Raw genomic sequence first — 57,671 nt, 5'->3', positions numbered from 1 at the left:
CACCCCGACTCGTCCCGGGTGATGCCTGGCTGGTCACGTCGTCGGCGGGCACAAGCGGGCACCCTACCGGCGGGACCGCCCGCCGCAGCAACCGGTTTCTCACCCGGCCAGGCGGGTCTCCGCGATCGCCAGGTTGTACGTGACCAGCTCGTCGCCGTAGTGCCGGATGGCCCAGTCCACCTGCCGCAACGCCATCGACGCCCAGTACGGGCGCAGCTCGTCGGGGGTCAGCCGGGCGTCGAGTTCGGCGTCCAGCCGGGCGGCCAGATCGGGCCGGCCCCCCGGTACGGCGAAGCGCAACGTCACCAGGTCGAACCGCTGGTCGCCGCGGCACGCGCCGTCCCAGTCGATGACGCCGCCGACGCTGCCGTCCGGCGCGACGAGCACGTTGCCGTAGTGGAAGTCGCCGTGCACCAGGTCGTCGCCGGCCACGACGTCCGGCACCGTCACCCCGACCTCGCGTACCCAGTGGAGCAGCCGCGCGGTGCGCCGGTCGTACCCGGCGAGGGGCTCGTGCAGGCAGAAGCCGGGACCGGGCTCGCGCAGGTACAGCCGCAGCGCGGGGAGGTCGTCCCGGCCGGCGAGCAACCCGCCGAACCCCTCGTGTACGCGGAGCATCGCGTCCACCAGCGGCTCGTCCAGCCGGTCCGGCACCGTGCCGGGCAACCGCTGCTGCACCAGCGCCACCGCCCCCGGCAGCTCCACCACCAGCTCGTACGCCGGGACGGGGAGGCCGTGCGCGCGGGCCGTGTCGAGCATCCCGCCGATCTGCTCCACCCGCGCCCCCGGTACGCCGGGCGCCCAGGTCAGTACGGCGTCGTGGCCGTCCGGCCAGCGCACGTACCCGGCGCCGACCTCACCGCCGGCGCACGGCCCGACGTACTCGAAGGGGATTCCCGTGGCGGCGACGACCCGGGCGGTCAGCGCGGACGGGTCGAGCTTGGCGGCGCGTTCCCAGCGCGGAGTGGACATCACGTGGCGGATCGTAGTACTGCCGATGTCCGTGATCACACCGCTTTTCCCGCGGGTTCCGATCATGCGAACGTCATGTGTGAGATAGAGTGCCGGGCATGCCCGACGACCAGTACCTGCAGCGCATCGGCCGGCTCATCCGCGACTCCCGCAAGCACCGCGGGTGGACCCAGTCGCAGCTCGCGACCGCGTTGGGCACCAGCCAGAGCGCGGTCAACCGGATCGAGCAGGGCGGGCAGAACCTCAGCCTCGACATGCTCACCCGGATCAGCGACGCGCTCGACTCCGAGATCGTCTCGCTGGGTCACTCCGGCCCGATGCACCTGCGGGTCGTCGGCGGGCGCCGGCTGTCCGGCAGCATCGACGTCAAGACCAGCAAGAACGCCGGGGTCGGCCTGCTGTGCGCCGCGCTGCTCAACAAGGGCCGCACCACGCTGCGCCGGGTCGCCCGGATCGAGGAGGTCAACCGGATCCTGGAGGTCCTGAACTCGATCGGCGTGCGGACCCGCTGGCTCAACGAGCAGAACGACCTGGAGATCGTCCCGCCGGCCCGGCTCGACCTCGCCGCGATGGACGTCGAGGCGGCCCGGCGTACGCGGAGCATCATCATGTTCCTCGCGCCGCTGATGCACGACCACGACACCTTCGAGCTGCCGTACGCGGGGGGCTGCGACCTGGGCACCCGTACCGTCGAGCCGCACATGACCGCGTTGCGGCCGTTCGGCCTGGAGGTCAAGGCCACCGGTGGGTACTACCACGCCGACGTGGACCGGTCCGTCACGCCGACCCGCCCGGTCGTCCTGACCGAACGCGGCGACACGGTCACCGAGAACGCGCTGATGGCCGCCGCCCGGCGCGACGGCGTCACCGTCATCCGCAACGCCAGCCCGAACTACATGGTCCAGGACGTCTGCTTCTACCTCACCGCCCTCGGCGTACGGATCGACGGGATCGGGACGACGACGCTCACGGTGCACGGCGTACCGGAGATCGACGTGGACCTGGACTACGCGCCGAGCGAGGACCCGATCGAGGCGATGAGCCTGATCGCCGCCGCGCTGGTCACCGGCTCCGAGATCACCGTCAACCGGGTGCCGATCGAGTTCCTGGAGATCGAGCTGGCGCTGCTGGAGGAGATGGGCCTCGACCACGACCGGTCCCCGGAGTACGCGGCGGCGAACGGGCACACCCGGCTCGCCGACCTCACCATCCGGCCGTCGCGGCTGCACGCGCCGCTGGACAAGGTCCACCCGATGCCGTTCCCCGGGCTGAACATCGACAACCTGCCGTTCTTCGCGCTGATCGCCGCGACCGCGCAGGGCCAGACCCTCATCCACGACTGGGTGTACGAGAACCGCGCCGTCTACCTCACCGAACTGACCAAGCTCGGCGCCCGCGTCACCCTCCTCGACCCGCACCGGGTGTACGTGGAGGGGCCGACGCACTGGTCCGGTACCGAGGTGATCTGCCCGCCGGCGCTGCGCCCCGCGGTCGTCGTACTCATCGCGATGCTCGCCGCGAAGGGCACGTCCGTGCTGCGCAACGTCTACGTCATCAACCGCGGGTACGAGCAGCTCGCGGAACGGCTCAACCTGCTCGGCGCGCAGATCGAGACGTTCCGCGACCTCTGACCGGCCGGCGTCGCGCCAGGCGGGGTCAGGCCGCCCGGCCGGCGCCGTCGGCGCGGTCCGCGAGGGCACGTACCTCGGCGGCGACGGTCGGCCAGGACGACGGCGGCAGGTCGTGGCCGACGCCGGGCAGCAGGACCAGCCGCGCCCCCGGTATCGCGGCGGCGGTGTCGCGGCCGGCGGCGGGCCGGATCAGCGGATCGTCCGCACCGTGCAGTACCAGCGTGGGCACCCGTACGTCGCGCAGCGGTGCGCCGTCCCAGCGCGCCGCGGTCTGCCGGCTCTGCGCCTGCTGGTCGCGGAACCCGCGGATGCCGTGCCGCCGGTCCCGTTCCACCATCTCGCGTACGGCGGCCTCGTCGGCGGGGTTGGCGGGTGAGGCGAGCGCCCGCGCGACGGCGAGGCCGAGCGCGAGATCGCCGTCCGCGTCGTCCGGGAACCGCATCCGGACGAACGCCAGCAGCGTCCGGGCCCGTACGTACCGGGCGCGGCGCAGCGCGCTCACGTCGATCGGCGGCGCGGCCGAACTGGTGAGGCTGCGTACCCGGGTCGGGTGCCGGAGCGCGAGCGCCTGGGCCACCGCGCCGCCCATCGAGTGCCCGAACACGTGCGCGGAACGCCAGCCGAGGGCGTCCAGTACGGCGGCGGCGTCGTCGGCGAGGTCGGCCCCGGTGTAGCCGGCGCCGCGGCGGAACAGCGACACAACCGGGTGCCCGCCACCGGCCTGCGGCAGCCGGGTCGACTCGCCGGAGTCGCGCTCGTCGTACGAGACGACGTGGAAGCCGTGCGCGATCAGCTCGGTGACCAGCCCGTCGGGCCACCAGAACCGGGACGTGCCGAGGCCCATGGCGAGCAGCAGCGGTGCGCCGCCGGCACCACCGAGGTCCTCGTACGCCAGCTCGACCGCGCCGTTGCGGGCCCGCTCCACCATGTCGACCTCCATTCGCAAACATCGTTCGCAAAGTAGTCTAGCAGGGTTCGCAGACAGCGTTCGCAAACGAGGAGGCCGGCATGGCGGGACGCGACGACACGATCTGGCTCCGGCCGGAACGCGCCGGCGTCGGGCGACCCGCCGAACGCAGCCGAGCCCAGGTCACCACCGCCGCGCTCGCCCTCGCCGACCGCCACGGCCTCGACGCCGTCTCCATGCGCCGGGTCGCCGCCGAACTCGGCACCGGGCCCGGCTCCCTCTACCGGTACGTCGCCACCCGCGACGAGCTGCTCGACCTGATGGTCGACGCGACAGCCGCGGAGTACCGGCTCGGGCCGGCGACCGGCGAGACGATCGACGACCTCGTCGCGGTGGCCGAGCAGGCGCGCGCGATCATGCGCCGGCACCCGTGGCTGCCCGGACTGCTCACCGCCCGTCCGGTCCTCGGGCCGCACGGCGCCCTCGTGCTGGAGTACGTGCTGGGGGTGCTGGCGGACCAGCCCGCCGACACCCGGACCAAGCTCGAACTCTTCGGCGTACTCATGGGCCTGACCGCGCAGTTCACCCAGCACGAGCTGAGCGCCGACCCGGCCGGCGCACAGCGGCAGGCCACGTACCTGACGCACCTCGCCGGTACGGGCGACTTCCCGCAGCTCGCCGCCGTGCTCGCCGCCGAGTCGGGCGACCGGCAGCCGTCGGCCGACCCGTTCCGCTCCGTCCTGCCCCGGGTACTCGCGGGCCTGCTCGGAACGTGACTCAGCGCTCCACGGCCAGCCGTACGCCGAACGCGACGAGCACGGTGCCGGTCACCCGGTCGATCCACCGGCGTACGGCCACGCGGTCGAGTACCCGGCGGGCCAGGCGGGCCACGCAGATCAGCACCGTGAACCAGACCATGCCCTCCGCGTCGTGCACCGCCGCGAGCAGCAGCCCCATCGGCAGGTGCGCGGTGTGCGGCGGCAGGAACTGCGGCAGCAGCGCGATGTAGAAGACGCCGACCTTCGGGTTCAGCAGGTTCGTCAACACGCCCCGCGCGTACGCCCGGCCGGCGCCGCCCGTCGCCGGCGGCGGCACCGTGTCCGCCGCCGGCGTCCGGAAACTCGACCAGAGCATCTTCCCGCCGAGCCACCCCAGGTACGCCGCGCCCGCGTACCGCAGCACCAGGTACGCCAGGTGCGAGGCGGTCAGCAGCGCCGAGACGCCCACCGCGGCGGCGACACCCCACAGCAGCGCGCCGGTACCGACGCCGAGCGCCGTCGCGAACGCCCGCGCCCGCCCCTCGCGCAGCGCGGCACGCAACACCAGCGCGGTGTCCAGGCCCGGCGTCAGCGTCAGCAGACCGGCCACCACCGCGAACGACCCCACCGCGGAAAGCACTGTCACGCACCGCATCCTGCGACACCACCCGGTACCCGGCGAGGCTTTGTGCGCGGCCTCACCCCGGCTCAGGGTTGGCAGGTGGGGCACCAGAAGAGGTTGCGGGCGGCCATCGGCGCCGTGGCCACCGGAGTACCGCAGACGTGGCAGGGCTGGCCGGCGCGCCGGTAGACGTACACCTCGCCGCCGTGCGCGTCGACGCGCGGCGGGCGGCCCATGGCGCGCGGCTCGTGCTCCGGCCGTACCGTGTCGATCCGGCCGGTGCGGACGCCGCGGCGCATCAGCGCGACCAGGTCCGGCCACATCGCCGCCCAGGTGTCCGCCGCCAGCTCCCGACCCGGCCGGTACGGGCTGACCGCGTGCCGGAACAGCAGCTCCGCCCGGTAGATGTTGCCGACCCCGGCCACGACCTCCTGCTGCATCAGCAGCTGACCCACCGGCACCACCGACCGCCGGATCCGTTGGTACGCCGCCGAATCGTCCGCGCCCGGCCGCAGCGGGTCCGGGCCGAGCCGGCCGTACAGGGCCTTCTGGTCGGCGGGGGTGTGCAGCTCGCAGGCCATCGGCCCGCGCAGGTCCAGCCACCGCTCACCGGTCTCGATGCGGACCCGGACCGCGCCCGTCGGAGCCGGCGCCGCACCCGACCCACCGAAGAACTTCCCCGCCAGCCCCAGGTGTACGTGCAGCCGCAGCACCTCGCCGCCGTCCGTCCGGTACCGGTGGTACAGGTGCTTTCCGTACGCGTCGGCGCCGGTGAACGTGGCGCCGTCGAGCAGCGCGGCACCCGCCGCGAACCTGCCCTGCGGGCTCGTCACCCGTACCCGCTGGCCGCGCAGCTGCCGCTGGTGTTCCCGGGCGAGCCGGTGGATCGTGTGCCCCTCCGGCACCCTGCCTCCCTGAAGACGTCCGCCCACCGATTCTGGCAGGTACGCCCCGGGCGGCCGGCCGCGCTACCCGGGCCGCAGTTCGGTCACCACCTCGGTACCGGGGCGCCAGCGGGACACCCGCATCCCCTCGGCGTCCGAGAACCGGACGTGCGACGCCCGCTGCACGTCGAACGCGTACAGGTGGTAGTCGCCGGGCGGGTGCCACTGGATGCGCGCCTCGATCGCGTCGACGAACGCCCGGCGCGCGTCCGGATCGGTCACCGGCACGGCCGTCCCGTACAGCTTGAGGTCGCCGTCCGGGTTCTCCTTGTTCGGCGGAACGCTGTGCACGGTGAGGCGCGGGTCCCGCATCAGGTCGAGTGCCTTGCGGGACTCCCACATCATGCCGAACAGCAGGTCACCCGCGGCGAAGTCGACCTCGCACGGGCTGATCCGTACCGAACCGTCGGACCGGAGCGTGCCCAGTATCGCCAGCTGGTCCCGGGTGAACCGTTCCCGGGCCAGGCCGGCAAGCTCCGGGCACGCCTTCTCGAACTCGTCCCATCGCATGACCCCACGCTAGGACGGTGCCCTGTCAGAACGCGTCAGAGCCGGAGAACCGGTCAGATCTTCGGGAACCAGAGGGCGATCTCGCGCTCGGCGGACGCGGCCGAGTCGGAGGCGTGGATCAGGTTCTCCCGGTTGGAGAGGCCGAAGTCACCGCGGATCGTGCCGCCGGGCGCCTTCCGGCCGTCGGTCGGGCCGGTGAGCAGCCGGACGACGGCGATGGCGTCGTCGCCGGAGACGACCGCGGCGACGAGCGGGCCGGAGGTCATGAAGTCCTTGAGCGGCGGGTAGAACGGCTTGTCGACGTGCTCGGCGTAGTGCGCGTCGGCGAGGGCGGCGTCCATCGTGCGCAGCTCGACCGCGTCCAGGGCCAGGCCCTTGCGCTCCAGCCGGCCCAGGATCTCGCCGACCAGGCCGCGCCGGACGGCGTCCGGCTTGATCAGTACGAGCGTGCGCTCGGACACGGATCCTCCCGTTGAGGTGTACGGCGTTCAGGTACGCCGAGCCTAGACGAGGGGCGGCGGGGCACCGGATCGGGCGTACCCGGACGGGACGAAGGTGTGTGAAACCGGCCACGCACCGGAGCGGTCGGGCCGCGGGAGGCACAGGTCATGCACCGGAACGCCCCAAATGTACTCAGTTTCTTTCCAGGTTCGTTGGGTACGACAGGATCGATGAGCTCCCCCGCCACCGTCGGCCGCACCGACGCACCCCCGGCCCCGCCCGCTTCCCGTCCCGACGCCGCGGCGGCGTCCGGCCGTGCCGGAGGGTTCGGCGGCCGCCGGCGGTACCACGAGGTCGACCTGCTGCGGCTGCTCGCGGCGGTGGGCGTGGTCGGGTTCCACTTCCTGTTCCGGTCGAGTACGACGGATCCGGTGCTGGCCGACACCGGGTTCCGCGACCCGGGCGGGGTCTTCCACTACGGCAACATCGGCGTCCCGCTGTTCTTCGTGATCAGCGGGTTCGTCATTCTCAACAGCGCGTGGAACCGTTCCGCCGTCTCGTTCCTGGCGTCCCGGGTCGGCCGGCTCTACCCCGCGTTCTGGACCGCGTGCACGCTCACCGCGGTCGTCATGGCGTTCGACCCGACCGACCGGTTCACCGTGTCGTTCACGCAGTGGGCGACGAACCTGTCCATGTTCTCCGAGGCGTACGGGGTCGACTACGTCGACGGCGTCTACTGGACGCTCACCATCGAACTCGCGTTCTACCTGATCATGCTCGCGTTCGTACGGATCGGGCTCACCACCAACCGGATCATCGGGTTCTGCCTCGGCTGGCTCGCGCTGTCCATGGTGCACGCGTACATTCCCGCGCCCGACTGGCTGCAACTCGTGCTCGTGCCCTCCTGGGCGCCGTACTTCGTGGCCGGCATGCTGTTCTCACTGATCGCCCGCGACGGCTGGAAATGGAAGTACGTGCTGCCGCTCGGCGCCGCCTACCTGTGCTGCGGGCGCTGGGCCATCCACTACTTCAACGCGCTCTCCGACAAGTACGACGTCGTCTACTCGCCGATCGTCATCGCCGTCGTCGTCACCGCCATCTTCGCCGTGTTCGCCGCGATCTCGTCCGGCTACACCCTCCCCGGCGCCGCCAAGGTCGCGTTCCTCGCCGGCCTCACCTACCCGCTCTACCTCATCCACGAGAACATCGGATTCATCGCCCTCGACCTGCTGCACAGCGACATGGGCATCAACCGCTACCTCGTCCTCGCCGCCGTACTCCTCGGCGTCGGCGCCATCGCCTGGGCACTCCACGTCGGCGTCGAAAACCGGTTCTCCCGGCCACTCGCCAACCTCATCACCCGCACCTGGACACGGATCCGCGGCGTACTGCGGGCCAGAGTGCCCGCCCTCGTCGGTTGAGGCCCGGATTCGGGTCACTGTTTCCTCGTGACCCGAATCCTTTTGTACGCCGGCGTGCCTTTGCGGCTCGCTGGCGTACTGGTGTGACTCCAGCGGAAGCGCGTTCGCTGGCGTCTATGTGTGACTCCAGTCGCCGGGTGTTCCTCGCTCTCGTGCTGTCTGTTTCCCCGGTGTTCGCCGCCCCTGCCGGGGCTTGGGGGTGCGAGAGAGGACGCTGTCCTCTCTCGCGCTCTCTCCTGCCAAAGGGGGCGAAGCCCCCTTTGGAAACCCCCTGAAGTAGGCAGATGCTTTCGCGTTCGCCTCTCGACACCGACCCAAGTCCTTGTGCGACAACCGGACTTGGCCTCATTCACCGGCGTACTGCTACCCCGAAAAGTAGGCGACCTCTTGACCAGCCACAGTCACCGGTGTTCGCGGGTGATGCTCGTTGCCCCGCCCTCCCGCCACCCGGGTGATGGTGGCGCCCTTCGGCGCCCAGCGCGGTACTACACCCACACTCGACGCTGCCGCCCTCGTACGGCCCGCTCACTGGGACAACGGGGTGCGCCCGGTGCATTCCCGTGCGGCGGAAGGGATTCCGGCGGTGGCGTCGGGGCGGTGGAACGGTGCGCCGGCCATCAAGCCAGCTCCGGGCGGCGACATCCCTTGTACAGCTTGGTTTTTGCAGTAACGGTGATGTGGGGGGACGGGAGCGAGGCGAGTCCGATTCGTTCGCTCGCAAGCCGAGACGCAGCGCCGTGTGCGTCAGCACACAAGCTGCGGATCGGCGCCGCGAGCGGACGAATCGGTTCGCCGCAGCGTCCGTTACAGCGCAGACCAGTCGAGGAGGGGGGCTGCGAGGTCTCGGATTGTTGCCAGGAGTCCGAGGCGGGAGGCTCGGAGGTTGGGGTCTTCGGCCATGACGAGGACGTCGTCGAAGAAGGTGTTGATGGGGGTGGTGAGAGCGCCGGCGACGGGGACGAAGGTGGCGAGGGTGGGGTGTTCGGGGAGGTCGACGGCGACGGCGGCGGTGGCGCGGTGGAGGGCCTGTTCGGCGGGTTCGACGAGGGCGGTGGGGTCGTAGGCGGCGGGGGTGCCGGCGGGGACGATGCGGCGGACGCGGGCGAGGGCCTGGGCAAGGTCGACGAAGTCGTCGTCGTGGGCGAGTTTGCCCAGTTCGGCGAGGGTGGCGTCGGCGTGGGCTGGCGCGTCGGCGAGCGGGAGTACGGCGTCGATGTGGTGGTGGTCGTGGCCGGCGTCGGTGAGCTGCTGCTCGTACCGGCGGACGAGGAACTCGTGCAGGTCGGCGAGGACCTCGTCGGTGACGTCGACGGCGGCGTGTGCGGCGGCGGCGCGCAGCCCGGCGGTGAGCGTGATGGGGGCGAGCTGCGGGAAGGCGCGGAGGATGGTGACGACGCCGACGGCGGCGCGGCGCAACCCGAACGGGTCGGAGCTGCCGGTGGCCTTCTCGCCGACCGCGGACAGGCCGGTGAGCAGGTCGAGCCGGTCGGCGAGGGCGAGCAGCGCGCCGGGCACGGTGGTGGGCACGTCGCCGCCGCCGCCGCGGGGCAGTTCCATCTCGTACAGGGCGGTGGCGACGGCGTCGGTCTCGCCGGCGCGCTTGGCGTACTCGCGGGCCATGGTGCCGGCGAGGCTGGACAGTTCGATGACCATGCTGGAGGCGAGGTCGAACTTGGCCAGCGCGCCGGCACGGTCCACTGTGGACCGTTCGGCGTCGGCGAGGTCGACGAGGCGGGCCAGATCCGTTGCGGTGGCGGCGATCCGCTCGGCGCGGTCGGCCATCGAGCCGAGCTTGTCGGCGAACGTGAGCTTGGCCAGTCCGGCCTTCATGTCGACGGGCGCGATCTTGAGGTCGGCGCGCCAGAAGAACGCGGCGTCCTCGTACCGGGCGCGCAGCACGGCCTCGTTGCCGGCACGTACGGCGTCGGTGTCGATGGGGCCGTTGGCGACGGCGACGAAGTGCGGCAGCAGCGTGCCGTCGGCGTCGCGGACCGGCAGGTACCGCTGGTGCTTGCGCATCACCGTGGTGAGGATCTGCGGCGGCAGCTCCAGGTACTTGGGGTCGAACGAGCCGACCAGCGGGTTGGGCTCCTCGACCAGGTTGGTGACCTCGGCGATGACGGCGGCCTCGCCGTCGACGTCGAGGACGCCGCCGGCGGCGGTGGCGAGCTCGCCGGCGCGGGCGACGATCGCGGCCCGCCGGTCGGCCTCGCCGAGCGTGATCCCGTGCGAGGCCAGCAGGTCCACATAGGACTCCGCCGACGGTACGTCGACCACGGGGGTCTCGGCGGTGCGCCGGATCCTGGTCGTACGGCCGGAGAGCAGGGACGACACGGCCACCGGCACGGCGGTCTCGCCGTACAGCGCGGTCAGCCAGCGGATCGGCCGGGTGAACGACAGCTTCCCGTCGCGCCAGCGCATGTTCTTGTCGGCGCGCAGCTCGGTGACGACGGCGGCGAACAGGTCGGACAGCACCTCGGCGGCCGGGCGGCCGGGCTCGGGCACGGTGACGCCGACGTGCTCGACGCCGCCGACCTCGATGCGTTCCAACGCCTCCACCGGTACGCCGCGGCCGCGGGCGAAGCCCTGCGCGGCCTTCGTCGGCTTGCCGTCCGCGTCGTACGCCGCGGCGAGCTTCGGCCCGCGCATCGTCTTCTCCGCGTCGGGCTCGCGGTCTGCCACGTCGGCCACCAGGACGGCGATCCGCCGCGGGGTGCCGTCGACGGTGACCGCGCCGTGCGCGAGCCGGGTGGCGGCCAGCTTCTCCGTCACCGCGGTACGTACCGCGGCGATCTGCTGCGTCACCTCGTGCGGCGGCAGCTCCTCCAGACCGATCTCGAACAGTACGGTGCGCGGGCCGGTCACGGTCGGCAGCTCGGGCCGGACGGCCGGCTCGGGCGGCGCCACGACGCCCAGCGGGTAGCCCAGCTCCTCGCGGCGCTCGGCCCACAGCGCGGACACCTCGCGGGCCAGCGCCCGCATCCGGCCGAACGCGCGGGCCCGCTCGGTGGTGGAGATCGCGCCCCGCGCGTCGAGCACGTTGAACGTGTGCGAGCACTTGAGCACGTAGTCGTGCGCGGGCACGGGCAGCCGGGCGTCCAGCATCCGGCGCGCCTCGGTCGCGTACGCCTCGAACAGCTCCTGGTTGATCGACACGTCCGCGTCGTCCAGGTAGTAACGCGACATCTCGTACTCGGACTGGCCGAAGACCTCGCCGTACGTGATGCCGTCGGCGTACGCGATGTCCTTGAAGTGGCCGACGTTCTGCAGGGCCATCAGGATGCGCTCGATGCCGTACGTGATCTCGACGGAGACCGGCTCGACGGACCGGCCACCGGCCTGCTGGAAGTACGTGAACTGGGTGATCTCCAGGCCGTCCAGCCAGACCTCCCAGCCCAGCCCCCAGGCGCCGAGGGCGGGCGCGGCCCAGTTGTCCTCGACGAACCGCACGTCGTGCGCGCGGATGTCGATGCCCAGCGCCTCCAGCGACCCCAGGTACACCTCGACCGGGTTGCCCGGGTCCGGCTTCAGGATCACCTGGAACTGGGTGTGCGTCTGCAACCGGTTCGGGTTCTCCCCGTACCGCGAGTCGTCGGGCCGCACGCTCGGCTCCACGTACGCCACGTGCCAGGGCTCGGGGCCGAGGACCCGCAGGATCGTCGCCGGGTTCATGGTGCCGGCACCGACCTCGGTGTTGAACGGTTGCACGATCATGCAGCCGCGGTCGGTCCAGTACCGCTGCAAGGCCAGCAGGGCGTCCTGCATCGTCAACACGAGATCTGTCCCACCTGATCGGGTTCCTGGTGTGCGCGTGGCTGCGGCAGCGCGCCGGCCAGCACGTCTGCGGCGATTCTAGATGCCGGCGCCGGGACGACACCGAGCGCGGTCGGGCCAGTACGTCGGGCGGTTTTACGTCGATGGCGGCTTTACGGGGTGTTCCCGGACGAACCGGGGCAATAACCTGCCGGGAGACCGAAAGGAGTCCCGTCATGCTCCGACGACGCCTCGCCCGTCTCGCCGTCACCGCCGTCCTCGCGCTCGCCGCCGCGCCGCTCGCCGCAGCCCTGCCGGCCGCCGCGTCCGCGCCCCACCTCGCCGCCACCACCGTCACGTACGACGCGGGTCAGGCGCCCGAGCTGGCCGACCACATCACCGAGGCCGTACAGATCTGGAACGACAGCGTGTCCAACGTACGGCTGGTGCCGGGCAGCCCGGCCGACGTCACGATCTCCGAGGGGCACGGCGGCGGGTCGTACACGATCCCCGACGGGCTCGGCGCCGGCGAGATCTACCTCGACCTGGACCAGGCCGCGCAGTACAACCCGACGCGGATCGCGGCGCACGAGATCGGCCACATCTACGGCCTGCCCGACAACTACGACGGCGACTGCTCGATCCTGATGTCGGGCCACAGCGCCGGGTACGACTGCCAGACGACGCACCCGAGCGCCGACGAGGCGGCCCAGGTCGACGCCAACTTCGCCGGTGGCGCAACGGAAGTACGGCCCGCGGCGTACGCGGGGTGCTTCTCCACCGGGCGGCGTTGAAGCGCACACCTACCCTGTCGCACATGGTCCCCATGATCCGAATCGCCGGCGTCGCGGCCGCCGCGACGCTGGCCGGCGTCGGCCTGTTCGCCGCGGCCGGCTGCAGCTCGTACGACTGCACCGGCGCCGCCATGGCCGGCCCCGGCCCGAACACGATCGTCCTGGCCCGCGGCGGCTCGCACGGCGGTTCACACGGTGGCGGGTCGCACGGCGGCGGCAGCGAGGGCGGCGGCTCCGGCTACCACGGCGACAGCGACTCCGGCGGCTCCGGCTACCACTCGAACTCCGACGAGGGCGACGACAGCGGATCCGGGTCCGGCTCGGGCTACCGCTACCACGGCGGCAGCGGCTACCACTACGGCAACCGCAACGGTTCGGGGTCCTGCGCGAACGGGTCGCCGTCCCCGTCGCCCTCCTCGCCGTCCCCGTCGGACCCGTGGTCCTCGCCCTCTCCGTCCGACTCGGCCGTACCGTTCGGCGGCGGCGCGTCCTCGGACGGCGGCGGCGTACACGGGATGAACTGACCGGAACCGCGGGCCGGGGCGCCGCGTCCAATCGCGCATGAGGATGCGTGCGGCGTTCGCCGGCCTGATCGCGGTGGTCCTGCTCGCCGGTGGACTGACGGGCTCGGTGCGGTACCGGCCGGGCGCGCCGCTGCTGCGCGGTGAGCCGCAGCCGGTCGGCGACGTACGCGGGGTCGGGACGGGCGCGGCCGACACCCGGTTCGGGTTGTCACTGCTGGCGGCGCTCACCGCCCGCGAGCACGGCAACGTGGTGCTCTCACCGGCCAGCGTGGCGGCCGGCCTGGGCATGGCGTACCAGGGGGCTCGGGGTGCGACGGCGACCGCGCTGGCCCATGGGCTGTGCCTGCCCGCGACCGGGAACGCGCTGCTCGCCGGGCTGCGCGACCGTACGGCGAGGCTGCGGGCGCTGCCGGAGGTGGCCGCCTCGGACACGGTGTGGGTGGACCCCAACGAGCGCACCGCCCCGGGTTACCTGGACCGGCTGGCCACCGGGTACGACGCGGGTGTGCGGCAGGTGCCGTTGCGCGACGACCCGGCGGGCAGCGCGGACACGGTCAACGAGACGGTGTCGGCGCAGACCCGCGGCGAGGTCCCGCACCTGGTGGACGCCGGTCAGCTGCGCGATCTCGGCTGGCTGCTCACCGATGCGGTGTACCTGAACGCGAAGTGGGCCACGCCGTTCGATCCGGACGACACCGCGACCGGCCCGTTCCACGCGCCGGGCGGCGAGGTCACCGCGCACTACCTCACCGCACGCACCTCCGTGGCGTACGCGCGGCGCGCCGGGTGGACCGCGGTGGCGCTGCCGTACCGGGGGAAGCGGGTGGAGATGGTGGCGCTGCTGCCGGACGGCGCCGCGACCGTACCGTCGGCGGCGACGCTCGGCGCGCTGTCGGCCGCGCTGACCCCGACCCGGATCGACCTGTCGCTGCCGAAGGTGGACCTGGACTACGCGACGGATCTGCGGGATCCGTTGCGGCGCCTGGGAATGGGCCCGGCGTTCGACGACGGTGCGGACTTCTCCGGGATCGCGCCGAACGCGGGGCCGATCGCGTTCGTGGCGCACCGGGCGACGCTGCACGTGGCGGAGAAGGGCACGGTGGCCGCGGCGGCGACCGCGGTCGGCATCACCGACACGGCGGCGCCGGTCGAGACGTTGCCGGTGCGGTTCGACCGGCCGTACTTGATGCTGGTGCGGGACACGCGTACCGGGGAGCCGTTGTTCCTGTCCCGGGTAACGAACCCGTCCCGCTGAGACCGTCCCGCGACGCGCCCGCGCGGCTGGCGGCGTGGGCTACGCGGGCCGGGTGCGGTCCGCGCCGACGGCCACGCCGACGATGGTGCAGGGCTCGGTGCCGTGGTTGCGCCAGGCGTGCCGGGTGCCGTGCTGGACGACGACGTCGCCGGCCCGCAGCACCGTGCGTACGCCGTCGTCGAGTTCCAGCGTGATCTCGCCGGCGACGACCATGACGTAGTCGATGCTGTCGGTGGTGTGCATGCCGGGGACGTCCGGGTCCATGGCGGCCATCGCTCCCGGCATCTGCCGCTCGATCTGGGCCGTGGCCGCGGCCGTGTCGAGGTCCGGCGGCGGGACCAGCTCGCCCGGCGGGATCGTGTTGACCATGAAGCGTGACCCGTCCGGCGGCGGGTACCACGCGGTGGCGGGGCGCGGCGCGCCGTCGTCGGGCAGTACGGGTCGCTCGTCGCGGCCCCACAACCGGTACGCCGCGCAGCCGGGCATCAGCTCGGACGTGATGGGCTCGACGCCCCGGTCGTCGACCACGCGGCCCCGGCCCGTGGAGTCGCATCCGGTGACCACCCGGCGAATCGGCGCGTGCTCCATCCCGTCTCCTTGATACGGTGGCGTATTGATACGCCACCGTATCCACGGTGCGGCAGGCAGGTCAATACGCCGGCGTACCCTGCTGTGCGTGCCTCACGAGTCGACCCGGCTGTCCGCCCGGGACTGGGCGCGGGCCGCGCTGACCGCGATCGCCGACGGCGGGCTCGCCGCGGTCGCGGTCGAACCGCTCGCGCGCACGCTCGGCGTCACCAAGGGCAGCTTCTACGCCCACTACCGCAACCGCGACGAGCTGATCGCCGCCGCACTGGCCGAGTGGCGTACCCACTGCGAGGACGGGCTGGCCGACTTCGCCGCGATCACCGACCCGGCCCGCCGGTTGCGCGAGCTGCTCACCACCGTCGTACGGTCCGTCCGGCCGCTGGTGCCCTCGGTACACCTGAGCCTGCTCGGCGACCGGAACGACCCGCGCGTCGCGGAGGCGGTCGGCCACGTCGACCAGGCGCGGCTGGACCTGCTGGCCACGACCTATCGCGAACTCGGCCTGCCGTCCGCGCGGGCGGCGGCGCGCGCCCGAGTCGCGTACGCGGCCATCCTCGGACTGTCGCACCTGGCACAGACCGACCCCGACGCGCCACGCTCCACCGTGCTCGCCAACGAGGCGGCCACCGTCTTCCTGCCACCCGTGCGGGCCAGCCGCCACGCATCCGTACCGAAGGAGTAGAGCAGGGCGGCGACCGCGGCCGGGATCGCGGGCAGCACCGCCACCAGCAACGCGACGGGTCGCACCAGACCCAGCGTGTGAACAGCCGCTCGTGACGCGGCCGGCTCGGGCGGCGAGGTACGGACCCGTCCCGCTGACCGCGCGAGGTGCCTCCAGCATCCGGCTCCTCGTGACATCGTGAGCCCGATGCTCCGCGCCACGCACGCCGGGAGCGCGCGGCCACCGGCCGGTGCCGGCGAGGACGACCGCTGGATCCCCGTCGTACCAGGCGAACGCCAGGGGTGATCGGACCGGCCGGACCGTCCACTGTGGACAGACCTGCCCCGGGGAGTCAGGACATGTCGGCGAGGAACCGCGGGATCAGCTCGATCACGCCGAACGCCGCGCCCTGCGCGTCCGCCACCATCGCGTACGTGCCGACGGCGGCGGGGGTGGGAGGGAGGGCGACGGCGCCGCCCAGCGACTCGGCCCGGCGTACCGTGTCGGCGCAGTCAGCGACCAGCAGCGTGGTCATCCAATGCGGCGGGAACGGCTCCGGCGCGGCCATTTCGCGGCCACCGGCCACGGGACGCCCGGCGGAGACCCACTCGTGGTAGAGGAACCCGTCGCCGTAGTCGATCGGGCGGCGCGTCCAGCCGAACACCGCCGCGTAGAACGGGTCGGCCGCGGCCAGGTCCGTGGTGACCAGGTCGGCCCACAGGACGGTGCCGAATTCGTTGACGACCTGCGCGCCGGCCAGCGTCCCCGGCTGCCGTACGCCGAAGCGCGCGCCGGACGGATCGGCGCACGCGGCGTAGCCGCCCCGCGGGTCGCTCCGCGCCTCGCCCGCGGTACCACCGGCCGAGGTCACGGCCGCCGCGGTCGCCGCCACGTCCTCGGTCGACACGTACGGCAGCCAGCGGGGCTCGCCGGCGCGTACGCCCGCCACCGCGAGCCCGTCGCGCCGGAACGTGCCGTCGTAGGCCGTCCAGCCGAACACGCCACCGTAGAACGCGGCGCCGCTCTCCGGATCCGGGCAGGTCAGTTCCGCCCAGCAGGGCACGCCGGGCGCGTATCCGCGTACTCGCACGTCTCGATCATGGCGGCCGGCGGACCGCGCGGCGGACCGGACAGGTACCGGTACGGTCACGAACGCGGCCGAACCGGACCGCCGGCCGGGTGCGGTGCCGCCGCGGTCACCGCCGGCACCGTCCCGGGTACGCGCCGCCGACCCCGGCGCAGGTCAGAGACGCGGGTCGACGGGTTCGGACTCGCAGGCGAGGATCGCGGCGACGACCTCGTGCACCCGGTACAGCGGGGCGCCGGCGGCGAGCCGGTCCAGCGCGGCCAGCCCGAGTACGTGCTCGCGCCAGGCGAGGGAACGCTTGCGGCCGAGCTTGCGGTCGCGCAGCCGGGCCAGCGTCGCCGGCTCGGTGTAGTCCGGCCCGTAGATGATCCGCAGGTACTCCCGGCCACGGCACTTGATGCCGGGCTGGCCCTGCCGGCCACCGTCCGGTGTGGACAGTCCGTGGTACGGCTTGACGACCATGCCCTCGCCGCCGGCGGCGGTGAGCGCGAGCCACCAGTCCGTGCCGGCACGTACCGAGTCGGGATCGGTGGTGTCGACGACGATCCGGCGGGTGCTCGCGATCAGCTCGGGGTCGGCGGCGGCGAGCCGGTCGGCGCGGTCGAGCTGCCAGCCGTGGTCGCGGCCGGCGTGGCTGGCGCCCTCGCTGGCGAGTACGGCGAAGGGCGCGAGGCGCAGCCCGGTCAGCCCGTCGGTGGGCCAGGAGTACCGCTGGTAGACCTCGGCGTACGCGGCGGCGGACGCGGCTCGGGCGGCGAGCCGGTCGCGGAGCGCGCCGAGGTCCAGCCCGCGCGCCACCGCGGCGTCCACTGTGGACAGCGCGGCGGGCAGCGCGGCACCCGCCGCGGCGGCGACCGGCGCGTACTCGTCGCGGATCAGCTGGCCCGCCTTCGCCGACCACGGCAGCAGTTCCGCGTCGAGCAGCAGCCACCGGGTGCTCAGCTCCTCGAACAGTCCGGCCGCGGCGGCGCGCACCCGGCGCAGCAGCGCCTCGCCGGTACCGTCGGTGAAGAAGGAGCGGCCGGTGCGGGTGTAGAGCGCGCCGGGGCCGGGCACCGGGAACGCGTCGTCGTCCCGGCCGACGAGCACGACCGCGCGCGAACCCATGTGCTTCTCCTCGCACACGACCCGGGTCACGCCCGCCTTCCGGTAGTCCTCGAACGCCTCCGTCGGATACTCCAGGTATCCGTCCACAGTGGACGTCGAGCACGGCGCCATGGTCGGCGGCAGCCACGGCAGCAGCCGCGGATCCACGGCGAACCGGCTCAGTACCTCCAGCGCGGCGGCGGACTCCTCGGCGCCGACGGTGACCGCGCCGTACCCGGTGTCGATGCGGCGGCGGCCCGTCACGTCCGCCACGTCGAGCAGGTCGTCCTCCCGCGGCGGCGGCGCGAGCGGCCGGACCGGCTCGTACCAGACCCGCTCGGCGGGGACGGACACGATCTCGCGCTCCGGGTACCGCAGGGCGGTGAGGCTGCCGCCGAACACGCAGCCGGTGTCGACGCAGAGCGTGTCGTTGAGCCATTCCGGCTCGGGCACCGGGGTGTGGCCGTACACCACGGTCGCGTCGCCGCGGTAGTCCGCCGCCCACGGGTAGCGCACGGGCAGCCCGTACTCGTCGGTCTCGCCGGTGGTCTCCCCGTACAGGCAGAACGAGCGGACCCGGGCCGACGAGCGCCCCTGGTACTCCTCCTTCAGGCCGGCGTGCGCCACGACCAGGCGCCCACCGTCCAGCACGTAGTGCGAGACGAGCCCGTCGCAGAACTCGTGGAACCCTTGTACCGCAACGGGATCCAGCTTCTCGAACTGGGCGAGCGTGGTCTCCAGCCCGTGCCGGACGGTGACGTCGCGGCCGGCGAGCTTGCGCGCCAGCTTCTGCTCGTGGTTGCCGCACACCGACAGCGCGGTGCCGGCGGCGACCATGCCCATCACCAGCCGCAGCACCCCCGGCGTGTCCGGCCCGCGGTCCACCAGGTCGCCCACGAACACCGCGGTACGCCCGGCCGGGTGCGACGCGCCCACCGCGGCGCCGTCCGCGTCGCGGTCGATCCGCCAGCCGAGCCCAGTCAGCAGCGACTCCAGCTCGGCCCGGCAGCCGTGCACGTCACCGACGATGTCGAACGGCCCGGTCAGCTCCCGCCGGTCGTTGTACTGCTTCTCGTACGTGACGACGGCGGCGTCGACCTCCTCCGGCGTGCTCAGCACGTACACCTTGCGGAAGCCCTCGCGGCGCAGGCCACGCAGCCCGCGGCGCAGCTCGTCCCGCTGCCGGCGCAGCACCCGCCGGCTCACGTGCCGGTCCGACCGCGCCTCGGTACGCTCCGCGCACACCTGCTCCGGCAGGTCCAGCACGATCGCCACCGGCAGTACGTCGTGCTCGCGGGCGACGCGGACCAGCTCGGCCCGCGCGTACCGCTGGGTGTTGGTGGCGTCGACGACGGTCAGCCGTCCGGCCCGCAGCCGCAGCCCGGCGACGTGGTGGAGGGCGTCGAACGCGGCGGCCGAGGCGGACTGGTCGTTCTCGTCGTCGGCGACCATCGCCCGGAACGCGTCCGAGGACAGCACCTGCGTCGGCCGGAAGTGCGTGCGCGCGAACGTCGACTTGCCCGAGCCGGACACGCCGACGAGCGCCACCAGCGCCAGGTCCGGTACCGCGATCTCCGTCATGCCGCCACCCCCTCGACGCGGGTGAACAGCGCGAGCTGGGTCGGCGCCCCGACCTCCGGGTCCTCGTCGCCGACCGGCCGGAACACCACCGTGTACCCGTACGACTCGGCGACCCGCGTCGCCCAGTCCGCGAACTCGGCGCGGGTCCACTCGAACCGGTGGTCGGTGTGCCGCATCGTGCCCGCGGCCAGCGCCGGATAGCGCACGTTGTACTCCACGTTCGGGGTGGTGACGACGACGGCGCCGGGCCTGGCGGAGCCGAACACGGCGCGCGCCAGCGCCGGCAGCCGCGACTCGTCGACGTGCTCGACGACCTCCATCAGGACCGCCGCGTCGTACCCGGTGAGCCGGGCGTCCGCGTACGTGAGGGCGGTCTGCCGCAACGTGATCCGGGCCCGCTGCCGGTCCGCGAGCCGCTCCAGCCGCCGCTCGGCCGCCGCCAGCGCCGACGCCGACACGTCCGCCCCCACCACCTCCGTGTACCGCGGGTCGGCGGCCAGCGCGCCCAGCAGTACGCCGGAGCCGCAGCCGAGGTCCAGCACCCGGCTCGCCCCGGTGTCCGCCAGCGCGGCGAGCACCGCGTCGCGCCGCCGCTCTCCCAGTCGTACCACCGGATCCGGGGTGTCGGCCGGTGGAGCGTCGAGCTGGTCGCCGGCGGGCCGGTCGGGATCCAGCAGGTCGGGATCGTCGTCCAGCAGCCGGTTCGCCGTACGGGTGAACGCGCGCTGGTGCGCCAGGTACCGGTCGGTGATGAGCGCGCGGTCCGGATGCGTGGCGAGCCAACCGGTCCCGGCCCGGATCAGCTTGTCGACCTCGTCCGGGCCGACCCAGTAGTGCTTGCCGCCGTCGAGTACGGGCAGCAGCACGTACAGGTGGTTGAGGGCGTCGGCGAGGCGGTGGGTGCCGCGCAGGGTGACCGTGCCGTACCGCGAGTCGCCCCAGGACTCGGGCGCCAGCGGCACCGGGCGCACCGTCACGTCCCAGCCCAGCGGGCCGAACAGCCGCTCCACCAACGGATGTCCGGGCAGCGCCGGTACGCCGATCTCCAGCGGGATCGCCGTCGCGGCCAGCTCCGGACGGTCCTTGCTGACGCCGCGCAGCGCGGACGAGTACGCCTTGGCGAGGGCGACGGCGAGCAGCGAGGTCGCCGCGTACGGCCGATCGTTGACGTACCGGCCGAGGGCGAAGTGGTCGCCGCCGCGCAGGCCGGCGAGCTTCTCCGGCGCCACCTCCAGCAGCAGCGCCGCCGTGCACCGATGCTCCTCCGCCGCCGGGAAGAACACGTGCGCGGTGCCGACCGAGGTGGTCACGGTGTGCACCCGGTCCGGATGCTTGACCAGCAGGTACCCCAGGTCGGTGGCGGGTGCGTGCGTCGTGGTGATCGTGAGTAGCACCCGATCATCGTGCCAGCCGCCGTCACCCGCCCGGAACCGGTTAACCGCGCCGCGGGTGACGGGCGGGCGCCGACGCTCAGGTACGGTCCGCGACGCGGGCCCGCAGTTCGGCGATCAGCTCGGCCCGGTCCAGGTCGCGTCGCGCGCCGTCCCGGGTCCGTACCGCGGCACCGCCCGACGCGCACTCCCGCTCCCCCACCACCACCTGGTACGGCACGCGCCGCTCCCGGGCCCGGCGTACGCGGGCGCCGAGGGTGTCCTCCGGTCCGGCCAGCTCGGCGCGGATCCCGTTGTCCCGCAACGACTCCAGCAGCTTCCCGGCGGACGGCAGGTGGGCCGCGGCGACCGGCAGGACGACCGCCTGCACCGGGGACAGCCAGGTCGGCAGGGCACCGTCGTGCTTCTCCAGGAGGTACGCGACGATCCGCTCCATCGCGCCCACCACGCCGCGGTGGATCATGACGGGACGGTGCCGCGCGCCGTCGTGCCCGACGTACGAGAGGTCGAAGCGGACGGGCTGGTTGAAGTCGAGCTGCACGGTCGACAGGGTCTCCTCCCGCCCGGACGGGTCGACCACCTGCACGTCGATCTTCGGCCCGTAGAACGCGGCCTCCCCCGGCGCCTCCCGGTACGACAGTCCACAGTGGACCAACGCGTCCGCGAGCTGCGCCTCGGCCTGCCGCCACAGCTCGTCACCGCCGAGGTACCGGCCCTCGGCCGACCGCCGCGACAGCCGGAAGTACGCCACGTCGACGCCGAGGATCCCGTACACCCGGACGATCGAGCGCAGCGCCCGCACGATCTCGTCGCGCACCTGCTCCGGCGCGCAGAACACGTGGGTGTCGTCGAGGTTGATCTGGCGTACCCGGGACAGGCCGGTGAGCACGCCGGACAGCTCGCTGCGGAACATGCTGCCCAGCTCGTTCACCCGGTACGGCAGGTCGCGGACGCTGCGCTGGCGCGCGGCGTACACGAGGGCGTGGTGCGGGCAGTTCGCCGGGCGCAGCACGTAGTCCTCGCCGCCGACCCGCATCGCGGGAAACATGTCGTCGGCGAACTTCTCCCAGTGCCCGGACCGTTCGTACAGCTCGCGTTTGGCCAGGACCGGGGTGTAGGTGGGGTGACAGCCGTCGCGTTCGGCGGTCTCCGCGGCGAGGCGTTCGAGTTCGGCGCGGATCACGGCACCGTCCGGCAGCCACAGGGGCAGGCCGGGCCCGGCGAGCGGGTCGGTGTCGAACAGGTCGAGGGCGCGACCGAGCTGGCGGTGGTCGGACATGGCGGGTCTCCGTTCCGGCACCGGGCGACCCGGACACGAGACAGGCCCCGGGTCTGCTGCCCGGGGCCTGTCGTGTCGATGCGGGTGAACTCAGGTCACCGCGACGGACGCCGGGATGCTCGGCGTCGTCGTCGTGCAGCGGTGTCCTGCGCTCATGCCGACGACCATAACCCCGACCCCGGTGTACGTCCAGCGCCTTGCCGGCGTGCCGTCACGCCGGGCGCAACGTCGGTACGGCGGCGCGGATCGTGGTGTCGAGATCGGTCAGGTGCCGCAGGACCACGCGGGTGTCCGGGTCCACCGTCGCCGGCAGGCACACCGTCGTACGCTCCGGCGGCGCGGTCGTCGCGTCCGGCAGCAGCGCCCGGATCGTGCCCGACACCTCGCCGGTGAACCGGACGAGCGCGGCGTCCGCGGGCAGCGCGGCCGGCTCGGCGTGTGCCGCAACCGCCCGCGCGTGGTACCCGCACCGGTCCAGCAGCGAGACCAGGTGCCGGGTGTCCGAACGCCGGGCCCGGCGCGGGGTTGCCCGGTGCAGCAACGGTTCCGCGGTCCGGTGCACCGCGTCGAGCGCGGCGTCAAGGTCGCGGGCGGCGTCGACGAGGTCGACGAGTTCGCCGTTGGCGAGGCAGTCGGCGGTCGCGTCGACGAAGCCGGCGAGCTGGTCCAGAAAGTCCGCCGTCGCCGTACGCAACGCGGTCCGGGTACTGGTCGGCAGGACGAGCAGGGCGGCGAGCGCGCCGGCCGCGGCGCCGATGGCGGTCTCCTCCAGCCGGAGTACCAGGAGGGTGGGGGTGAACGTGCCGAGCAGGCTGTACAGCAGGCCGAGCATGACGGTGATGAAGAAGACCATCGAGCTGTACGAGATCGGCATCAGGTAGAAGCCGGCGAAGATGCACACGAACAGCAGCACCACGACCAGCGGCAGGTGGCCGGTGACGAGGATGGCCACCAGCGTCCCGGTGACGATGCCGACGAGCGTGCCGACCACCCGGCGGAACCCCTTCATCAGGGTCTCCCCGGCCGAACTGGTCCCGGCGAACACGACGAACGCGGCGATGACCGCCCAGTACCAGCGTTGCGGGGACAGCAGTTCGCCGGCGAGGATGGCGAGCGCGCAGGCGAGCGTGGCCTGGATCGCCTGCCGCGTACTGGGAAGCAGCCTGCCGGCGAGCCCGCTCACCGGCGGCGGCGCGGGCCGGGGAGACGGATCCTCGTCCTGCTCGTCGGGCGCGTCACCGGTGGCGGACGGGGCGGGATCCTCGTGCGCGCGGGCGATCGTGGTGGCGAGATCGGCCGCGGACCACAGGATCGCGTGCAGCGCGGGCGGGGCGTCCGCGGTCGGCTCGGCCGCCCACTCCGGTACGGCGAAGCGCGGCGCGTTCGGCCGGCGGTCGGCGCGGACCAGGGCCACCAGCGGGGTCAGCCGGCCGAGTACCCAGCGTCTGTCCACTATGGACAGCTCGGGATCGGCGGCCAGCGCACGCGCCTCCGCGGCCAGCCGTTCCGCGGCCAGTTCGGCGGTCAGCACCCGCCGCTGGTGCGTCCCCGCGTACGGCGGGGCGAGCGGGCTGTCCAGCTCCGCCTCCACCATCAGCGCGCTCTCGTGCATGCGCGCCACCCGGCGCCGCAACCGGTCCGCCCGCCGCGGATCCGGCTCGTCGAGCAGATCCACCACGCCGTCCAGCACCTGCGCGAGACGGGCCTGGAACCCGCGCCGGACCCGCCCGTACGTGTGGGTGGAGCGGGGTCGCAGCAGCCCCAGCCGCACCAGCGCGCAGCACACCAGGCCGATCGCCACCGCGAGGACGAGCATCGGCAGCTGCGCCACCGTCGCGTGCACGAACGACGCGAAGAAGAACATCATGAACGCCGGGAAACCCAGCGGGAAGCCGTAGTCCGGGATCCGGCGGATGTACACCGCCACGAAGATGACGACCAGGAACACCAGGTCCGCAACGATCCGGTACGGGGACAGCAGCGCACTGACCGTCAACGACACGACCGCCGGAACGATCGTCAACGCCACCACCGCCGCCTGCTTGCGCGGGGTCGGCAGTACCGGACCGGACGAGGCGATCATCGCGATGCTCGCCCCCAGCAGCACCGCGGTCGGCGCGAACCCGGTCAGCGCCAGCACCGTCGCGGCCAGCGCCACGCTGGCGAGTACGCCGAGGGCGAGGCGGAGGCGGGCGAGACCCGGGTCCGACGCGACGATCCGGTCGTACCCGGCGGCGACGAGGTCGGTCCAGCGCTGCGCGCGGGGTGAACCGGTGGCCGACACGACGACCATCGTCGCCGCACCCCGTCCCCGGTACGCGATCGGTACCGCGGAAAGTGAACGCGGTCATGGTGCGCACACGCGGCAAAGCCGTCAACCGTACCGTTTCCCGGGCCTACCGGTATCCGCCCGGGCGTCCCGTCTGCGGCCCCCTGCACGGCTGTGGGAGTGGCCTGCCCCACGCCGTACGCGTCCGGGCTTTGCCACGGCGGTGCCCCCGTGCTTAACGTCGGCCGGTCCGCGTACCGCGGGCGCCACCGGCCGGAACGCCGAGTCCATGCCGCCGGCACGGTGGACCCCCTGATCGACCCACGGCATGGAGCGGGGGACCCAGGTTCCTCGGTGCCGGCTCTGGCCGGCGCCTCGGGGTGAAGCCGCGGATCCGCGCGGCCGGGCCAGCACCCTCGGCCCGAACCCGACAGCTCACCTCGCAGGCGAACGAGGGAGACAGCATGGCGAAGCACCGTGCCCCGTCACGCCCGAGCCGGCTCGGCCGGCGGGTCGCCGTCACCGCCGTCGCGGCCGGCGCCGTCACCGCGGTACCGCTGTTCGGGATGACCGGGACCGCCGCCGCGGCGGGTACCAACTGGGACGCCATCGCCCAGTGCGAGTCCGGCGGCAACTGGGCCATCAACACCGGAAACGGCTACTACGGCGGGCTGCAGTTCAGCCAGAGCACGTGGAGCGGCTACGGCGGCCAGCAGTACGCGGCGCGCGCCGACCAGGCCAGCCGTACCGAGCAGATCGCGATCGCCGAGAAGGTCAAGGCCGGCCAGGGCATCGGCGCGTGGCCGGTCTGCGGCGCGCACGCCGGCGACGGCGGCGGCAACTACAGCAGCAGCAACACCGGCGGCTCCGGCTCGTCGTCGACCGGTTCCGGCGGCGGCTCGTCGACCGGGTCGTCGACCGGGTCGAAGGCCGGCAGCCCGAAGTCGGGCCCGAAGTACACCGTGCGCAGCGGCGACACGCTGTCCCGGATCGCGGCCGACCACAAGGTCTCCGGCGGCTGGCACCAGCTCGCGAAGACCAACGCGTCGACCCTGCACGGCAACCCGAACCTGATCTTCCCCGGCCAGGTGCTCGTCCTGGCCTGACCGACCCTGCTCCGTACGCGCCGGCCCGCCGCCGGCAGCGTGGAGCAGAGTGCGACGCCCGGGTACTCCCCCGGCCCGTGGCGCGCACCGTGCGCGGACGTCCCCCCGACGCGCACGCTCGATCGGCGGCCGGCAGCGCGTGTCACGCCTGCCGGCCGCCGACGTACGTCAGGCCGGACGCTGCTTGCCGAGGTATCCGACGGCGCCGTCGATCGACTCCCGGATGATGTCGCCGTGCCCGGCGTGCCGCGCCAGCTCCTCCAGCTCGTGCAGCACCAGCCACCGCACCGTGTACGCGCCTTCGTTCGGCATCCACCGCCGCACCGACTCCGGCAGCGGCACCTCCCGGTCCAGGTCGTCCTCCGCCGCCAACACCTTCTCGGTACGCGCGGCCACGGTGTCCCAGCGCGCCAGCAGCGCGGCCAACGTCTCGTCGTCGCCGACCCGCCACCCGGACTGCCAGCGCGCGACCGGGTCGTCCGCCGGCGGGTCGCCCGCGATCCGGCCGGTCATCGTCTCCTCGCCGTCGATCGCGTGCTTCACCAGGACGGCCAGGCACATCGAACTCGCCGACGGCACCGCGCGTACCTGCTGCTCGTCCAGCCCGTCCACGATCGACCGGAACGCGGCGCGCTGACCCGCCAGGAACATCCGCAGTACTTCGTTCTCGCCCATGGGTCCGAGCGTGCCACCACCTGCGGCCAGCCCGTGACCGCATCGGCCTCACTGCTGGTTGATGCGCGTCAGATACGCGTTGTACGCGGCCAGCTCGGCGTCCCCGTCCCGGTCCGCGGCACGGTCGGCGCGGCGGGCCCGGCGGTCCTCGTCCCGCACCCACTGGTAGAACAGGGCGCCGAGCACCAGCAGGGTCGGCGCCTCGCTGAACGCCCAGGCGATCGCGCCACCGGTGTGCTGGTCGGTCAGCGGCCGGATCCCCCAGAACAGCGGCGGATGCGCGAACGTGTGGGTGATCAGCGTCGCCGACTGCATCACCGCGATCCCGAAGAACGCGTGGAACGGCATGGCGATGAACAGCTCGACCATCCGGAACACGTGCGGCGGCCGGTGCGGCGCCGGGTCGGTACCCATGATCGGCCAGAAGAACGCCAGCCCGACGAGCAGGAAGTGCACCAGCATCCAGTGGTGGCCCCACCAGTTGCTCATCGCGGCGTCGAACAGGGGCGTGAAGTAGAGCCCGTAGAGGCTGGCGATGAACAGCGGCAGGGTGACCAGCGGCGAGGTGAGCACCCGCGCCACCCGCGAGCGCAGCACCGCGACCAGGATCTCCCGCGCGCCACGGCGACCGCGCGGCGCCGGCCGCAACGCCCGCAGCGCCAGCGTGATCGGCGCCGCCATCAGCAACAGGATCGGCGAGAACATGCTCAGCACCATGTGCTGCGTCATGTGCACGCTGAACAGCGCCATCCCGTACGACCCGAGGCCGGTGCAGGTGACCGCGAGGATGGTGACCAACCCGGCCAGCCAGACGACCGTACGCAGCACCGGCCAGTGGTCGCCGCGCCGCCGCAGCCGGGCCACCCCGTACAGGTAGACGACGGCGGCGAGAACGCAGCAGACCAGGAAGAACCAGTCGACCGACGGGGCGAGCAGCCGGGCGAACGTGGGCGCCTCCATCGGCCCCATGTGTCCCATTCCCGGCATGACCCTCACCCCCGGCCACTCACGGTACGCGCGGCGCCGCCCCGCCAGGACGGCAGGTGGTCACCGGTGCCGGCGGTGCGGCTTGTGCTTCTTGTGCGGGCTGCCGGTGTGTCCGGCGATCTTCGCCGACGGGCGGCCGAAGTTGCGCACCCGCATCCCGGACGACGCCCGGCGGATGGTGTTGCCGACCGCCCAGTCCACCTTGTCCGCGTACGCGTCGCCGACGAGGTGCTGCGGCGTGTCCGGGTCGGCGGCGATCGCGGCCGCCGCGTAGTCCGGGGTGAAGCCGGCGAACGTGGCGGTCGCGGTGTTGTCCGTCGTACCGGTCTTGCCGGCGAACGGCCGCCCCACCGCGGAACCGAACCCGTTCGGCGCGGTACCGCCGTTGCACTTCCGGTAGTAGCCCTGCTGGCCGACCGGGCAGCGCGCCGCGTCCGTCGCCGCCCGCGCCACGTCGGCGCTGATCACCCGCCTGCACGACCCGGTACGCACCGGCACCGCCTTCCCGTACCGGTCGGAGACGGACAACACGCTGCGGGGCGTGCAGTACTTCCCTTCCGCCGCAACGGTCGCGTACGCGTTGGCCAGGTCGAGCGGGGTGGTCGCGGCAACCCCGAGGGTGAACGCGCCCCACTGGTGCGCGCCGTACCGGGCCAGGTCGGCGTCGTTCTGCGCGCGGAACCTGATGCCGAGCCGCTCCGCCATCCGGACCACCTTCTCGGCGCCGATGGTCTGCTCCAGCCACGCGAAGTACGTGTTGACGGAGCGGCCGAAGCCGTCCCACATGGTGCGGTTGCCGTCCATCCACGACGGGTTGGCGTTGCGTGGGCACCAGTAGCCGCCGCAGCTCGCCGCGCCGGACACCGGGTACCGCGTCTTGAACCGGGCCGGCGCGTGGAAGTTCGTGGCCAGCTTCTTCCCGTCCTGCAACGCCGCCAGCATCGTGAACATCTTGAACGTCGAACCGGCCTGGTACCCGACGATGTCGCCGCCGCCGGAGATGAGCGGGTTGGTGGTGTTCGGGTAGTTGCCGCGCTGGCCGTGGTGCAGCGTGGACGGCCCGTTGTGCGAGGTGTCGAGGCTGTAGTTGCGGTTGGTCGCCATCGCCAGCACCTTCCCGGTACCGGGCTGGACCACCGCCATGTTGATCGCGTACGGGTTGTGCGTGGAGACGCGGCTGGTCACCTCGTGCTGCGCGATCGCCTGCACCTTCGGCGACAGCGTCGTGACCACCTTGTACCCGCCGCGGTTGAGCAGGTTCATCCGCTCCGCGCTGGACGTGCCGAACTGCTTCTGCCCCAGCCACCAGGTGAGGAAGTAGTCGCAGAAGAAACCCCAGTCGCGGTGCCGCGCGGGCACGTCGACGCAGCCGTTCGGCACGGTGGTGGGGTGCAGCCGGACCTCCTGCTTCTTCGCCGCCGCGGCGTCCGCCGCCGAGACGTAGTGCAGGGCCACCATCCGGTCCAGTACGTAGTTGCGGCGGTCGGTCGCCGGCCGCGGGTCCGACCGGGTCGGGTCGTACGCGCTGGGCTCCTTGACCAGCCCGGCCAGCAACGCCGCCTGGGCCAGCGTCAGCTTCCGCGGCGGGACCGAGAAGTACCGCTCGCTCGCCGCGTACACCCCGTACGCCTGGTTGCCGAAGGCGGCGATGTTCAGGTACCGGCGGAGGATCTCGTCCTTGCCCATCTTCTGTTCGAGCGCCAGCGCGTACCGCATCTCGCGCATCTTGCGGTCGGCGGTCTGCGCGGTCGCGGCGAGCCGTTCGCTGGGCGTCGCGGCGGACTCGACCAGCACGTTCCGCACGTACTGCATGGTCAGCGTGGAGGCGCCCTGCTGCACGTCGCCAGCGGTGTTGTTGGCGACCAGCGAGCGCAGCACGCCGCGCACGTCGACGCCCTTGTGCTCGTAGAACCGGTTGTCCTCGGCGGCGACGATCGCGTGCCGCATCACGGTGGGGATCTCGTCGAGGGTGACGTCGCGCCGGTTCTCCTCGTAGAACGAGGTGATCACGGTCCTGCCGTCGGCCGCGTAGAGGTACGAGTTCTGCGGGGAGGGCGGGATCGTGAGCTTCGTCGGCAGGTCCTCGAACGAGTCCGAGCCCACCTTCGCCGCGTACCCGGTGGTGCCGACGGCGGGAAAGGCGACGGCGGCGCACACGACGCCCGCCAGGACACTGGCGAGCACGAGGTACGCGAGGTTGATCAGCGGATGCCGATCGCGGTCGGGGTGGGCCACCCGGCGAGGCTACCCCGAACCGGACCGGAGGCCCGCAACCGGCAAGTACCGGGTAATCACCCCACTGCGGATAGTGATAATCGCCGTTTCCCCTGTGCGGACGGTGATATGCCGAAACGCCCCCCTCGCCGGTAACGCGGGTGATAGGTCTTTTGTCGTCAGCCCAGCACCGCGACACCCGCTGGGTCCGACGGGGGGAGGATGCCGTGCGGCGCGGTACGGGGCGACAACGCTTCAGGTGGGCGGGAATCACGGTCCTGACCCTCGTTGCGACGACGGGTCTCGCCGGCACCGCCGGCTGGGGCGCGCCCGGCACCAGAGCCGTCGAGTACGCGGGGCTGGCGTTGCGGGTGCCCGAGTCGTGGCCGGTGATCGACCTGGCCGAGCAGCCCGACACGTGTGCCCGCGTCGACCGGCACGCCATCTACCTCGGTACGCCCGGCGAACGGGCGAGCTGCCCGCCGCGCGTCACCGGCCGCACCGAGACGATCAGCCTCCGACCGCTGACCGGCACGGTCCCACCCGGTACGACGGTCGTCCCGCACGGGACACCGGAGGCGGCGCCGGCGTCCACCGACCACGGGGGGCGGTGGGCGCTGGAGGCCGCCGGGGTACTGCTGAGCACCACGTACGGGACGGATCCGGCGCAACTGTCGGCGATCCTGGCCACGGCGAGGATCACCGCGGGCGCCACCCCGCGGCGCGCCGTACGGCCGGAGGCGGCGGAGGCGGCGACCACGATGGTGCCGGGCACGCACCGCGGCTGGGGCTTCGACGCCTGCCAGGCACCCACCTCGGCCACCATGGACAAATGGCGCAGCGGGTCCGACTACCGGGCGGTCGGCGTGTACATCGGCGGCGGTGACCTCGGCTGCCCCGACCAGCCCAACCTCGGCCCGTCCTGGGTGAGCCGGCAGACCGGCCGCGGCTGGCACGTCTTCCCCATCTACGTCGGCCGCCAGGCACCCTGCTCGAACGAACCGTTCAAGATCACCGCCAGCAAGGCCGCCAGCCAGGGCACCGCCGACGCCGCCGACGCCGCCGCCAAGGCCGGCCAGTACGGGATGGCGCACGGCTCGATCGTCGTCAACGACATGGAGTGGTACCCGCGCGGCGGTTCCTGCTCCACCGCGGTCCTCACGTACCTGTCGGCGTGGACGAAGGGGCTGCACGCGCACGACTACCGCTCCGGCGTGTACTCCAGCCGCGCCGCGGCCATCGACGACCTGGTCGCCGCGCGCCCGTCCGGCCGGTACACGATGCCCGGCACGATCGACTTCGCGCAGTGGGACCACAAGGCGACCGTCAGCGACCCCGACATCCCGGCGACGTACTGGGCCAGCCACCACCGCATGAAGCAGTACTCCGGCGCGCACGACGAGAAGTACGGCGGGGTGACGATCAACATCGACAGCTCGTGGATCGACGTCGCGTAGAAGGTCGGTCCGGGCCGCGGGTACGCTGACCACCATGCGACGGTTCCTGTCGCCCCGGTGGCTTGCGCTGCACGCGCTCATGGTGCTCGCGTTCTGCGGGTGCCTGGGCATGTGCTGGTGGCAGCTCACCCGGGCCCAGGGGGGCAACACGCTGAGCTGGGGCTACACGTTCGAGTGGCCGGTGTTCGGGGTGTTCGCCGTCGCGTTCTGGGGCAAGCTCATCCGGGACGAGCGCCGGCGTACCGAGCCGGAGCAGCCGACGCGGCTCTCCGCGCCCGTGCTCGCCGGCGCCCGCCCGCCCGCCGAACCGGAGCGCATCCGCCGGGTCGAGCGCGCGGCACCCGTCGAGGACACCCGCGACGACCCCGAGCTGGCCGCCTACAACGACTACCTCACCTGGCAGAACGCCAACCCGCACCGCAGCCGCCGGGACTACCCGGGCCGACCGACGACGTACGAGGGATCCTGACACGTGGACGCTGGAGTGGCCGGGGCGCTGACCCGGTACCGGATCATCGCGATCGTCGTGAGCATCGGGCTCGTCGTACTGTTCGGCATCGGCGTGCCGCTCAACCACCTCGCGCACGTCTCGATCGTCTCCGCGATCGTCGGCCCGCTGCACGGCTTCCTGTACATGGTGTTCCTGGTGCTGACGTTCGACCTGGCGCGCCGGCTCGACTGGCCGTACGGGCGGATGATCCTCGTCATGCTGTGCGGCACGATCCCGATCGTGTCGTTCGTCGCCGAGCACCGTACGACCAAGCTGGTACGGGCCGAGCTGGCCCGGCGGGCCGGGTCCGAGCAGGCGGTTCGGGCGTAGCATCCGGCCCGGGCCACGTCCCGGCGCGGCCCCACCGGCGAGCCCGTTGCTCCGCGCGGTGAGCCAGGGTCCGCGGCGCGGCGAGCCCGTTGCACCGCACGGCGAGCCCGTTCCGCCGCGCTGCGGGTCCGTTGCCGCGAGTTCGTGCGGGCGGTGTGGCACGCCGGTGAGTCCGTTTCCGCGAGCGCAGCGTCGCGCCGCACCACCGTCCGAGACACGCCGTGCGCCGCCCCCGCGCCGCCGGCGGCACCGAGGAGCCCCCGTTGCCACGCGTCGACATGCCGCTCACCGACCTCGTCGGGTACCTGCCGGAGCGGGAGGAACCCGCCGACTTCGCCGAGTTCTGGGCGGAGACCCTCGCCGAGGCGCGCAGCCACGACGAGGCGCCGACCTGCACTCCGTACGATGCGGGGCTCACCCTCGTCGACGTGTACGACGTCCGCTTCCCCGGGTACGGCGGGCACCCCGTCGCCGGCTGGCTGCTCGTACCGGCCGGGGCGGACGGGCCGCTGCCGTGCGTCGTCGGGTACCTGGGCAACGGTGGCGGGCGGGGCTTCCCGTTCGAGTGGCTGACCTGGGCGAACGCCGGGTACGTGCACCTGCTCATGGACACCCGCGGGCAGGGCGGCAAGCTGCAGCCGGGCGCCACCGGCGACCCGGTCGGATCCTCCGGCCCGGTCACGCCGGGGACCATCACGCGCGGCATCCTCGACCCGCACGACTACTACTACCGCCGGGTGTACACGGATGCGGTGCGGGCGGTCGACGCGGCCCGCGCGCATCCCGCCGTCGACCCGGCGCGGGTCGTCGTCGCCGGCGGCAGCCAGGGCGGGTCGCTGGCGCTCGCCGCCGCCGGACTCTGCGACGGGCTTGCCGGCGCCGTCGTCGACGTACCGTCGCTGTGTCACTTCCGGCGGGCGCTGGACGTCGTCGAAGGCAACGCGTACCAGGAGATCTGGATGTTCCTGCGGACGCACCGGGACCGGGTCGAGGACGTGTTCCGCACACTGTCCTATGTGGACGGTCTGAACTTCGCGGCGCGCGCCACCGCGCCCGCGCTCTTCTCCGTCGGCCTCATGGACGTCACCTGCCCGCCCTCCACCGTCTACGCCGCCTACAACCACTACGCCGGCGACAAGAACATCAACGTCTACCCGTACAACCAGCACGAGGGCGGGGGCGGGTACCAGACGCTCGAAGCCTTGCGCTTCGTGCGGTCGGTGCTGAAGCTCTGACCGTTCTGCGGTCCGCGCTTCTTTCCTTGTACGCCAGCGTGCCTTTGCGGCTCGCTGGCGTACTGGTGTGACTCCAGCGGAGCGCGTTCACTGGTGTCTTGTGCGACTCCAATGGTGCGCGTTCGCGTCGTCCTTGTGGTGCATCTTTCCCCGGTGCTGAGCGCCCCTGCCGGGGCATGGGGGTGCGAGAGAGGACCCTGTCCTCTCTCGCGCTCTCTCCTGCCACAGGGGGCGAAGCCCCCTTTGGAAACCCCCTGAAGTAGGCAGATGCTTTCGCGTTCGCCTCTCGACACCGACCCAAGTCCTTGTGCGACAACCGGACTCGGCTTCATTCACCGGCGTACTGCTACCCCAAAAAGTAGGCGACCACTTGACCAGCCGCGGTCACCGGTGTTCGCGGGTGATGCTCGTTGCCCGCCCTCCCGCTACCCGGGTGATGGTGGCGCCCTTCGGCGCCCAGGCGGCGCACCCGGTGCATTCCCGTGCGGCGGAACGGATTCCGGCAGTGGCGCCGGGTCGGTGGAACGGTGCGCCGGCCATCAAGCCAGCGCCAGGCGGCGACATCCTTTATATAGCTTGATTTTTGCAGTAACGGTGATGTGAGGGGACGGGAGCGAGGCGAGTCCCGTTTGGTTGCTGGCAAGCCGGGACGAGGCGCCGTGTGCGTCAGCACACAAGTCTCGGTCCGGCGCCGCCAGCAGCCAAACGGGGCCGCCGCAGCGTCACGGCAAAGCCAAAGGAAGGGTGGTGGTTGTGGCGGGGGCGTGGGTGCCGTCGAGGCGGTAGAGGGGGAGGTGGAGGGCGCGGGCGGGGGTGTCGGGGGTGAGGCGGGTCTGGGCGGGTGGGGTGGCGATGCGGAGGAGGAGGCGGAGGTCGGGGGTGGTGGAGGTGTCGGGGCGGGTGAGGGTGAGTGAGGTGGTGGTGAAGGCGGCGGTGCCGGGGGTGGCGGCGGTGAGGAGTTCGCGGGGTGAGACGCGGGTACTGGGCCGGTAGGTGGACTGCCGGCCGGTGCCGATTTCCTGGTGGCGCCAGCGTTCGACGACGCGGGCCGGGGTGTCGGGGGTGGCGCCGAGGGCGACGGTGAGGTCGTCGCGGAGGTCGGGCGCGTCGAGGACGGTGGCGTCGATGCCGGCTTCGGCGAGGTCGCGGGCGAGGCCGAGGGCGCAGTTGGCGGTGGCGCTGAGCGCTCCTTGTACGCCGCCGCCGCGTGCTTCGACGGCGGCCGGGCAGGCGGTGGGCGAGAACCGTACGGCGAGCCAGGTGGTGCGTACGGGGTCGCTGTCGGGGACGGGCACGGTCCAGGTGACGAGTTGGACGGCGGCGGGCGGCAGGTCGGCCCGGTCGTACGTCTTGCGTAGCGGGTCGAGGAGCGCCAGCGGGTCGGTGCCGTGGCCGACGCGCAGCACGGCGGACCACCAGCGCCCGTCGCCGGCGACGCCGGTACGGTTGCCGGCCCGGTCGGCGACGGTGTGCACGCGCAGGCCGGGGAGTACGGCGTCGAGGGGGTCGCCGGCGGGCGCGGGTGGCGTACGGCGGGCGCGGAACGCGATCGCGGTGCCGGCCCACTGGTAGAGCCAGCGGCCGCGCCAGGGCAGGGCGGTGAGGCCGACGGCGACGAGTCCGGCGCCACCGACGACCATGCCCTGCCAGCGGGTCGGGTCGGTGAGCACGGTGGCGACGACGGCGAGCTGCCACACGGCGACCTGGCCGGGGCGTACCGGGAAGCGTCGGCGATGGCGCACGGTGGTGGCTGCCGGCTTCGTGCGCGTGGAGGTGTGGACCACTGGGAAACCGCCCTGTCGGTATTTCTACGGTGCCGGGGTGTCGGCGGGCCCGCTTATAGTGCACCGCGTACCGGTCGGCCGTCGAGATCTCCCGGGTGTGCGATGTGGACACAACGTGATCAGGTGCAGGCGTACCAGTTCCTGCGCCGGAGGCTGGTGTCCGCGCTCGTTTCGGGGGATGCCAACCATCCGGTGTCGCCGAGCCGGCGGCTGATCCTGGGCACCGTACTGGGGTTGGCCGGCGCGCTGTTGGTGACGGCCGGTTTCGGCATCTACGGGCTGGTCCGGCCGGGCGCGAGCAGCGACTGGCGCAAGACCGGCCAGGTGGTGGTGAACAAGGACACCGGCGCGAGTTACGTGTTCGCCTCGGACGGCCGCCTGCACCCGATGCTGAACTACGCGTCGGCCCGGCTGTTGGCCGGTGGCAACGGTTCGGCGACCGCGTCGGTGTCGGCGAAGTCGCTGGCGGCGGCGCCGCGGGGGGCCGAGCTGGGCATCGCCGGGGCGCCGGAAGCGTTGCCGGGCAAGGGATCCCTGCTGACCGGCCCGTGGACGGTGTGCTCGCAGCGGCCGTCCGGCGGCCCGGCGGACTCGGCGCCGACGACCACCGCCATGGTCGGCGCGCGTCCCTCGGGCAGGCCGTTGGGTGACGCGGACGGCCTGGTGGTGCGCGATCCGGGCCGCCAGCTCTACCTGTTGGCCCAGGGCCGCCGCTTCCGTACGACGCGGACGTCCGCGGTGGCGCTCGGCTTCGGTGATCCGGTCGCGGTGCCGTGGTCGTTCGTCGACGCGGTGCCGCTCGGCCCCGACCTCGACGTCCCCGCCCTGTCGTACGGGTCGGCCGGGCCGACGGTCGGGGGCGAGCGGACGCTGGTCGGCGAGGTGCTGAGCACCGGCGCGATCGGTTCCCGCGCCCCGCGGTACTACGTGGTCGAGGGCGCGCGGCGGGTGCGACCGGTGACCGAGTTCGTGGCGACACTGCTGGTCACGTCGAAGGAGGCCAAGCTGGCGTACCGGGACGGGGTGCCGAAGCCGCATCCGGTCGCGGCGGCCGACCTGGCCGACAGCGTACGGGGCAGCCTGGACGACGAGGGTTTCCCGGACCGGGCGCTGCGGCCGCTGACCGGCGGGGCCGAGGTGGCGTTGTGCGCGACCGGCGCGACGGGCACGCCGACCACGCTGATGCTCGCCGCGTCCTCCGTACCGGCGGGCGCGAAGCCGGTGCCGACGACCGGCGGCGACGACCGTACGGCCGACGCGGTGTACGTGCCGCCGGGCCGCGCCGCGCTGGTCCGCGCCGGTACGGTGTACCTGATCACCGACCAGGGCCGACGGTTCCCGATCGCGGACGACGCGGCGCTCAAGGCACTGGGATACGGGGCGACCCGCCCGCTGTCCCTGCGTACCACGACGCTCGCACTGTTTCCGACCGGTCCGACGCTGTCGACGACGGCGGCGGCAGCGGTGGCGTAGGGGGAGGCATGGACACGGCCGTGGCGCAGATCGTGGTGTGCGTGATCGAGGACCATCCGCTGTACCGGGCGGCGCTGGTGCGCGCGCTCGCCGACGCGCCCGACGTGACGGTCGGCGTGACGGCCGGTTCGGTCGAGGAGTTCGCGGCGTACCGGATGGAGCCGGGTGGGGTGGTCATCCTCGACCTGCGGCTGCCCGGGGTGAAGGACTCGGCGGCGGTCGTCGACGTGGTCGGCCGCGGGCACCAGGTGCTCGTGGTGTCCGCGCACGGCAGCCAGGAGGACGTGCTCGCCGCGATGGCCGCCGGCGCCCGCGGGTACCTGACGAAGAACTCGGACGCCGACGAGATCCTGCGCGCGGTCCGCGAGGTCGCCGCCGGCAACAGCTACGTGTCGCCCACGCTCGCGTCGTTCCTGCTCGACTCCTCCCGCGAGCGGTACGCGGGGGCCCGGTTGCAACTGTCCGACCGGGAGCGCGAGGTACTCGGACTGGTCGCCGCGGGCGAGCGGGACCAGGACATCGCCGACGCGCTGTCGATCAGCGTCCGCACGGTCCGGTCGCACCTGGACCGGATCCGCGAGAAGACCGGCGCCCGCCGCCGCGCCGAGCTGACCGGCGAGGCGTTCCGGCGCGGCATCGTTCCCAAACCTGCCGTCCGGCAGCCGGGACAGCCACCCCGCGGATAATGTCCGGCTGCGGCGGTAGGGTGACGGAATGACCACTGCCGACCAGACGCGCCCGCTGATGGACGCCACCTCGGTGCTCGACCTGGAAGCGTTCCAGGAGATGCTCAACGATCCGCGCGTCGAGTCCGCGGCAGCCCTCGCCAGCACCCTGCCGCCGTACATGGCGTTGCTGCTGGTCCGGGACGGCGCCCAGTCCGGCGCCCGTTTCCTCCTCGACCGCGACGTGACCACCGCCGGCCGGCACCCCGACGGCGACATCTTCCTCGACGACGTCACCGTCTCCCGCCGGCACGCCGAGTTCCACCGCGACGGCACCACGTTCCTCGTCAAGGACCTCGGCAGCCTCAACGGCACCCACCTCAACTCCGAACGCGTCCAGTCCGGCGTCCTCACCAACGGCGACGAGATCCGCATCGGCAAGTTCCGCCTCCTCTTCATCACCAACCCCTGACCCCCGCCCGGCACCCGAGGCGCCGCAGGCGCCGAAGGGCGCCACCATCACGTGGGTAGCGGGAGGGCGGGACAACGAGCATCACCCGCGAACACCGGTGACCGCGGCTGGTCAAGAGGTCGCCTACTTCTCGGGGTAGCAGCACGCCGGTGAATGAAGCCAACTCCGGTTGGCGCACAAGGACTTGGGTCGGCAACGAGAGGCGAACGCGAAAGCATCTGCCTACTTCAGGGGGTTTCCAAAGGGGGCTTCGCCCCCTTTGGCAGGAGAGAGCGCGAGAGAGGACAGCGTCCTCTCTCGCACCCCCAAGCCCCGGCAGGGGCGGCGAACACCGGGGAAACAGGCAGCACGAGAGCAAGCAACACCCGGCGACTGGAGTCACACCAATACGCCAGCGAACGCGCTTCCGCTGGAGTCACACCAGTACGCCAGCGAGCCGCACAGGCACGCTGGCGTACAAAATCTATCCGGCGAGTGAGCGCACCCGCGCGTACACGTCGAGCACCGCCGCGGCGAGCGGGATGATGCCGACGAGCGCCAGGAACTCGACGACGTCGAGCAGCCGGGACCAGTACGGCGAGGGGTCACGGCCGACGACGCGGGTGGCGTGGACGGCGCAGCCGACGGCGACGAGGGCGATGACGGCGAGCAGCACGAGCCGTACGGTGAGGGATCCGACGAGCGCGACCCGTACGGCGGTGGCGGCGAGGACGGCGACGCCGAAGACGAGCAGGACGACGCGCTGCGCGACGAGCGCGTACGCCCGGGAGCGGAGGGCGAGCGCCAGTCCGGCGACGCCGGCGGCGGCCCAGCCGTACCGGGAGGTGCCGAGCAGCAGCACCGTCGATCCGGCGCACACGAGGACGGCGAGCGCGCCGAGGAGCCCGCTGAGCGCGTCCTCGGCGGCGGCGGTCTCGTCGATGACGTCGCGCCCGAGCACCGGGTTCTCCTCGGCGCGGAACGCGGCGACGTCGGACGGGATGCGCGGCAGCGGCAGCCGGCCGAGCCGCAGCGCGATCATCGGCAGCGCCGGGCAGACGGCGACGGCGAGCGCGATGGTGACGGCGGCCCCGCGTACGGGGGTGGTGCCGACGAGGACGGTGAGGGTCGCGGCGAGGCAGCCGAACGCGCCGGCAACGGCCACGCCGATGAACCACGCGACCCGGTCGGACACGGCGACGGCGGCGAGCACCGCGTACGCGGTGACGCAGGCCAGGCCGAGCGCGACCGCACCGGTACCGAATCCGTTGCCGGGCAACAGGAAGAGGCCGGCGAGCGCCGCGGCGGGCACCCCGGCCAGGCCGAGGACCGCCCCGGCCGTCGAGTCACCGTACGCCCGGGACAGCGCGCCGGCGCCGACCGCGAGCGCCAGCGCCAGCGCGCCCGGCCCGATCGCCGACCACGGCCAGCCGGGCCCGGCCAGCGCGACCGCCACCGCCAGCCCCGCGAACGCCACCGCGGCCACGCCCAGCGCCACCTGCCGCGCCGTTTGCCGCCGCCACCCGGTCGGGCTGTGCTCGGCGGCGGACGCGATCGCGTCGACCACGTCGTCGAACAGCAACGGAGCCGTCCGGGTACGACGCGGGTTCAGGTAGAGCACGTCACCGTCGCGTACGCCAGCGCGGGCCACGGTCAGGCCCGACTCGAACGCGGGCGCGCCGAGCCGGGACAGCGCCCAGCCGCTGACCGTACCGGCGGGGGCCGGCTCGGGCAGTTCGGCGCCGGTCATCGCGACGAGCTGCGGCAGCAACTCGGCCAGCGTGCTCTCCACCGGGAGCGCCACGTCGACCCGGGCCCGTGGACTGACCACGGTGACCCGGCGCGGCGTCGAGGACACGGCCATGGCGTCAGAGGTCGGTGCCGGACGCGTCCAGCACCGGCTTGAACTTCGCCGTACTGGCCTCGCCGAGCCGCTTCAGGCCGTCGTTGACGGCTTCCAGGATCACGTCGCCGAGGCTGTTCGCGTCGAGCCGCCGGGCCACGTCCGGGTCGATCGACACCTCGGTGAACCGCCCGGTGCCGCGCAGCTTCACCGTCACCTCGTTGTTCCGCGAGTAGCCGGTGATCTCCAACTCGGTGACGGACTTCTGGATCCGCTCCACCTCGGCCTGCTGCTCACGCACCCGGGCGAGCAGGTCGTCGATCTCCGTGTTCATGAACGCCTCCGGGGAATCATGCCGCGAGCGCACCGAGCGCCCGGCCGAGTGCCGTGCTCACCGTACCGGCGGCGGTCAGGTACGCGTCGCCGAGCGACCGCGCGCTGGTGAGGACCGCGCCGACCTGGTCGACGGGTACCGAACCGGCGGACGCGACGAGCGACGCGAACTGCCGGTCGAACTCCCCGCGCAGCCGGTCGATGTCCGACGCCGCCGACTCCAGCGCGTCCGCCGCGCCCGACAGGACGTCGGACTGGCGGCGCAACACCGTCGAACAGCCGGCGAGGTCGCGGCCGAGCGTACCGGCCCACTGCCGGTACGCGGTGGCCGCCGGACCGGTCCAGTCGTCCGACAGCGTACGGTCGGCGAGATCCGTTGCGGCGCCGTCGATCCGGTCCGCCTGCGTGTGGTGCGTACGCCCCGCGGCGCGCAGCGCGACCGGATCCCCGGTGGCCGCGCGCCGGTGGGCAAACAGGACCTCCGCGTACCTGTCGCGCAGCGTGCCCAGCACGCCCGACAGGTCGACGGTACTGCCGGCGAGCATCGCGCTCACCCCACGCTGACCTTGCCGGCGGCGTCGATGTCGACGTGCTCGACGATGTGGTCGGCGCCGGACGACACGTCCAGGTCGATCCCGCCGGCGTGGCCCGGATCGGTCTCGGTGGTGACGGTGACGGTCAGATCGCCCTTGTGCGCGGTGATCGTGGTCTCGTGCCCGCCCGCCGACCCGGCGTCCGTACCGGTCGAGCCGGTGTCGGTCGCGCCGGTGTCCGTACCGGTGGCGCTGCCGGCGTCGGCGTTGCCGCCGTGGTCGACCGGGAGCCACGCGTCCGTGTCACCGACGGCGATCCCGGCACCCGTCCCCGCCCCGGCCGTACCGCCGAGCGCGGCCGGCGTGTAGTTCATGAAGTCGCCGAGGCCGGAGGTGACCCCGTTGGTGGCCTGGCCGGGCACGCCGAGCAGGCCGGACAGGCCGCTGGCCGCCGTCGTACCGCCGGTCAGCGGGCTCATCGTGGGCAGCGTGCCGATGTTGCCGGTGAGGGCCTGCTGGCCGGTCGACGACGCGACCGTGTTCACCTGGCCGGGCGCGGTCACCTGGGTGCCCGACACCGAGCCGGTGTTCAGCGGCGAACCGTCGGATCCCTTGCCGAACAAGCCTTCCAGCGCCCCGATGATGCCGCTGATGTCCGTCAGTACGGTGCCGATCTTGGTCACGCCGAGCGCGTTCATGAGCGCGGCGATCGACTCGATGAACGTCCGCAGCGACGAGCTGGCCGCCGTCGACAGCGCGTGCGCCGCCGGCCGCGTCCAGTGGCTCGACATGAGCGCCGCCACCGTCGGGTTCACCGACGACACGATCGACCTGTACGCCGTCTGCACCACCTGGACCAGCCGGGCCGCCTCCTCCAGCAGCTTCGCCCCGTCCTGGATGGCCTTGATGATCTTCTCGAACTGCTGGAGCGAGTCGGAGATCTTCTGCAACGCAGACTCCGACGCCTTGCCGGACCAGACCTGGCCGAGCTGCTGACGCGCCCGGTCGAGGTCCTCCAGCAGGGTCACGAACTTCGCCGCCTTGCCCAGTACGTCCGTCACGTGCGACAGGATCGACTCGGGCTGGCCGGTGACGATCCGCGGCAGCATGGTGATGGGTCCGCCGCCCGCGGCCGTGGCGTCCATCGCACTGGAATTCGGGAACGCGATCACGACACACACCCCTCGTGGTACTGGTTCAACGTCAATGTCAGGCGACCGGGCGGTACACGCGAATCCGGCTGCCGTACGGGAGGTCGGGCCCGACCGGGCCGTGGTTGTAGAGCTGGCCGTCGCCGCCGGCCACACCGATCAGGGACTGGCCGTCGCCGAGCGAACCGGCCACGACCACGTCCCCGCGCTGGATCGCTGGTACGTCGGCGAGCCCCCGTGACTCGCCGGAGTACACGCCGATGACGCCGAGCCGGGACTGGTGCTCCGGATCGGCGTCGAGCCAGTCGGCGAACCCGCCCGCGTCGGCGAACCCGTCCGCCGGCACCGGCCGGTACGCCAGCTCGCCCATCCCGGTACGTGCCAGGTAGTCGAGCACCGTCCCGACCGAGTGCGGTGTGCCGGGGGACCCCGCGCTGTCGGTCACCGCGAACCCGGCGAGGTCCGCGGCGGACGTGGAGTGCCACAACGGCGACGTGCCACCGCCGTACGACGTGGCGAGGTTCCGGTCGGCCTCGTCGTAGTCGTTCGCGCTGCGGTGCACCGAATCGTTGGTGTCCCGCAACAGGTCCAGCAGCGACCGCAGGGCGCGGATCTGCTCGCCCTGCAGCTCGGTGTTGGCGGTCGCGACGGCGCCACCGAGCTGAGCGAACGAGGCCGGGTCGACGAGCAGCGACTCAAGGTCGAGCAGGGTGGTGATGGCCTGGACGAGGATCCCCGAAACGTTGCCGACTGCGGCGCGCATCGCCTCCGGCCGGGCCTCGTACTGACCGTCCAACCCACTCACCTCCCTCTGCTGTCGGCCACATCGTAGGTGCGTGGCGATGCCGCGATGAACGGCAAAAGTACCCATGGTCCCGGCTTGACGGCTGGGCAATGCGACCGGGCAGGATGGCTACCCGCAGGTACGCGTGAGGAGTGGGCGATGACCGTCGACACGGTACGGCGCCGGGGCAGGCGGCTCGCGCTGCCCGAACCGCCGAACGGGGAGATCCCCTTGCAGTCGCCGCCGGTGCTGCCGCGGGGCACCGGGCAGGGCGGCATGCAGCTGCTGTTCATGCTGCCGATGATGCTCGGCATGGGCGCCATGTCGTTCGTCTACATCGGACGGTCCGGCGGCGTCATGACGTACGTCTTCGGCGGGCTGTACGCGGGGGCCATGGTCGGCATGCTCGTCATGTCGCTCTCCCGTGGTGGCGCGGCGAAGAAGGCCCAGATCAACAACGAACGCCGGGACTACCTGCGGTACCTCGGCGGGCTGCGCGGCCAGGTGCAGAAGGTCGCGGCGAAACAGCGGGACGCGATGCTCGCGGGCGGACCCGACCCGGCCGACCTGTGGACCGTCGTCGGCACCGAACGGCTCTGGGAACGTTCCCGCGGCGACCGGGACTTCGGCCGCGTCCGCATCGGTACCGGCCCGCAACGGCTCGCCACGCCGCTGCGCGCGCCGCAGACCGCGCCGCTGGAGGACCTCGACCCGGTCTGCTCCACGTCGCTGCGGCACTTCATCCGGGCGTACGCGACGGTGTCGGGGCTGCCGGTGGCGATCTCGTTGCGCTCGTTCCACCGGATCACGCTGGTCGGCGACCGGGACGCCTGCCTCGACCTGGCCCGCGCCATGCTCGGCCAGCTCGCCACCTTCCACGCCCCGGACGACCTGCGCGTCGGCATCTGCGCCGCCGGCGACCGCTGGACCGACTGGGACTGGACGAAGTGGCTGCCGCACGCCGCCGACCTCGGCCGGGCCGACGCCGCCGGCCCGATCCGGCTGTGCGCCGACGACATGACCGCGCTGGCCGACCTGATCGGTACCGATCTCGGCGAGCGGGCGCCGTTCGGCCACCCGTCCGGGGTGGGGCTGCCGCACGTGGTGGCGGTCGTCGACGGCGGCCGCACGTACGGGGACAGCCGGCTGGCGCCGGACGGCGGGCTCGCCGGCGTCACCGTACTGGAGATCGGCGGCACGGTCGACGAGGCCGGCCCGGAGCCGGGCGTACTCGGGCTGATCCTGACGGACGGACGGGTCGGCATGGCCACCGCCGACGGCGTCGCGTTCGCCGGGGACGTGGACCGGCTCGACGCGAGTTCGGCGGAAGCGTTGGCGCGCTTGATGACCCCGCTGTACACGGGCACGCCGGTGCGGGACGAGCTGCCGCTGTCCGCGACGTTCGGGCTGGCGGACCTGCTCGGGCTGGGCGACCCGCGCGGCATCGACCCGGCCGTCACGTGGCGGGCTCGGGCGCCGCGGGACCGGCTGCGCATCCCGCTCGGCATCGACCCCGACGGCCGCCCCGTCGAACTGGACCTGAAGGAGTCCGCCGAGCACGGCATGGGGCCGCACGGCCTGGTCATCGGCGCGACCGGGTCCGGCAAGTCCGAGCTGCTGCGTACGCTCGTCGCCGGGCTCGCGGTCACGCACTCGTCCGAGACGCTGAACCTGGCGCTCATCGACTTCAAGGGCGGCGCCACGTTCGCCGGGATGACCGGGCTGCCGCACACCTGCGCGGTCATCACGAACCTCGCCGACGAGCTGCCGCTGGTCGACCGGATGGCGGACGCGCTGCGCGGCGAGATGGTACGGCGGCAGGAACTGCTGCGCGACGCCGGCAACTTCGCGTCCGTCCGCGACTACGAGCGGGCCCGGGAGGCCGGCGCCGACCTGCGCCCGCTGCCGTCCCTGCTGGTGATCATCGACGAGTTCTCCGAACTGTTGAGCAGCCGGCCCGAGTTCATCGACCTGTTCGTGATGATCGGCCGGCTCGGCCGGTCGCTCGGCATCCACCTGCTGCTGGCGTCGCAGCGGCTGGAGGAGGGCCGGTTGCGCGGGCTCGACTCGCACCTGTCGTACCGGGTGGGTCTGCGCACGTTCTCCGCGTCGGAGAGCCGCGCGGTCCTCGGCGTACCGGACGCGTACGAGCTGCCGCCGGTGCCGGGCTCGGCGTACCTGAAGGTCGACACGTCGACGCTGACCCGTTTCAAGGCCGCGTACGTCTCGGGCGACCTGCCGCCGCTGGACGGCTCCGGCACCGCCGCCCCCGCCGTCGTACGCCGGGCCCTGCCGTACACGCTGGCGCGGGTGCCCGAACCGAAGGCGGAGGTGGAAACGCCTGCCACACCGGCGATCCCCGGCTCGACACCGATCGGCGAGACGATCCTCGGCGCGATGGTGGCCCGGCTGGAGGGCCGCGGCCCGGAGGCGCACCAGATCTGGCTGCCGCCGCTGGCTGAACCGCCGAGCGTCGACGCGCTCCTCCCCCCGCTCGGCAGCGACCCGGTGCGCGGCCTGTGCCCCGTCAACTGGGCCGGCAACGGGCGCCTGACCGTACCGGTCGCGTTGGTGGACAAGCCGTTCGAGCAGCGGCGGGACCTGCTGTGGGCGGATCTGTCCGGGCAGGCCGGAAACGCGATCGTGGCCGGGGCGCCGCAGTCCGGCAAGTCGACGCTGCTGCGTACGCTGCTGGCCTCGCTGGCACTCACGCACACCCCGGCCGAGGTGCAGTTCTTCGTCCTCGACTTCGGCGGCGGCGGGCTGTCCGCGCTGGCCGGCCTGCCACACGTCTCCGGTACCGCGGCGCGGCTCGACGCGGAACGCTGCCGGCGCATCGTCGCGGAACTGACCGCGCTGCTGACCGAGCGGGAGAAGCTGTTCGCGGAGTACCGGATCGACTCGATGGCCACGTTCCGGCGGCGCCGGCGGGAGCTGCCGCACCCGGACGGCCGCGAGTTCGGCGACGTGTTCCTGTTCGTGGACGGCTGGATGACGCTCCGCCAGGAGTACGAGCCGCTGGAGCAGGCGATCACCACGCTCGCCGCACGGGGCCTCGGTTTCGGCATCCACGTGGTGCTGTCCGTCAACCGCTGGATGGAGGTACGCCCGCAGCTGCGCGACGTCATCGGTACCCGGTTCGAGCTGCGGCTGGGCGATCCGGCCGACTCGGCGATCGACCGCCGCGCCGCGCAGAACGTACCGTCGGGCGCGCCGGGTCGCGGGCTGACCGCCGACAAGCTGCACTTCCTGACCGGGCTGCCGCGCATCGACGGACGGTCCACAGTGGACGACATCACCGACGGTACGGCGGCGCTCGTGTCGCGGGTGTCGGCGTCCTGGAACGGCCCGCGCGCCCCGCAGGTACGGCTGCTGCCGACGGTGCTGCCGGCCGTCGAGCTGCCCGTACCGGCGAACCTGCCGCGGCGCGCGATCCCCGTCGGCATCGCGGAATCGGACCTGGGCGCGGTGTGCATCGACCTGTCGGTCGACCCGCACTTCCTGGTGTTCGGCGACACCGAGTCCGGCAAGTCGAACCTGCTGCGGATGATCGGCCAGGGCATCATGGCCCGCTACACGCCGGCCGAGGCGGCCGTCCTCGTCGTCGACTACCGGCACGGCCTGCTCGACGCGGTCGCCGGCGACCACCTCATGTCGTACGCCGCGGCCGAGCCGACGCTGACCGGCGTCGTCGGCGAGATCCGGCAGGCGATGCAGGGCCGGCTGCCCGGCCCGGACGTGACGCCCGAGCAGCTGCGCGACCGGTCCTGGTGGAGCGGCCCCGAACTGTTCATCCTCGTCGACGACTACGACCTGGTCGCCGTCGGCGGCCGCAACCCGCTGGCGCCGCTGCTGGAGTTCGTGCCGCTGGCCCGCGACATCGGCCTGCACCTCGTCCTCGCCCGGCACTCCGGCGGCGCCTCGAAGTCGCTCTACGAGCCCGTTCTGGGCCGCGTACGCGAGCTGGGCAGCCCCGGCCTGCTGCTGTCCGGTACCAAGGACGAGGGCGTACTCCTGGGCGACGTCAAGGCGTCCCCGCAGCCGCCCGGCCGCGGCACCCTGGTGAACCGCCGGACCGGTGCCGAGCTGATCCACCTCGCCCTGTTGGACGAGCAAAAGAGCTGATGTGGGTAATTCGGCCGTAGCGCGTCCGGCACTTGTGCCGTGCAATGGGATCACCGAGTTTCCCTAAGGTTCTGTGCAGACAACGAGAAGCGATCGAGAGGAGGTGGCCCGTCGTGGGTAGTCCGGGATTCCAGTCAGATTCCGCCGCCATGACCAAGGCGGTCCAGGGGTTCGACGAGACCGCGGCCGGTGCGGCCAAGACGATGGCCGAACTGGAGAACGACCTCGTATCGGTGCTCAGCCGGTACGCCGGTGACCAGGCCAACGCGTTCTGGCAGTTGCACACGAAGCTTCAGGACGACATGAAGGTCGCCAGCCGCGAGCTGGAGAACATGTCGAACCTGGTGAACCAGAGCTTCCACAACTACGGCAGTGGCGATGCGACGGTCTCCGACTCGTTCCGCAACCTCAACGGCGCCGTCGGCGCCGGCGGCAGTGTCCTGAACCGACTGTCCGGCGGAGCCGGCTGATCTTCGCGAGGAGTCACCCATGTCGGCCGATGTCATCAACGTAGAGTTCGGTGCCCTGCGCGCCAGCGCGGACTCGCTGTTCGCCAAGGCGAAGGCGCTCGACAACTACATGGACCAGCTGCACCAGCACCTGGCCCCCATCAAGGAGACCTGGTACGCGTCGGGCAGCTCCGCCGGCCAGGCCGCCGAGAACTCGGAGACCCGCCTGCGGTCCGCGATCGCCGACATCGTCGGCGTGATCGGTCAGTTCTCCGGCAAGGTCAACGAGGCGCACGACATCCAGCTCGCGCTGGAGAACAAGAACGCGGGCTACTTCCAGTAGCCCATCGTGCCGGCGGGCATTCCTCCCTACTACCCGCCCGCCGGCACCTCCGATCGCGCGGGGCCACGAGCCCCGCGCGATCGATTCGTTTGGGGCTGCGACCCACCGCGGGGCTGCGACCCCACCGCGTGACCCGACGACGATTCCGTCAGGACCTCCGAGCGGGAGCTGCCATGCACGACGACCAGTATTCGTTCCGCGTACATCTCCAGTCCCTCAAGGACTTCGCGCGCGAGCTGGAGACGCAGCTCGACGCCATCGGAAAGCCGACCGACGGTCTCGGCTCGCTGTGGAACCATCCCGTACTGCTGGGCGACTTCGGCGAGGCGCACGCGCTGTCCGACCACCACCAGTCCGCGGTACGGCAGATGCACGACCTGCTCGGCAACGTCCGCGAGGCGATCGCGTTCGCCGGCGACGTGACGCACACCGTCGCCGACGGGTACGAGCGCACCGACCAGGACATCGCCGCCGCGCTCGGCGTCTCCCAGTCCGACAGGAGCTGCTGACATGGGCACCGACTTCAGCCAGTACAGCCACCAGCAGCTCGTCGCGATGCTGTACGCCGGGGATCCGAAGACGGCCCGCGGCGCCGGCAGTACGTGGGACGCCACCGGCGGATCGCTGCACGACCGGGCGAACGACCTGGAGAAGCAGCTCCATTCGTTCAGCGACAAGTGGTCCGGTGGCGCGGCGCAGCAGTACCACACGATGATCACCGACCTGGCGAAGGGCATCCGCAAGGTCGCCGACACCGCGTACGACGTGCGCGACCTGACGTACTCGTCGGCGGAGGCGCTGGAGGACGCGCGCCGCAAGATGCCGCAGCCGGTGAGCGTGCCGGACCTGTCGCCGAGCACCGTGCAACTCGCCACGACCCCGCTGTCGCTGGACCCGTCGCTGCCGTCCGACGTCGTACAGTCGTTGGCCAGCAAGCAGAACGACGCGGTCAAGGCCGTACAGGACCACCAGGCGGCGGCGCAGGCCGCGGACGGCGCGCACCAGCAGGCGGTCCAGGTGATGAGCCAGCTCGCCGGGCACTACACGGCGGCCGACTCGTCGATGCCGGTCCCGCCGGACGCCGCGCCCGCCCCGTCGGTACCGCAGGACGGCTCCACCGCGACGCCGACCACGCTGCCGGCCCTCAACACCTCGCTCGGCACCGCTGCCGGTTCCGGCGTCCCCACCACCCTTCCGGTACTCGTCGGCGCCGGTGCGGTGGCGGCCGGGACCAGCCCGCTGTTCGGGCGGATGTTCACGGCGGGACTCGCGGCGGCGTCGGCCGCGTCGGCGGGCCGGTTCGGCGGGCTGATGCCGAAGCTGCCCGGGTTCATGCGGCGCGACAAGGACAAGGACGGCAAGGCGGCGAAGACCGGCGCGCTGCCCCGTACCGGTGGGGCGGGCGGCGGCGGTGGCGGCGGCGACTTCGGCGGCGGCGGTGGCGGTACGGGCGAGGATCCGTCCGCGAGCGCCACGCTGTCCGGCGGCGCCACGGGTACGTCGGCCGCCGCGTCGCTCGGTACCGCGGGTGCCGCCGCGGCGGGCACGACCGCCGGCCGGGGCATGGGCATGATGCCGATGATGCCGATGGGCGCCGCGATGGGCGCCGGCGACATGGGTGGCGGCCGGCGGATCCCGCCGTGGCTGGTGGAGACCGAGAACGTGTGGGGTGAGACCGCGATCGTCGCCCCGCCGGTGATCGGCGAGGACACGCCGTGACCGGCTTCCTGGCCCGGCCGGAGGCGCTCAGCGGCGCCGCCGAGTCGTTCGCCGGCCGGGCCACCGACCTGTCGGGCCTGACCGGCGAACTCTCCGGGTCGCTGCCGGCCGGCGCGTTCGGCGGGCTCACCGAGTCCGGCACCCTCCAGTCGGCGTACTCCGCGGCGCTCGGCACCGTCGGCTCGTCCGTACGGGACGGCGGCCGGTCGATGTCGACCCTGGTGACCGGACTCCGCGCCAGCGCGGCGAACTACCTCGGCGGGGACGCGGACGCCGCCTCGGCGTACCGGTCGCTGTTGGGGGCGGACGGCACCGGCTCGGGTGGCGCGTTCGCGGACCGGATCGCGGCGAACCGGCAGAAGGTCGGCGACGCGCTGACCGCGGAACGGGCCCGCCTGGACCAGCTGGAGGCCGAGGAGACCGCGCACCAGCAACGGAACTTCTTCGCCCGGCTGTTCGACGGCGACGGCCACCTGGACGACGACATCGCGTCGGCGCAGAAGCGCGTCGACCTGTACCAGTCGATCCTGGACGACAACCGGAAGATCATCGACTTCGACCCGAGCGGGCAGGGGCGCATCGTCGAGCTGGTCGGCGACATCTCCTCGGACACGAGGAACGTCGGCGTACTCGTCCCCGGTACGTTCGCCGACCTGGACAACTACCAGGGCCTGTACGAGCGGGCGAAGTCCTTCGTGGACGCCGACCCGACCGGCGGGCTGGCGATGGTGACCTGGCAGGACGGCGACTTCCCGCCGAACCTGCTGCACGCCGCCCAGGCCAGCTACTCGCAGGACCTGGCGCCGCGGCTGGCCGACTTCTCGCACCAGCTGCGGGACCAGATCGCGGCGTCCCCGGCCGCGGGCAACGACGTCCAGGTGACCGTCGCCGGCCACTCGTACGGCGGGGCCGTGGTGGGCCTGGCCGAGCACGACGGGCTCGACGCGGACCGGGTGCTGTCGGTCGAGTCGGCGGGCATGGGGCACGGCGACTGGTCCCCCACCGACCTGCACGACACCCAGCCCGACGTCCAGCGGTACTCGATGACCGCGCCCGGCGACCCCATCTCGTACGTGCAGGGGGTGGAGCTGGGCAACCTGGGGCACGGCGCCGATCCGGACACGTTCCCCGGCACCGTCGACCTGGCGACCGGCAACTACCCGGACGGCTCGGAACTGCACGGCGTGTCGGCGCACTCGGACGTCTTCACGTACCACTCGGACGCATGGTGGAACATGTACGGCGTGTTCACCGGCGGATCCACCACCCCGGCGCAGCCGTGACGTCGCCCGCCACGGTCGCCGACGCCGCGGACGTGCTGCGCACCGTCGTCCGCGACATCCTGTCCCGGCTGGGCGTACCGGCCGGGACGGGCTCGGTGACGCGGGACGTGTCGCTGTCCTGCGACGCCCGCTCGACCCGCTGGGAGTACAGCGTGCGGGCGTCCACTGTGGACACCGTGGACCCGGTCGGGCTGCTGCGCGCCGGGTACGGGCCGGCGGGGTGGCGGGTCGTCGACCGCAGCTCCCCGCGCGAGCAGGCGGTGCAGTTGAGCCGGGACGGGTACGACCTGGGCGTGCACGTCGCCGGCCGTACTGTCGTCGCCGGCGGGTCGACGCCCTGCTTCCGCGCCTGACCGCGGGGCGTGTGGTCGTTCACAGCGGCGGATCTCCGGTGACGGCGCCGGACCCGCGATGTATGGTTGCGGCGGCTCTGTCGTAGGACATGGGAGTTGAGATGGCGGGTGACGACGGCATCTCCGGGTGACCGCCTGGAGGACGGACCGGTGACGCGGCAGCGTCCCGAGGTCTGTCGGTCGTGCGTCCGTGTCCGCCGGGCGGCCGGTCGAGCTGCCTGATTCTCACGTCAGAGGTCTCTTTCTCATGGTTGACGCAAGTGTCGTGTCCTCCCGTCTGTCCTTTTCCTGGCCCGACGGTACGCCGGTGTTCCGCGACCTGTCCTTCTCCGTCGGCGCCGGGCGTACCGGGCTGGTCGGCGCCAACGGCAGCGGCAAGAGCACGCTGCTGAAGCTGCTCGTCGGCGAGTACCGGCCGACCGGCGGCAGCGTCACGACCCGGGGCGTCGTCGGGTACCTGCCGCAGACGCTCACGTTCGACGGCGAGCTGACCGTCGCCGAGGTACTCGGGATCGCGCCCGTGGTGCGGGCCCTGGCCGCCGTCGAGGCGGGCGACGCGAGCGAGGAGCACTTCACCACCATCGGTACCGACTGGGACGTGGAGGAACGCACCCGCGCGCAGCTGGACCGGCTGGGGCTCGGCGACGTGGAGTTCGACCGGCGGCTGGCGACGCTCAGCGGCGGCGAGGTCGTGTCGCTGGGACTGGCAGCACAGCTCGTCGCCCGGCCCGACGTACTGCTGCTCGACGAGCCCACGAACAACCTGGACCTGGCCGCCCGCCGCCGGCTGTACGCGGTGCTCGCCGAGTGGTCCGGCTGCCTGCTGGTCGTCAGCCACGACCGGGTACTCCTCGACGGGATGGACCGCATCGCGGAACTGTCGCCCGGCGAGATGCGCACGTTCGGCGGCAACTTCACCGCGTACGAGGAGGCGTTGCAGGCCGAACGGGACGTCGCGGAACGGCACATCCGCAGCGCCGAGCAGGAGGTCAAGCGGGAGAAACGGGAGATGCAGCAGGCCCGGGAACGCGCCGCGCGCCGCGCCGGCAACGCGGCCCGCAACCTCGGAAACGCCGGCATGGCGCGGATCGTGGCCGGCGGGCTGAAGCGGCGCGCGCAGGAGTCGGCCGCCCGGTCGAACGAGACGCACTCGGCCCGGCTCGACGCCGCGCGCACCCGCCTCGACCAGGCCGAACGGTCGCTGCGCGACGAACGCACCATCACCCTGTCCCTGCCGGGTACGGCGGTGCCGGCCGGCCGCACCCTGTTCGAGGGCACCGGCCTCGCCGTACGACAGGGCGACCGGTACGTGTTCCGCGACCTGGACCTGTCCGTCCGGGGCCCCGAGCGGATCGCGCTCACCGGGGCGAACGGTGCGGGCAAGTCCACGCTGCTGCGCGTCGTCGGCGGCGAGCTGACCCCCACCGACGGCACCGTACGGCGGGCGGAGGGGCGGATCGCCGCGCTGTCGCAACGCCTCGACCTGCTCGACCCCGCGCGTACGGTGCTGGAGAACCTGGCCGCCGCCGCACCCGACCTGCCGCGCGACCGGCGGATGAACCTGTTGGCGCGCTTCCTGTTCCGCGGCGCGCGCGCCGACCTGCCGGTCGGCGTGCTGTCCGGTGGCGAACGGCTCCGCGCCACCCTCGCCTGCGTCCTGTACGCCGAGCCCGCGCCGCAACTGCTGCTGCTCGACGAACCCACCAACAACCTCGACATCGCCAGCGTCGCACAGCTGGAGAGCGCGCTCACCGCGTACGAGGGGGCGTTCGTGGTGGTCAGCCACGACGAGCGGTTCCTCGCCGACATCGGCGTGACGCGCTGGCTGCACCTCGCCGACGGCCAACTCACCGAGACCGACGCCGCAACCGGATAACCCTTGTGCCGCACCGGATCCGCCCGTTCGACGGGAGGAGCGCGGACTTTCAGCGGCGGGGGCGGAAGCCGTTGGCGCGGGCGCGGCGGGTCGCGGCGACGAGCAGCGTGGCCACGATCGCTCCGGCCACGGCGCCCAACCCGATCACGACCACCGGCGTACGGTGCGGGTCGAGGTGCGGCGTGGTCACCGCCGCGGCCTGCACCGTACGGGTCTTGGGCCGGGGCGTACCGCGATGGGTGGGCAGTTCGGCGGTGACCGCCGCGTACGGGTCGATGAGGCCGTGTCCGACGCGCGGGTCGTGGGACTGGGTGCCCCGGTCGGCGGTGGCCTCGATCCGGTCCACCACCGCCGCCGCCGTGGTCAGCTCCGGCCGGTACGCCCGCACCAGCGCCACCGTGGCGGCGGCGTACCCGGCGGCGGCGGCCGGGTCGTTGACGGGCCAGTTGTGCCCGACGTGGCCGCCCGCGCCGGCCGCGGTGCCGACCACGTCCGCGCCCGGCGCCGACACGTCGAGGTAGTCGCCGGTCTCGCCGGAGACCGCGGATCCGTTGCGGTCCACGGACGCCACGCCGAGTACCCCGGGCAGCGACGTCGGGTACGACCGGGCCGCGGCGCCGCCGTTCTGGCCGATGAGGGCCGGGGACACGACGACGATGCCGGCGGCGACGGCCGCGGCGACCGCCTTCCGGAGCTGCCCGCTGTCCTCGGTCGTGGGTACGGCGACGCAGACGACGTCGGCGTGGTGCTGCCGCGCGCTGTCGATCGCGGCGGCGAGCTGGTCGGCGCTCGGCGCGCCGCCGGATCCGCCGGCGTCGCCGTCCGCGGCGTCGGTGTAGTGCAGCGACAGGATCGACGCGCCGGGCGCCAGCCCGGAGAACGTGGTGCTGCCCCGGGGTACGGCCGCGATCATGCCGGCGGCGACCGTACCGCGGCCGTTGCAGTCCGGGTGGGTCTTGTCGACCTGGCCGAACGTCTCGCTGCCGGAGACGCGCCCGGCGAGCTGCGCGTTGCCCGGATCGACGCCGGTACCGACCACCGCGACGGTCTGCCCGGCGCCGGTCGTGAGCGGCCAGACCCGTTGCGGCGCAAGGAGTTCCTGCGCCCACGGCGTCCCGTCCCGGTACACGCCGGCCGGCGTGGCGCAGCGGTCCTCGGCCCACGCCGGTACGGGGGCGGCGACGGCGGTCGCCACCGCGACCGCGGCGAGGAGCAGTGCGGTGAGGCGTCTCATCGCGGTGTCCAGAGGGTGATCCGGGTGCCGCGGCCGGGCCACGACTCGATGTGCGCGGTACCGCCGACCTCGGCGAGCCGGGCCCGGACCGACTCGGCCAGGCCGAAGCCCAACCTGGCCTCGTCGACGACGAAGCCGCGGCCGTGATCGCGTACCACGACGCGGATGCCGCCGTCGGCGTCGTCGACGCGGACCAGCGCGTCGCAGCGGCCGGCGTGCTTGCGGGTGTTGCGCAGCGCCTCGCGTACGGCATCGCGGAGCGCGGTACGGCGGGCGGCGCACAGCCCGGACTCGTCGACGTCGGCGACGACGAGTTCGGTGGGCAGCCCGTCGACGACGGCCTCGGCGACCACCTCGGCCAGGTCGTCGGTGAACTGGCGCTGGACGTGGTCGGTCTCCTCGCCGAGCGCGCGGCGCAGCAGCCCGGCCTGGCTGCGGGCCATGCCGCGCAGTTCGGCCAGCGCGACCGCCGGTTCGGCGTGGTCGAGGCCGGCGGACAGGGCCATCGCCTCCAGCGTCTGGAGCACCGTGTCGTGCATGCCGCGCAGTACGCGGGCGCGTTCGGCCTGCCGACCGGCGCGCATCCCGACCAGCATCGCGAGCCGGACGCCCATCCCGAACAGCGCGAGTACGAGGGCGGTGAGGACCACCGCCAGCGCCAGCCAACCGAACCGGCCCAGCGCGCCGACCCAGTCGGATCCGGTGTCACTGAGCCAGTTCATCGCCGCCTGCGTCGGTACGGACAGCGCCAGCGGGAACAGGCTGGCGTGGATGCCGGCGGCGCCCGCCCACAGCACCACCGTGCCGACCAGGTACCCCCAGAACACGTCGTGGTACGGCGAGTCCAGCGGTCCCGGTACCGACGCGGCGGCCAGGACGTTCGCGGCGACGGTGACGACCAGGTCGGCCAGCAGCGCCGCGCGCAGCCGTCCGTCGGAGAGCACCGGACGGGTCAGGACCAGCGCGATCATCGCCAGGTTGAGCGCGCCGAGCGCCACCGCGACGGGAACCACAGGCCCCAGCCCGGTCACGCCGTACACGGCAAGCAGCATGCCGACGGGCACCGGCAACGCCAGCATCCGGTACGCGACCGGCGCGAGGAGCAGGTACCGTCCGGCGCGGTGCAGCAGCGCGTCCGGCCCGACCGGCCCGGCGGACGGGCCGAGCAGCATCGCGACCCGCCGCCATGCCGGTACCGGTTTGGGATCGGCCGCCTCGGTGGGAACGGGCGGGCCGACGGCGACGACCGCCACCCCGCCGCGCAGCAGCGTGCCGAGGAATCCGCCCTCTCCCAGGGCCCGGCCGATCACCGACCCGTCCCTCGACACGTCGACCGCACGACCGCCTCCCCAGGCGCGAGGAGTACGCCTCGCGTACCAAGGGTCTAGCAAGCCGGTGACCGTACGAGCAAGCCGAAAGCCCGCTGTTTTCCTTGATTTCGCCGTTATCGGGGGGCGGTTGTGGGGTTTCCCCCACAGTCACGGCGACGGCTCAGGCCGCCGCCTCCCCGGTCGCCGACTCCGCCGCGGTACGCCGGTCGCGGCGGTCACCGAGCAGCGACGCGACGGCCGCGACGACCATCATGGCCGCCGCCGCGACGAACACCACGACCAGCCCCGAGTGGAACGGCCCGGCGATCAGGTGCGGGAAGAAGTCCTTGCCCTCCAACGCCCCGCGGTTCACCCCGGGCCCGGAGATCTGGTCGCCGAGCAGCGTCTTGATCGGGTTGTACCCGAGGAACGCCGCGAACAGGCTGCCGACCGGCGGCAGCTGCCCGGCCTTCGCCGCGACGGCCGGGTCGACGCCCTGCTGCGTGAGGCCGGTGGTCAACGCCTGCGGCAGCTTCGCCGCCAGGCCGACGATCATCAGCGAGAAGAACACGCCGATGGACAGCGCCGAACCCGAGTTCATGAACGTGCCGCGCATGCCGGCCGCCGCACCCCGCTGGTTCGCCGGTACGGCGCCCATCACGGCCGACGCGTTCGGCGACGAGAACAGCCCGGAGCCGAGCCCGTTGAGCGCCACCATCACCGCGAACAGCCAGTACGGGAAGTCGACGGGGATCAGTACGAGCCCGACGAACGTCGCCGCGGTCAGCAGCAACCCGACCGCCGCGAACAGCTTCGTACCGAAGCGGTCGGACAGCGCGCCCGAGATCGGCCCCGCGACGAGGAACCCGAGCGTCAGCGGCAGCAGGTAGATGCCGGCCCACAGCGGCGTCGACTCGTAGTCGTAGCCGTGCAGCGGCAGCCAGATCCCCTGCAACCAGATGATCAGCATGAACTGCAGGCCGCCGCGGCCGACCGCGGACAGCAGGCCGGCGAGGCTGCCGCCGGCGAACACCCGGCTACGGAACAGGCCGAGGTGGAACATCGGCTCCGCCACCCGCGTCTCGATCACGCAGAACGCGATGAGCAGCGCGGCGCCGCCGATGAGCCCGGCGAGTACCCAGGGGTTCGTCCAGCCGGTCGTGTGCCCACCGTACGGCTGGATGCCGTACGTGATCGCGGCGAGCAGGACGCCGAGCCCGACCGCGAACGTGATGTTGCCGGGCCAGTCGAGCTTGCCCTTCGTCTTCGTACCCAGCTCGTGCAGCGACCGGTACGACCAGATGGTGCCGATGATGCCGAGCGGCACGTTGACCCAGAACACCAGCTTCCAGTCGATCTCGGCGAGCACCCCACCGAGTACCAGCCCGATGAACGAGCCGGCGATCGCGGCGACCTGGTTGACGCCGAGCGCGGTGCCGCGCTGCCGCGCCGGGAACGCGTCGGTGAGGATCGCGGTCGAGTTCGCGAAGATCATCGCGCCGCCGACGGCCTGCACCACGCGCCAGCCGATCAGCCACAGCGCGCCCGGCCCCTGGTCGAGCGGATCGAGCGCGAGCGCCACCGACGACACGGTGAACACCACGAAACCCAGGTTGTACATGCGGACCCGGCCGACGAGGTCACCGAGCCGGCCGAGCGAGACCACGAGTACGGCGGAGACGAGCAGGAAGCCCATCAGCATCCACAGCAGGTAGCTGACGTTGCCCGGGGCGAGCGGGTTGAGGTGGATGCCGTTGAAGATCGCGGGCAGCGAGATCAGCACGATCGACGAGTTGATCGTGGCGAGCAGCATGCCCAGCGTGGTGTTCGACAGGGCCACCCACTTGTAGTGCGGGTGGTCCCGGTCGAACCGGCCGGAGCGGGACTTGGCGGCGGGTCTGGCGGGCGCCTCGGACACGTACGAACCTCCCATGGTCTTTCCCATGGAGAAGGTTAGTTACTTCATGCTAACTAATGGCTGTGACGGTGACCACCGAACGACGGCACGGGGCGGCGCGGGGTGGCACGGCTTGGCACGGCTTCGTACCGGATGAACGGGAAAGAACGTGACGGACAGCCAGTCCGTCCCCACGCAACTCCCGCGAGGCACGATGCATCCACGAGCCCGGTACCGCACGGGAACGGAAGAACCCAGGGGCGACGGTCGGCGCAACGTACGCCGGTGGTCACCCCTGCCAGAACGGGCCGGGACCGGCGGGTGAAGCCGTCACCCCGCCGGCCCCGGCCGTACCAAAAGCTCAGCGGTACCAAAGCTCAACGGTCCCGGCTCAGCGGTTCCCGACTCAACGGTCCCGGCTCAGTGGTCGCGGTGGCCGTCGCGCCGGTCGCGGTCGCCGCGGTCCCAGTCACGGTGGCCCCAGTCGCCCCGGCCGTGCCGGTCCCGGTCGCGGTGCCGGTCGCGGTCCCGGCCGTCGACGTCGCGCTGCCAGCCCCGGCCCCACACCGAGCCGAACACCGCGGACAGCGCGATCGGCAGGAAGATCAGCCACCAGACGTGCGTGGTGGCGGCCAGGCCGATGCCGACGATCCACGACACGCCCATGAACCCTGCGGCGGCGCGCTGCACGACGGTACCGCCGGGCGGGCGCCGGGCCGGCGACCTGTCCTCCGGTACGGCGGGGGGCTCGGCCGGCGGCTCACCGAACGTCGGGTGTGGCGCCGGCAGGTCGTCGAACAACGCCGACAGATCGTCCCGGGTACGCGCGTCGGTCACCTTCGCGGACCGGTCACCGTACTCGTCGATGTCGAGGCGGCCGGCGGACATGTGCTCGCCCAGGGCCGACAACGCCGACTCGCGCTCCTTGTCACCGATCCGCAGACCGGTCGGACGCGGGTCCTCCCCTGACTTCCCGCCATCGCTCACGCCACCATGCTACGACCCGGCCGGGCGGGCATGATGAGCACGACCGCGTTGGCGGAGGTCCGCACCGGATGCCCGGCACCGGCACCGGCGGCCGGTTCCGTCGGGATCCC

General features: G+C 72.8%; 50 protein-coding genes and 1 riboswitch (1 of these 51 running past the window's edge). Of the genes, 23 read left to right on the top strand and 27 right to left on the bottom strand.

All coding sequences use genetic code 11. The features are described from left to right. Together Aru02nite_RS33765 and Aru02nite_RS33760 are read right to left on the bottom strand one after the other, a co-directional pair. Positions 1-52, bottom strand: partial view of an MFS transporter gene (locus Aru02nite_RS33765; RefSeq protein ID WP_203664412.1) — the 5' end (the start) only. It extends 1,229 nt beyond the left edge of the window; 52 of the gene's 1,281 nt are visible here — the first part of the coding sequence; the start codon lies at positions 50-52; its stop codon lies beyond the left edge, outside the window. Positions 53-99: 47 nt separating this feature from the next. Then, positions 100-972: a phosphotransferase gene (locus Aru02nite_RS33760; protein WP_203664411.1), complete on the bottom strand. Its 873-nt coding sequence runs from the start codon at positions 970-972 to the stop codon at positions 100-102. A 98-nt stretch (positions 973-1,070) separates the two neighbouring features. Between Aru02nite_RS33760 and Aru02nite_RS33755 the strand changes: the two genes are divergently transcribed. After that, positions 1,071-2,603 (top strand): helix-turn-helix domain-containing protein, encoded by a 1,533-nt coding sequence (locus Aru02nite_RS33755; protein ID WP_203664410.1) that lies wholly within the window; start codon positions 1,071-1,073, stop codon positions 2,601-2,603. Between the two features lie 25 nt (positions 2,604-2,628). Here Aru02nite_RS33755 and Aru02nite_RS33750 read toward each other — a convergent pair whose 3' ends face one another. Then, positions 2,629-3,543 (bottom strand): alpha/beta fold hydrolase, encoded by a 915-nt coding sequence (locus Aru02nite_RS33750; RefSeq protein WP_203664409.1) that lies wholly within the window; start codon positions 3,541-3,543, stop codon positions 2,629-2,631. Positions 3,544-3,611: 68 nt separating this feature from the next. Here Aru02nite_RS33750 and Aru02nite_RS33745 point away from each other — a divergent pair, with 68 nt between their 5' ends. Continuing rightward, positions 3,612-4,286 carry a TetR/AcrR family transcriptional regulator gene (locus tag Aru02nite_RS33745; RefSeq protein WP_203664407.1) on the top strand — a complete coding sequence of 225 codons (675 nt, stop codon included), beginning with the start codon at positions 3,612-3,614 and terminating at the stop codon, positions 4,284-4,286. A gap of 1 nt (position 4,287) precedes the next feature. On the opposite strand, the gene Aru02nite_RS33740 is transcribed toward Aru02nite_RS33745, so the two are convergent. From Aru02nite_RS33740 to ndk, 4 genes are all read right to left on the bottom strand, one after another. Further along, positions 4,288-4,914 (bottom strand): LysE family translocator, encoded by a 627-nt coding sequence (locus Aru02nite_RS33740; protein ID WP_203664405.1) that lies wholly within the window; start codon positions 4,912-4,914, stop codon positions 4,288-4,290. 62 nt (positions 4,915-4,976) lie between these two features. After that, complete coding sequence (locus tag Aru02nite_RS33735) at positions 4,977-5,795, bottom strand: Fpg/Nei family DNA glycosylase (RefSeq protein WP_203664403.1); 819 nt, start codon at positions 5,793-5,795, stop codon at positions 4,977-4,979. A 63-nt stretch (positions 5,796-5,858) separates the two neighbouring features. Beyond that, positions 5,859-6,344, bottom strand: coding sequence for a pyridoxamine 5'-phosphate oxidase family protein (locus tag Aru02nite_RS33730; protein ID WP_203664401.1), 486 nt, complete (start codon positions 6,342-6,344; stop codon positions 5,859-5,861). Between the two features lie 53 nt (positions 6,345-6,397). Continuing rightward, positions 6,398-6,805, bottom strand: a complete 408-nt coding sequence (ndk, locus tag Aru02nite_RS33725; protein ID WP_203664399.1) for a nucleoside-diphosphate kinase — start codon at positions 6,803-6,805, stop codon at positions 6,398-6,400. Between the two features lie 210 nt (positions 6,806-7,015). Here ndk and Aru02nite_RS33720 point away from each other — a divergent pair, with 210 nt between their 5' ends. Next, entirely contained in the window at positions 7,016-8,206 is a 1,191-nt protein-coding gene (locus tag Aru02nite_RS33720) for an acyltransferase family protein (RefSeq protein ID WP_203664397.1), read from the top strand. Between the two features lie 804 nt (positions 8,207-9,010). Here the strand turns inward: Aru02nite_RS33720 and Aru02nite_RS33715 are convergent. Continuing rightward, positions 9,011-11,971, bottom strand: a complete 2,961-nt coding sequence (locus Aru02nite_RS33715) for a glycine--tRNA ligase (protein ID WP_239077119.1) — start codon at positions 11,969-11,971, stop codon at positions 9,011-9,013. Between the two features lie 224 nt (positions 11,972-12,195). Between Aru02nite_RS33715 and Aru02nite_RS33710 the strand changes: the two genes are divergently transcribed. The 3 genes from Aru02nite_RS33710 to Aru02nite_RS33700 are packed head-to-tail and all read left to right on the top strand — an operon-like array spanning position 12,196 to position 14,532. Next, on the top strand, positions 12,196-12,753 hold the full coding sequence (locus tag Aru02nite_RS33710; protein ID WP_203664393.1) for a snapalysin family zinc-dependent metalloprotease: 558 nt from the start codon (positions 12,196-12,198) through the stop codon (positions 12,751-12,753). Between the two features lie 23 nt (positions 12,754-12,776). Beyond that, on the top strand, positions 12,777-13,277 hold the full coding sequence (locus Aru02nite_RS33705) for a hypothetical protein (RefSeq protein WP_203664391.1): 501 nt from the start codon (positions 12,777-12,779) through the stop codon (positions 13,275-13,277). 37 nt (positions 13,278-13,314) lie between these two features. Beyond that, the gene (locus Aru02nite_RS33700) at positions 13,315-14,532 is read left to right on the top strand and encodes a serpin family protein (RefSeq protein WP_203664390.1); all 1,218 of its coding nucleotides are present in this window, start codon (positions 13,315-13,317) and stop codon (positions 14,530-14,532) included. Between the two features lie 39 nt (positions 14,533-14,571). On the opposite strand, the gene Aru02nite_RS33695 is transcribed toward Aru02nite_RS33700, so the two are convergent. Continuing rightward, positions 14,572-15,120 (bottom strand): cupin domain-containing protein, encoded by a 549-nt coding sequence (locus Aru02nite_RS33695; RefSeq protein WP_203664389.1) that lies wholly within the window; start codon positions 15,118-15,120, stop codon positions 14,572-14,574. An 88-nt stretch (positions 15,121-15,208) separates the two neighbouring features. Here Aru02nite_RS33695 and Aru02nite_RS33690 point away from each other — a divergent pair, with 88 nt between their 5' ends. Then, a complete protein-coding gene (locus Aru02nite_RS33690; protein ID WP_203664388.1) occupies positions 15,209-15,802 on the top strand; it encodes a TetR/AcrR family transcriptional regulator in 594 nt (197 codons plus the stop codon). 331 nt (positions 15,803-16,133) lie between these two features. Here Aru02nite_RS33690 and Aru02nite_RS33685 read toward each other — a convergent pair whose 3' ends face one another. From Aru02nite_RS33685 to Aru02nite_RS33665, 5 genes are all read right to left on the bottom strand, one after another. Then, entirely contained in the window at positions 16,134-16,871 is a 738-nt protein-coding gene (locus Aru02nite_RS33685; protein ID WP_203664387.1) for a VOC family protein, read from the bottom strand. Between the two features lie 153 nt (positions 16,872-17,024). Then, positions 17,025-19,535 carry a polynucleotide kinase-phosphatase gene (locus tag Aru02nite_RS33680; RefSeq protein WP_203664386.1) on the bottom strand — a complete coding sequence of 837 codons (2,511 nt, stop codon included), beginning with the start codon at positions 19,533-19,535 and terminating at the stop codon, positions 17,025-17,027. After that, the gene (locus Aru02nite_RS33675) at positions 19,532-20,929 is read right to left on the bottom strand and encodes a 3' terminal RNA ribose 2'-O-methyltransferase Hen1 (RefSeq protein ID WP_203664385.1); all 1,398 of its coding nucleotides are present in this window, start codon (positions 20,927-20,929) and stop codon (positions 19,532-19,534) included. Before Aru02nite_RS33675 ends, Aru02nite_RS33680 begins: the two co-directional genes overlap by 4 nt. Positions 20,930-21,005: 76 nt before the next feature. Beyond that, positions 21,006-22,205, bottom strand: a complete 1,200-nt coding sequence (gene thrS, locus Aru02nite_RS33670; RefSeq protein WP_203664384.1) for a threonine--tRNA ligase — start codon at positions 22,203-22,205, stop codon at positions 21,006-21,008. Between the two features lie 211 nt (positions 22,206-22,416). Beyond that, positions 22,417-24,498 (bottom strand): FUSC family protein, encoded by a 2,082-nt coding sequence (locus Aru02nite_RS33665; protein WP_203664382.1) that lies wholly within the window; start codon positions 24,496-24,498, stop codon positions 22,417-22,419. 275 nt (positions 24,499-24,773) lie between these two features. Further along, positions 24,774-24,938, top strand: a riboswitch (cyclic di-AMP (ydaO/yuaA leader). Here Aru02nite_RS33665 and Aru02nite_RS33660 point away from each other — a divergent pair. Beyond that, positions 24,939-25,580, top strand: a complete 642-nt coding sequence (locus tag Aru02nite_RS33660; RefSeq protein ID WP_203664381.1) for a LysM peptidoglycan-binding domain-containing protein — start codon at positions 24,939-24,941, stop codon at positions 25,578-25,580. A gap of 168 nt (positions 25,581-25,748) precedes the next feature. On the opposite strand, the gene Aru02nite_RS33655 is transcribed toward Aru02nite_RS33660, so the two are convergent. From Aru02nite_RS33655 to Aru02nite_RS33645, 3 genes are read right to left on the bottom strand one after another with little or no spacing between them, the layout of a single operon-like run. Next, complete coding sequence (locus Aru02nite_RS33655) at positions 25,749-26,255, bottom strand: DinB family protein (protein ID WP_203664379.1); 507 nt, start codon at positions 26,253-26,255, stop codon at positions 25,749-25,751. Positions 26,256-26,303: 48 nt separating this feature from the next. Beyond that, positions 26,304-27,242, bottom strand: coding sequence for a cytochrome c oxidase assembly protein (locus tag Aru02nite_RS33650; protein WP_203664377.1), 939 nt, complete (start codon positions 27,240-27,242; stop codon positions 26,304-26,306). A 60-nt stretch (positions 27,243-27,302) separates the two neighbouring features. Further along, positions 27,303-29,477, bottom strand: coding sequence for a transglycosylase domain-containing protein (locus Aru02nite_RS33645; RefSeq protein WP_203664375.1), 2,175 nt, complete (start codon positions 29,475-29,477; stop codon positions 27,303-27,305). Between the two features lie 206 nt (positions 29,478-29,683). On the opposite strand from Aru02nite_RS33645, the gene Aru02nite_RS33640 reads away from it, so the two are divergent. The 4 genes from Aru02nite_RS33640 to Aru02nite_RS33625 all read left to right on the top strand — a co-directional run bounded on the left by Aru02nite_RS33640 (position 29,684) and on the right by Aru02nite_RS33625 (position 32,968). Continuing rightward, the gene (locus Aru02nite_RS33640) at positions 29,684-30,913 is read left to right on the top strand and encodes a DUF1906 domain-containing protein (RefSeq protein WP_203664373.1); all 1,230 of its coding nucleotides are present in this window, start codon (positions 29,684-29,686) and stop codon (positions 30,911-30,913) included. A gap of 34 nt (positions 30,914-30,947) precedes the next feature. Beyond that, positions 30,948-31,382 carry a hypothetical protein gene (locus tag Aru02nite_RS33635; protein WP_203664372.1) on the top strand — a complete coding sequence of 145 codons (435 nt, stop codon included), beginning with the start codon at positions 30,948-30,950 and terminating at the stop codon, positions 31,380-31,382. Between the two features lie 15 nt (positions 31,383-31,397). Beyond that, entirely contained in the window at positions 31,398-31,733 is a 336-nt protein-coding gene (locus tag Aru02nite_RS33630; RefSeq protein ID WP_203664450.1) for a DUF3817 domain-containing protein, read from the top strand. Positions 31,734-31,996: 263 nt separating this feature from the next. Next, on the top strand, positions 31,997-32,968 hold the full coding sequence (locus Aru02nite_RS33625) for an acetylxylan esterase (RefSeq protein WP_239077118.1): 972 nt from the start codon (positions 31,997-31,999) through the stop codon (positions 32,966-32,968). Between the two features lie 722 nt (positions 32,969-33,690). Here Aru02nite_RS33625 and eccE read toward each other — a convergent pair. After that, the gene (gene eccE, locus Aru02nite_RS33620) at positions 33,691-34,710 is read right to left on the bottom strand and encodes a type VII secretion protein EccE (protein ID WP_203664371.1); all 1,020 of its coding nucleotides are present in this window, start codon (positions 34,708-34,710) and stop codon (positions 33,691-33,693) included. Here eccE and eccB point away from each other — a divergent pair. From eccB to Aru02nite_RS33605, 3 genes are read left to right on the top strand one after another with little or no spacing between them, the layout of a single operon-like run. After that, on the top strand, positions 34,702-36,225 hold the full coding sequence (gene eccB / locus Aru02nite_RS33615) for a type VII secretion protein EccB (RefSeq protein ID WP_308446292.1): 1,524 nt from the start codon (positions 34,702-34,704) through the stop codon (positions 36,223-36,225). The genes eccE and eccB overlap by 9 nt on opposite strands. An 8-nt stretch (positions 36,226-36,233) precedes the next feature. After that, positions 36,234-36,911, top strand: a complete 678-nt coding sequence (locus Aru02nite_RS33610) for a response regulator (protein WP_203664369.1) — start codon at positions 36,234-36,236, stop codon at positions 36,909-36,911. A gap of 28 nt (positions 36,912-36,939) precedes the next feature. Then, positions 36,940-37,362 carry an FHA domain-containing protein gene (locus Aru02nite_RS33605; RefSeq protein WP_203664368.1) on the top strand — a complete coding sequence of 141 codons (423 nt, stop codon included), beginning with the start codon at positions 36,940-36,942 and terminating at the stop codon, positions 37,360-37,362. Between the two features lie 463 nt (positions 37,363-37,825). Here Aru02nite_RS33605 and eccD read toward each other — a convergent pair whose 3' ends face one another. From eccD to Aru02nite_RS33580, 5 genes are all read right to left on the bottom strand, one after another. Beyond that, the gene (gene eccD / locus Aru02nite_RS33600) at positions 37,826-39,205 is read right to left on the bottom strand and encodes a type VII secretion integral membrane protein EccD (protein WP_203664367.1); all 1,380 of its coding nucleotides are present in this window, start codon (positions 39,203-39,205) and stop codon (positions 37,826-37,828) included. Between the two features lie 4 nt (positions 39,206-39,209). Beyond that, entirely contained in the window at positions 39,210-39,518 is a 309-nt protein-coding gene (locus Aru02nite_RS33595) for a YbaB/EbfC family nucleoid-associated protein (protein ID WP_203664366.1), read from the bottom strand. Positions 39,519-39,534: 16 nt separating this feature from the next. Then, entirely contained in the window at positions 39,535-40,071 is a 537-nt protein-coding gene (locus Aru02nite_RS33590; RefSeq protein WP_203664364.1) for a WXG100 family type VII secretion target, read from the bottom strand. Next, positions 40,068-41,195, bottom strand: a complete 1,128-nt coding sequence (locus Aru02nite_RS33585; RefSeq protein WP_239077117.1) for a WXG100 family type VII secretion target — start codon at positions 41,193-41,195, stop codon at positions 40,068-40,070. The genes Aru02nite_RS33590 and Aru02nite_RS33585 overlap by 4 nt, the downstream gene beginning before the upstream one ends. Positions 41,196-41,259: 64 nt before the next feature. After that, complete coding sequence (locus Aru02nite_RS33580; protein ID WP_203664361.1) at positions 41,260-42,006, bottom strand: WXG100 family type VII secretion target; 747 nt, start codon at positions 42,004-42,006, stop codon at positions 41,260-41,262. Between the two features lie 138 nt (positions 42,007-42,144). Here Aru02nite_RS33580 and eccCa point away from each other — a divergent pair, with 138 nt between their 5' ends. The 8 genes from eccCa (at position 42,145) to Aru02nite_RS33540 (ending at position 52,133) form a co-directional block, all read left to right on the top strand. Next, positions 42,145-46,110: a type VII secretion protein EccCa gene (eccCa, locus tag Aru02nite_RS33575; RefSeq protein WP_203664359.1), complete on the top strand. Its 3,966-nt coding sequence runs from the start codon at positions 42,145-42,147 to the stop codon at positions 46,108-46,110. Between the two features lie 149 nt (positions 46,111-46,259). After that, complete coding sequence (locus Aru02nite_RS33570) at positions 46,260-46,580, top strand: hypothetical protein (RefSeq protein ID WP_203664357.1); 321 nt, start codon at positions 46,260-46,262, stop codon at positions 46,578-46,580. A gap of 19 nt (positions 46,581-46,599) precedes the next feature. Next, positions 46,600-46,902 (top strand): WXG100 family type VII secretion target, encoded by a 303-nt coding sequence (locus Aru02nite_RS33565; protein WP_203664355.1) that lies wholly within the window; start codon positions 46,600-46,602, stop codon positions 46,900-46,902. Between the two features lie 173 nt (positions 46,903-47,075). After that, the gene (locus Aru02nite_RS33560) at positions 47,076-47,411 is read left to right on the top strand and encodes a DUF2563 family protein (protein ID WP_203664353.1); all 336 of its coding nucleotides are present in this window, start codon (positions 47,076-47,078) and stop codon (positions 47,409-47,411) included. Position 47,412: 1 nt separating this feature from the next. Continuing rightward, the gene (locus Aru02nite_RS33555; protein ID WP_203664351.1) at positions 47,413-48,621 is read left to right on the top strand and encodes a WXG100 family type VII secretion target; all 1,209 of its coding nucleotides are present in this window, start codon (positions 47,413-47,415) and stop codon (positions 48,619-48,621) included. Then, complete coding sequence (locus Aru02nite_RS33550) at positions 48,618-49,904, top strand: alpha/beta hydrolase (RefSeq protein ID WP_203664349.1); 1,287 nt, start codon at positions 48,618-48,620, stop codon at positions 49,902-49,904. The genes Aru02nite_RS33555 and Aru02nite_RS33550 overlap by 4 nt, the downstream gene beginning before the upstream one ends. Beyond that, on the top strand, positions 49,901-50,257 hold the full coding sequence (locus Aru02nite_RS33545; protein WP_203664347.1) for a hypothetical protein: 357 nt from the start codon (positions 49,901-49,903) through the stop codon (positions 50,255-50,257). The genes Aru02nite_RS33550 and Aru02nite_RS33545 overlap by 4 nt, the downstream gene beginning before the upstream one ends. Positions 50,258-50,504: 247 nt before the next feature. Further along, positions 50,505-52,133 (top strand): ABC-F family ATP-binding cassette domain-containing protein, encoded by a 1,629-nt coding sequence (locus tag Aru02nite_RS33540; RefSeq protein WP_203664345.1) that lies wholly within the window; start codon positions 50,505-50,507, stop codon positions 52,131-52,133. Between the two features lie 49 nt (positions 52,134-52,182). Here the strand turns inward: Aru02nite_RS33540 and Aru02nite_RS33535 are convergent, their stop codons facing one another. The 4 genes from Aru02nite_RS33535 to Aru02nite_RS33520 all read right to left on the bottom strand — a co-directional run bounded on the left by Aru02nite_RS33535 (position 52,183) and on the right by Aru02nite_RS33520 (position 57,561). Further along, positions 52,183-53,367, bottom strand: coding sequence for a S8 family serine peptidase (locus Aru02nite_RS33535; RefSeq protein WP_203664343.1), 1,185 nt, complete (start codon positions 53,365-53,367; stop codon positions 52,183-52,185). Further along, a complete protein-coding gene (locus Aru02nite_RS33530; protein ID WP_203664342.1) occupies positions 53,364-54,677 on the bottom strand; it encodes a sensor histidine kinase in 1,314 nt (437 codons plus the stop codon). The genes Aru02nite_RS33535 and Aru02nite_RS33530 overlap by 4 nt, the downstream gene beginning before the upstream one ends. Positions 54,678-54,858: 181 nt before the next feature. Beyond that, positions 54,859-56,610, bottom strand: a complete 1,752-nt coding sequence (locus Aru02nite_RS33525) for an MFS transporter (RefSeq protein ID WP_203664341.1) — start codon at positions 56,608-56,610, stop codon at positions 54,859-54,861. Between the two features lie 384 nt (positions 56,611-56,994). After that, positions 56,995-57,561 (bottom strand): DUF1707 SHOCT-like domain-containing protein, encoded by a 567-nt coding sequence (locus tag Aru02nite_RS33520; protein WP_239077116.1) that lies wholly within the window; start codon positions 57,559-57,561, stop codon positions 56,995-56,997. Positions 57,562-57,671: the final 110 nt, after the last annotated feature.

The organism is Actinocatenispora rupis (assembly GCF_016861975.1).
Classification (GTDB): Bacteria; Actinomycetota; Actinomycetes; order Mycobacteriales; family Micromonosporaceae; genus Actinocatenispora; species Actinocatenispora rupis.
This window is presented reverse-complemented; position numbering and strand designations above follow the sequence as displayed.

Bases quoted from the DNA above. Each gene is read 5' to 3' on its own strand.
- Aru02nite_RS33605 (WP_203664368.1), top strand. From the start codon at position 36,940: ATGACCACTGCCGACCAGACGCGCCCGCTGATGGACGCCACCTCGGTG.
- Aru02nite_RS33650 (WP_203664377.1), bottom strand. From the start codon at position 27,242: ATGCCGGGAATGGGACACATGGGGCCGATGGAGGCGCCCACGTTCGCC.
- Aru02nite_RS33655 (WP_203664379.1), bottom strand. From the start codon at position 26,255: ATGGGCGAGAACGAAGTACTGCGGATGTTCCTGGCGGGTCAGCGCGCC.
- Aru02nite_RS33560 (WP_203664353.1), top strand. From the start codon at position 47,076: ATGCACGACGACCAGTATTCGTTCCGCGTACATCTCCAGTCCCTCAAG.
- Aru02nite_RS33745 (WP_203664407.1), top strand. From the start codon at position 3,612: ATGGCGGGACGCGACGACACGATCTGGCTCCGGCCGGAACGCGCCGGC.
- Aru02nite_RS33760 (WP_203664411.1), bottom strand. From the start codon at position 972: ATGTCCACTCCGCGCTGGGAACGCGCCGCCAAGCTCGACCCGTCCGCG.
- Aru02nite_RS33680 (WP_203664386.1), bottom strand. From the start codon at position 19,535: ATGACGGAGATCGCGGTACCGGACCTGGCGCTGGTGGCGCTCGTCGGC.
- Aru02nite_RS33565 (WP_203664355.1), top strand. From the start codon at position 46,600: ATGTCGGCCGATGTCATCAACGTAGAGTTCGGTGCCCTGCGCGCCAGC.
- Aru02nite_RS33720 (WP_203664397.1), top strand. From the start codon at position 7,016: ATGAGCTCCCCCGCCACCGTCGGCCGCACCGACGCACCCCCGGCCCCG.
- Aru02nite_RS33595 (WP_203664366.1), bottom strand. From the start codon at position 39,518: ATGAACACGGAGATCGACGACCTGCTCGCCCGGGTGCGTGAGCAGCAG.
- Aru02nite_RS33635 (WP_203664372.1), top strand. From the start codon at position 30,948: ATGCGACGGTTCCTGTCGCCCCGGTGGCTTGCGCTGCACGCGCTCATG.
- Aru02nite_RS33700 (WP_203664390.1), top strand. From the start codon at position 13,315: ATGAGGATGCGTGCGGCGTTCGCCGGCCTGATCGCGGTGGTCCTGCTC.
- Aru02nite_RS33570 (WP_203664357.1), top strand. From the start codon at position 46,260: ATGACCAAGGCGGTCCAGGGGTTCGACGAGACCGCGGCCGGTGCGGCC.
- Aru02nite_RS33730 (WP_203664401.1), bottom strand. From the start codon at position 6,344: ATGCGATGGGACGAGTTCGAGAAGGCGTGCCCGGAGCTTGCCGGCCTG.
- Aru02nite_RS33710 (WP_203664393.1), top strand. From the start codon at position 12,196: ATGCTCCGACGACGCCTCGCCCGTCTCGCCGTCACCGCCGTCCTCGCG.
- Aru02nite_RS33715 (WP_239077119.1), bottom strand. From the start codon at position 11,971: ATGCAGGACGCCCTGCTGGCCTTGCAGCGGTACTGGACCGACCGCGGC.
- eccCa (WP_203664359.1), top strand. From the start codon at position 42,145: ATGACCGTCGACACGGTACGGCGCCGGGGCAGGCGGCTCGCGCTGCCC.
- Aru02nite_RS33750 (WP_203664409.1), bottom strand. From the start codon at position 3,543: ATGGAGGTCGACATGGTGGAGCGGGCCCGCAACGGCGCGGTCGAGCTG.
- eccB (WP_308446292.1), top strand. From the start codon at position 34,702: ATGGCGCACGGTGGTGGCTGCCGGCTTCGTGCGCGTGGAGGTGTGGAC.
- Aru02nite_RS33665 (WP_203664382.1), bottom strand. From the start codon at position 24,498: ATGGTCGTCGTGTCGGCCACCGGTTCACCCCGCGCGCAGCGCTGGACC.
- Aru02nite_RS33705 (WP_203664391.1), top strand. From the start codon at position 12,777: ATGGTCCCCATGATCCGAATCGCCGGCGTCGCGGCCGCCGCGACGCTG.
- Aru02nite_RS33540 (WP_203664345.1), top strand. From the start codon at position 50,505: ATGGTTGACGCAAGTGTCGTGTCCTCCCGTCTGTCCTTTTCCTGGCCC.
- Aru02nite_RS33660 (WP_203664381.1), top strand. From the start codon at position 24,939: ATGGCGAAGCACCGTGCCCCGTCACGCCCGAGCCGGCTCGGCCGGCGG.
- thrS (WP_203664384.1), bottom strand. From the start codon at position 22,205: ATGTCCGACCACCGCCAGCTCGGTCGCGCCCTCGACCTGTTCGACACC.
- Aru02nite_RS33610 (WP_203664369.1), top strand. From the start codon at position 36,234: ATGGACACGGCCGTGGCGCAGATCGTGGTGTGCGTGATCGAGGACCAT.
- Aru02nite_RS33535 (WP_203664343.1), bottom strand. From the start codon at position 53,367: ATGAGACGCCTCACCGCACTGCTCCTCGCCGCGGTCGCGGTGGCGACC.
- eccD (WP_203664367.1), bottom strand. From the start codon at position 39,205: ATGGCCGTGTCCTCGACGCCGCGCCGGGTCACCGTGGTCAGTCCACGG.
- Aru02nite_RS33555 (WP_203664351.1), top strand. From the start codon at position 47,413: ATGGGCACCGACTTCAGCCAGTACAGCCACCAGCAGCTCGTCGCGATG.
- Aru02nite_RS33525 (WP_203664341.1), bottom strand. From the start codon at position 56,610: ATGGGAGGTTCGTACGTGTCCGAGGCGCCCGCCAGACCCGCCGCCAAG.
- Aru02nite_RS33755 (WP_203664410.1), top strand. From the start codon at position 1,071: ATGCCCGACGACCAGTACCTGCAGCGCATCGGCCGGCTCATCCGCGAC.
- Aru02nite_RS33585 (WP_239077117.1), bottom strand. From the start codon at position 41,195: ATGGACGCCACGGCCGCGGGCGGCGGACCCATCACCATGCTGCCGCGG.
- Aru02nite_RS33695 (WP_203664389.1), bottom strand. From the start codon at position 15,120: ATGGAGCACGCGCCGATTCGCCGGGTGGTCACCGGATGCGACTCCACG.